This is a genomic window from Parageobacillus caldoxylosilyticus NBRC 107762, from assembly GCF_000632715.1.
In the GTDB taxonomy this organism is placed as follows: Bacteria; Bacillota; Bacilli; order Bacillales; family Anoxybacillaceae; genus Saccharococcus; species Saccharococcus caldoxylosilyticus.
The window spans coordinates 1-57,671 of the sequence record NZ_BAWO01000003.1 but is presented as its reverse complement, the minus strand read 5'-3'; the positions used below and the strand labels follow the sequence as shown (position 1 = coordinate 57,671).

Here is a 57,671-nt window from a genome sequence, read left to right as displayed (position 1 = left end):
ATCGTCATGCTGCACGCCGGCGTGCTCTTAAAAATTGGGGCGTACGGTCTCATTCGCTTTGGCATCGGACTGTTTCCCGATCAGTTTCGTCATTTCGCCTTTTGGATTGCCGTATTAGGGGTCATCAACCTATTGTATGGAGCATTTTTAGCGTTCGTGCAAGAGGAATTCAAAATGGTGCTCGCCTATTCGAGCGTTTCGCATATGGGGATTATATTGATCGGATTAGGCGCGCTGAATGAAGCGGGGATTCAAGGCGCCATCTTCCAGGCCGTTTCCCACGGGTTGATTGCCGCGTTCCTGTTCCTGCTCGTCAGCATTTTATACGAACGGACGAGTACGACCACGATCGACCGTTTGGGCGGGCTTGCGAAAGTGATGCCGCTGACGGCAGGGTGTTTGCTCGCCGGAGCGATGGCATCGCTTGGCCTGCCGGGAATGTCGGGATTTATCAGCGAATTTACTGCTTTTTTAGGGCTGTTCCAAACGAAACCTGTTGTCGCCGCGATTGGCACGCTTGGCATCATTATGACCGCCGTTTACATGCTGCGCGCCGTATTGAATATGACGTTTGGCCCGTCTATGCGCAATGACGTACAAGCGCTCGATATGAGCACGATCGAAGCGATTCCGGTGTTCATTTTGCTCGTGCTCATTGTCTCCGTCGGCGTTTATCCGTACATGTTAGCGAAGCCATTGCAAGCGGCGATTGAAATGATGATGAATGGGTTAGGAGGGTGAGAGAGATGAGCATGCATACCTTATTGCAATACAAATGGAGCATGATGACACCGGAGTTTATCGTTTTGATCACGGCGCTCATTCTCTCGCTGGCCGATTTATGGATGCCAAATGATAAAAACCGGCGCCCGCTTGCGTGGATCGCGGTGGTCGGCGTCGTCATCGCGCTGATCGCGACCGCAGGGCTCATTCCGGCAAAACCAGTGTCGATTTTGTACGATACGTTTCGAATCGATTCCTTCAGCAAGGCGTTTAAGCTGCTGGTACTGGCCGGAGGGGCGCTTTGCCTCCTGCTTGCGCTCGATTACCGTCCAAAAGAAGGGCTTTCGCATCGCGGCGAGTTTTACTATTTGCTCCTTTGCGCGCTGCTCGGCGCGATGATCATGGCTTCGAGCGGCGATTTGATTACGTTGTTTGTCGGGCTGGAGCTGTTGTCCGTTTCCTCGTATATTTTGGCGGGAATCCGCAAGACGTCGGCGCAATCCAACGAATCCGCGCTGAAATATGTCATTAGCGGCGGCATTGCAACAGCGATCACGCTGTTTGGCATGAGCTATATTTTCGGGTTAACCGGCACGACGAATTTGAAAGAAATGGCGTTCGAAGTGCAAAAGCTGGCAGACAGCAACTACCAATACCTGCTTGCGCTTGCCTTTCTCCTGCTGCTCGTCGGTCTGTCGTTTAAAATTTCGTCCGTCCCGTTCCATATGTGGGCACCGGACGTCTATCAAGGAGCGCCGACGCCGGTGACGGCATTTTTAAGCGTCGTTTCAAAAACAGCCGGTTTTGTCATCCTGCTGCGGTTGTTTATTACGATTTTTGCCGCTGCGCCTGCGCATGGAAAAGATCCATCTTCGCTTTTGTTGTCGATGCAAAATTATATCGCCGTATTAGCCGGCCTTACGATGATCATCGGCAATACGGTCGCGTTAAGACAGCGGAGCATGAAGCGTCTGTTTGCGTATTCGAGCATCGCCCACGCCGGCTATCTCCTTGTCGGGTTTGCCGCGATGTCATGGGTGATGATCGACTCGATCTGGTTTTATTTGCTCGCCTATGTACTGATGAACGTTGGCGCGTTTGCCATCATCCAGCGCCTGTCGGATGAAGCGGACTCCGACGATATGATCCATTTTGCCGGCCTGTATCAGCGGAATCCGCTGCTTGCGGTATCGATGGGAATTTTCCTGCTGTCGCTGGCCGGCATCCCGGGTACGGCCGGTTTTATCGGCAAGCTTAACATTTTCCTCGGCGCATTGATGACCGAGCCCGGCCATTACATGCTCGCCGCGGTGATGATCGCCACCACGGTTGTATCCTACGTCTACTACTTCGGCGTGTTTGTGCAAATTTTCTTCCGCCCTGCCGACGAAGCAGCATCGGTCAAACTGCCGGTCGGGCTGACGGTTACCGTTGTGCTTTGCGCGTTTGGCACGCTGCTATTCGGCATTTTCCCGAGTTTGGCGTACCAGGTTCTCGCCCAGTTCGAACACTTTGGCGATTTCCTGCAATAACGTTACAATAGAAGGGGAAATTTCCCCTTCTTTTGTTGTTTATCGACGAATAGGCCGCCAATTGCGCGGCAGAAAGAGGTGAAAAGCAATGATGCCGATACTGGGCCAGCAAGCGTTAGTGAGCATTATTGTCCATCTTGCCTTTATCGCCGTTACATGGTGGACGCTGCAAGGGGTACGGCTCGAGGCGATGATCAAGCCAAACCGCGTCTTTCAAGGACGTCTGCTTTACATTTTATTGACGATCGCGATCGGTTCGACAGTCGCCAACTTTTTTCTCGACTATTTATCATGGTCGACACAACTTCCGTTTCTCTTTCGAGGCGAGTAAGTCATTACTCGTCTTTTTTCGTTCTCTTGCCTGTATTGATAGCGCTTACATTTTTTCGTTTTGTCGATTTTTTTTATGTATGTTCACTTCCGATCTGGCAACAATAACAGGTAAGGAGAGGAAGTGAAACGGATATGAAAAAAGGACAAGCCTGCGCCTTCACTTTTTTATTGGCGTTGTTCGTCATCCTCGGCATGTGCCAATACAAGTCGGGAGAAGCAATGGGGAACGGGTCGCTTCAGCCGGTGAAAACGATCGCGCGCGTCCTCGAAAATAACGGAGCGGACATTCGGCAATGGACCGTTTACACAAGAGAGTATGCCCACTATATTGAAAATGATGCGGCATTTTTCAAAAAGCTAGAGGAATTGAAGAAAGAAAACCGCGCTTTTCACTGGTCTTTCGACACAAACCACCATATGCAAAAAGCAACCGGCACGTATCAACACCCCTTCTTTCAAGAAAAAATTCAGCTCGTTAGGACGGTCACAAATAACCAATCACAGACGTATATCCTCTATGAAGTCAAAGGACTGCATTGGAATAAAAAAATATGGAAAGAAGTGGTCGAAAAAATAGAGAAAAAGTCGAAACAACTATTTGTGAAACAACCTACATTTTTCACTTGTATTGAAGGAGATTTCAGTGATAATATGGAAAGTGGTTTGTTCGATTATGCATTACATTTATCACGCGAGTTTCAGGCAACACCAGTCGAGTCTTTGCAGGAAGAGTCACTTGTTTCTCTCTCTGCATATACTGGGCAGTGGGAGAACGTTCTTCCAACCAATAACCATCCGATGAATTTGCAGATTGCCTTAAGAGAAAGATTGGGCGGCAAGACAACCGTCGTTATTGGAACCCCAATCATTACGATTGAATATTAATATAGAGAAATTGGACGCGGAGGGGAATACCTTGGAAAAGATTATCGTCCGTGGCGGAAACCGGTTGAGCGGCACTGTGAAAGTAGAGGGAGCAAAAAATGCCGTTTTGCCTGTTATCGCTGCAACATTGTTAGCGACAAATGGAAAAAGTGAGATTCATGATGTGCCTGCTCTTTCCGATGTATATACAATTAGTGAAGTGCTCCGCTATTTAGGCGCAGAAGTGGACATAAACATAGAAAAAAATAGGATCGCTGTTGACGCTACCGGCCCGTTAAAGATGGAAGCGCCGTTTGAATATGTGCGGAAAATGCGGGCATCGGTGCTCGTCATGGGTCCGCTCTTGGCGCGAAATGGTCGAGCCCGCGTCGCGCTGCCAGGAGGATGCGCCATCGGTTCGCGCCCGATTGACCAGCATTTAAAAGGATTTGAAGCAATGGGAGCGACCGTGAAAGTGGGCAACGGATTTATCGATGCCGAAGTAAAAGGAAGATTGCGCGGGGCAAAAGTTTATTTGGATTTTCCAAGCGTTGGAGCAACGGAAAATATTATGATGGCGGCTGTGTTGGCTGAGGGCACCACCATCATTGAAAACTGCGCGAAAGAGCCGGAAATTGTCGACTTAGCCAACTTTTTAAATGCAATGGGCGCCAAAGTGCGCGGTGCCGGCACCGGTACGATTCGCATCGAAGGTGTAGACGAATTAACCGGCACGACACATACCGTGATCCCGGACCGCATTGAAGCAGGTACATTTATGGTTGCAGCGGCCATTACTGGCGGCAATGTCCTCGTGCAAGGTGCCGTTCCGGAACATTTAAGCTCACTGATTGCCAAAATGGAAGAAATGGGTGTCACCATTATCGAAGAAAAAAATGGAGTACGAGTCATTGGACCGGAAAAATTAAAAGCGGTCGACATTAAAACGATGCCTTATCCAGGTTTTCCAACCGACATGCAATCGCAAATGATGGCATTGCTTTTGAAAGCGGAAGGTACGAGCATGGTGACGGAAACGGTATTTGAAAACCGTTTCATGCATGTCGAAGAATTCCGCCGTATGAACGCTGACATTAAAATTGAAGGACGTTCCGTTATTATTAATGGCCCTTGCAATTTGCAAGGCGCGGAAGTGGCGGCGACCGATTTGCGCGCCGCAGCAGCGTTGATTTTAGCCGGTTTGGCGGCGGAAGGCTATACGCGTGTGACGGAATTAAGACATCTTGACCGCGGCTATGTCCGCTTCCACGAAAAACTGGCCGCGCTCGGCGCTGATATCGAACGCGTCAAAGAAACGGATGCAGTACTTGGAGACGTAAAAGTGAAAGATTTGAACCTATAAAGAATAAAAAACGACCGTCAGCTACATATGTAGTGAATGGTCGTTTTTTATTTTGGATGCGGCAGCCGCCGCTGTTTTTCCCTCGTACATGCCAACCTCTATGAGAAGGAGAAAAGAAAGAATCCATGCCGGGCAAAAGGAGAGAAAAGAGCGGAACCGCCGCTTATTTTGCCGGCCAAACAAGCCCCTGCGAAAAGAAATTGTCATATATACTTGTCCGAGCCCATAACTATATAACGAAGCAAACGCAGGCACTCCCAGAGCGAACATCGATGCGACTGCCCCTGAATGGGAACGATGTCCGCTTGTGCCGGAAAAATGAATATTGGAGGCTCGGCTATATGAAACGGATAAAACCAATTATGGCACTCCTTGCGTGTTTATTTGTCGTCGTACTGCTCGTTCCAACGATATTAGTCATCCCATTCCACGATGGGAAAGTGGAAAAATTGGCGGAAGAACTGCGCCAGCAAGAAACAAAGCAACATGCCAAAGCAGTCGAAAGCGGGCCGACCGTCGAAGTTGCGGTATACCGCAGCAAACAAAAGCGCATTGAACATATTCCGCTCGAGCAATATATCATCGGCGTCGTCGCGGCGGAAATGCCGGCCGAATTTGAGCTAGAAGCATTAAAGGCACAAGCGCTGACGGCGAGAACGTACATTGTCAAACAGTTGTTAAACGACCAGCCGATCAGCTTGCCAAAGGGAGCGAACGTGACCGATACGGTGATGCACCAAGTCTACTACAGCGATGACGAGCTGAAACGTTTATGGGGCAGCGACTACGATTGGAAAATCAAAAAGATTACGAAAGCGGTGCTAGAAACGAGCGGGCAAATTTTAACATACAACAACCAGCCGATCGAAGCGTCGTTTTTTTCGACAAGCAATGGCTATACGGAAAACTCGGAAGCATATTGGCAAAATGAATTTCCGTACTTAAAAAGCGTGGCCAGCCCGTGGGATAAAAAATCGCCCAAATTCTATCACCAAAAGGTAATTTCGGTGGCCGAATTTGAACGAAAACTAGGAGTGAAACTGCCGGAAAACGGCTCGGTTGGCGTTATTTTATCGCGCACGCCTGGGAAACGCGTCGATGTCGTCGAAATCAACGGCAAAAAATTGAAAGGAAGAGAAGTGCGCGAAAAGCTTGATTTAACCTCGACGGATTTTACATGGATGCGCAAAGGCAATGAAATTATTATTACAACGAAAGGATACGGCCATGGCGTCGGCATGAGCCAGTATGGGGCCAATTTTATGGCGCAGGAAGGAAAGACGTACGACCAAATCGTCAAATATTATTACCGCGGGGTGGACATTTCTTCGGCGACCGCGTTTTTAAATAGGCTGACCGTAAAAAAATAGGGGGCAAAAACGCCTCTATTTTTTTGCATAAAATGGCCCATTTTTAAAAAAAATAAATGAAAAAAGTTGTTTCGTCATGTATATATTTTCCTCTTTCTGTTCAAAATGGTTGCTGAGGTGATGAACATGAGAGAGGAAGAAAAGAAAACAAATTCTGTAAAGAAACCAAGTTTACAGCGGTTGTTCAGAAAGCGTTGGGTATTTCCAGCCATCTACTTGACATGTGCCGCTATTATTGTGGCAGGAGCGCTTTGGTTCCAGAACAAACATGACGGAAAAACAGGAAAAGACGAATACGAATACAGCCAATCAGGCACATCGCAGCATAACGAGCCGGCCGTTCCTGTCAACGAAGCGGTAGAAAAATTCACGATGCCGGTCCTTGATGCAAATTCCGTAGAGATTAAAACACCGTTCTATGATGACAACGCGTCAAAAGAAGAACAGGAAGCAGCTCTCGTCTTTTATGATAATACGTATTATCCAAACCATGGCATCGATATCATCCGCAAAGACGGCAAAACGTTTGATGTCACTGCTTCGTTAAGCGGTACGGTCACGAAAGCGGAAAAAGACCCAATTTTAGGCAATGTCGTTGAAATCGATCATGAAAACGGCGTCGTCACTGTTTACCAATCGCTTGCCGATATGAAAGTGAAAGCTGGCGATACGGTAGAACAAGGACAAGTGATCGGAAAAGCGGGCCAAAGCCAATTTAACCAAGAAGCTGGCATCCACGCTCACTTTGAAATCCGCAAAGACGGCAAGCCGGTCAATCCGATCGACTACATCGACAAACCGCTTACGGCGCTAACGGAACAAAAAGCTGGAAATGACAACGCAACCGAACAAAACAACACAACGCCAACCGATGAACAAAGCGAATTGAACGACCAACCATCTTCTGATGAGCAAACGCCATCCGATGAAGAGGCGCCAGCAACCGATCAAGGCACAACAACACCGAGCGAGGAAAAGCAAGATGACGCTTCTTCCTCCAAAATGCCAGATGCCTCGATCGGAATGGCAAGAGCGTAATTAGCTATATGAAAGAGCAGCTGTAAACAAGAAAACTGCCTATCCCTTTTCCTTGACTGGATAAAAGGGATAGGTAGTTTTTTTTGTATAATAATGAAATTGTTTTCGAACAATGTTGCCTATATACTTAATATTGAGAAAACTTACCTCAGGTTGGTGATGGGCGATGAAACTAGACGATATCGACCGTAAAATATTGGCCATGTTAACGGAAGACGGAAGAATGTCTTATGTGGACATTGGGAAAAAGCTAAATCTTTCTCGGGTTGCGGTAAGAGAAAGAGTGAACCAGCTTGTCAAAAATGGCGTTATTGAAAAATTTACGGTTGTTATTAACTCGGAAAAGTTTGGAAAAAGCGTATCTGCTTTTTTTGAAGTAGATTGTGAGCCTGCTTATTTGGTGGAAGTGGCGCAGAAACTCGCGGAAAACGCGAATGTTGCCAGCTGCTATCAAATGACGGGTCCGAGCACCTTGCATGTACATGTCTTGGTGGAGGATTTTGCAGCATTAGAAAAATTCATTAACAATGAGCTTTACGCATTAAAAGGGATTACCAGGGTAGAAAGCAATATTTTGCTCAGGCGCTTTAAAAGCCGAAATGGTCTCAAATTATAGTGTGGCTTCTATATAAAAGAGGGAATTTTCCCTCTTTTTTTGTTTTTTAATCAATATAAAAATTCGATTTTTTTAGGGAATTATGTAGAAAAATATTTAAATTTACTATATAATCATAAAAAACGAAATTTCATTAACTTTGTTAAATAATAATCCATTTTTGATTAACAAATGGATATGATACCTCACTTTATACATAACAACGGAAAATAGAAGGGGTGACAGAGATGGCAGGGTTAATTGTAAGAAGATTTTTTCAACTGATTTTGCTTTTAATAGGCATTTCGTTTCTCGTGTTTACTAGCATGTATATCGCACCGGGGGATCCGGCGGCCATTATAGCGGGGCCGACTGCGACGAAATCGGATATTGACGCCATTCGCGAAGATTTAGGGCTGAATGATCCATTTCTTGTTCAATATGTCCGCTATATTAGCGGTGTTCTTCATGGGGATCTAGGCTACTCTTATCAAACAAAGCAACCTGTTTGGGAAGCGATTATGACCCGATTCCCTAACACGTTAAATCTTGCCATCGCCAGTATTATGGTTGCAGTGATTATTGGCGTAGTTGCCGGGATTATTTCGGCGATTCGGCAAAACTCCTGGTTGGATGTTTCTAGCACGGTATTTGCTTTAGCAGGGATATCGATTCCGAACTTCTGGCTTGGCACCGTCCTTATTTTGATCTTTGCCGTCAACCTGCAAATTTTACCGGTAGGCGGGCTCGATCATCCGTTTTATACCGTGGAAGGAATGAAGCAGTTAATATTGCCGGCGATTACACTTGGAACTGGGTCAGCGGCAATGATCGCCAGGATGAGCCGCTCTTCGATGTTGGAAGTCATTCGCGCCGATTTTATTCGTACGGCACGGGCAAAAGGGTTGAAGGAAAGAACCGTTATTTGGGTCCATGCCTTACGTAATGCCATGATTCCCGTAATCACCGTCATCGGACTTAATTTTGGGTTTCTGTTAGGCGGAACGATTATTACCGAGCAGGTGTTTGCGATTAATGGGGTTGGCCGGTTAATGGTGCAGGCCATTGCCGCAAGAGATTTCCCAATGGTTCAAGGTTCCGTGCTGTTAGTTGCTACTTTGTTCGTATTGGTCAACCTGATTGTCGATATTATCTACGTCTTTATTGATCCACGCATTAGTTACGATTAAATGTCCTATTGAAAGGAGGAAGCATAGATGGAGACAGGGGCAGTTGCCAAAACCGATGGAACACCGGTGTTGGTACGGAAAAAGAAAGAAAAAATGTATGTGACGACATTAAAGCGCTTGTTGAAAAACAAGCTGGCTGTCGTCGGATTAATCATCATTATTATTCAAATATTGATGGCGATATTCGCTCCATGGATTGCCACACACGATCCGGTAAAGCAAAACCTGGCAGAAAGCGAGCTTCCGATTTTTTCTGACGGTCACTGGCTTGGAACTGATAACTACGGAAGGGATATGTGGAGCCGCATCGTATATGGGGCAAGAGTTTCCCTTGTGGTTGGGATTGTTTCTGTCAGCCTAGGGCTGGCTGGGGGAGTCCTGCTCGGATTGCTGGCAGGATACTATAAAAAGCTGGATGGGCTCATTATGAGAATCGTAGATTTATTGTTTGCCTTTCCGGGAATTTTGCTTGCCATGCTCATTATTGCCATCCTCGGCACCGGGCTCGTCAATGTAGCCATCGCGATTAGCATTTGGTCGATTCCGACATGCGCGCGGATCGTCCGTGGCAGCGTTCTGTCCATTAAAAACCGAGAGTATATCCTGGCGATGAAAGCGTTAGGAGCTAGCAATGCACGCATTATTTTCAAGCATATACTGCCTAACTGCTTGGCCCCAATCATTGTATTTGCAACGATGCGCATGGCTACCGCCATCTTATCGACCGCTTCGCTCAGCTATTTAGGGTTAGGGGCGCAGCCGCCGACTCCGGAGTGGGGAGCGATGATTGCGGCAGGGCAGGATTTTATGTGGACATCCCCGCATATGACGGTGGTTCCAGGCATTGCCATTATGCTTGTCGTATTTGCCTTTAACGTTGTAGGCGATGGATTACGGGATGCGCTAGATCCAAATATGGATTTAAATAACTAAAAATGGGGGGAATGAAGTTGAAAAAGAAACACTTTTTTAGCATGCTTGTATTTCTTTTTATGATTTCCGCTGTCTTAGCGGGATGCGGCGGCAAATCTGCCTCGAATAGCGGAGGATCTTCTTCGCAGGGAAAAGGAAATGCCGCTCAAGAACTAACGTATGCTACTACTTCCGACGTTGTAGGCCTTTCACCAATTTTAACAAACGACTCCGTTTCGGCAGCAGTCATTAATCAAATTTATGAGACATTGTTCGTCCGCGACCCGAAAACGATGGAAATTGTTCCGCATCTGGCGGAATCCTATGAAACCCCGGATGATAAAACGTGGGTGATTAAATTAAAGAAAGGAATTAAGTTCCACGATGGTACTGATTTCAACGCCGAAGCAGTAAAATATACGTTTGACAAACTGAGAGATCCAAAAACAGCGGCGCCGCGGGCGTCGTTATTAGAGCCAGTAGAATCTGTCGAAGTCAAAGACGATTATACTGTCGTCATTAAAACAAAGTATCCATACGGCCCAATGTTAGCGGCATTATGTCACACGAACGCAGCGATCGTCAGCCCGACGGCTGATCAAAAACAAGATTTAATGAAACAGCCAGTCGGCACAGGTCCGTTTAAATTTGTCGAATGGGTGCCAGGCGATCATATTACATTGGAGAAAAATGAGCAATATTGGCAAGGAGCGCCAAAATTAAACAAAGTGACGATTAAAGTAGTCCCAGAAGTGACAACCGCTATTTCAATGCTGCAAACGGGAGATGTGCAGTTCATCGATAACGTGCCTGCCGAGCAGCTTTCACGCTTGCAATCAATGAAAAATGTAGATCTTATTAAAAAAGAAGGCACCCCTGTTTATTATTTAGGGTTTAACATGAAAAAAGCGCCAATGAATGAACTGGCATTTCGACAAGCTGTTTCTTACGCCATTAACAAAGAAGAATACGTAAAACAGCTGAAGGGGCTTGGCATTCAATCGAACAGCGTTATTGGCCCGAAAGTGTTTGGCTATAATGAAGCATCCGAAAATGTGGCTTACAGCTATGATCCAGAAAAAGCAAAACAATTGATCAAGGAAAACGGCTATAAAGGAGTCAAAGTAAAAATGCTTGTAGCAAACACCGCCAACTATATGAAAATGGCAGAAGTCGTTCAGGCGCAATTAAAAGAAGCCGGCATTAATGCGGAAATTGAATCGATGGAATGGGGTACATTTTTAGATGCGGTGAAACAAGGGAAATATGATTTAACCTTCCTCGGCTGGGCAAATAGCACAGCAGACGGCAGCGAACTGCTTTATCCAAACTTCCATTCCGATAACGTTGGAACATCAAACCGGATTTTCTATAGCAATCCGGCGTTCGACAAGCTAGTGGAAGAATCACGGACCAACATCGATCCGGAAGTGCGGAAACAAAAATTAAAAGAAGCGAACGAATTTTTACTGAAAGATGCGGCGGTTGTCGTGATGAATCACGGCGTGGTAACAGCGGCAGTGGATAAATCGGTGAAAGGATTGGAAATAGATCCTACAGGCCAATGGTCGCTCTATCATGTTTATAGAGAGTAGGGGATAGCATGGCGGAAGCATTACTACGTGTCGAGAATCTTGTAACCACCTTCAATACAGCTGAGGGGAAACTCTCAGCTGTACGGGGGGTTTCTTTTTCGTTGCAAAAAGGGGAAACGTTGTGCATTGTCGGTGAATCAGGCTGCGGAAAAAGCATCACTTCGCTTTCTATTATGGGGTTGCTTCCGAGCAACGGAGAAATCAGCAGCGGCGCCATTTACTTTGAGGGCACGGATTTAACCAAGTTGTCGAAAGAAGAACTTCGCCGCATCCGCGGCAACAAAATTTCAATGATTTTCCAAGAGCCGATGACGGCGTTGAATCCTGTGTTTACGATCGGCTATCAAATTAGAGAACCGTTGATGCTTCATCAAAAATTATCGAAGCGGGAAGCGCATGAACGTGGAATCGAATTGTTAAAACAGGTGGGAATTCCGTTCCCAGAAAAGCGGATGAAACAGTATCCGCATGAACTAAGCGGCGGGATGAGACAGCGTGTCATGATTGCAATGGCGCTTGCTTGCCGTCCGAGTTTACTCATTGCGGACGAGCCGACTACCGCCTTAGATGTGACGATCCAAGCACAAATTCTTGATTTAATAAATGAATTAAAAGAAAAGTTGAACATGGGCGTCATTATGATTACCCATGATATGGGAGTCGTCGCAGAAATGGCGGACCGTGTCATGGTCATGTATGCGGGAGAAAAAGTCGAAGAAGGCGATGTAGCAAGTATTTTTGCGAATCCGCGCCACCCTTATACAAAGGGATTATTGAAGTCGGTGCCGAATGTTGATGATGAGCAATACGAGCTCGAGCCAATTCCAGGAACGCTTCCCAACTTGAATGAAAAACTTGAAGGTTGTCGCTTTCATCCTCGTTGTCCATTTGCAACGGAAAAATGCCGCGCGCAATCGCCGCCGGAATTCAAAGTGAAAGAAGGCCACTACGTACGGTGCTGGTTAGAGAAGGGGGTAGACATCGATGAGCCAGCCGCAGCAGCCACTTCTTAAATTAGAAGGAGTGAAAAAATATTACCCCATTAAAGGGGGGATTTTGCAACGGGTGCAAGGCTATGTGAAAGCCGTTGAAAATGTGTCGCTTGAAGTATTTGAAGGAGAAAGCATCGGCATTGTCGGTGAATCTGGATGCGGCAAGTCGACACTTGGGAGAACGATTCTAGGCTTAGAGAAAGCGACAGATGGGAAAATTTTTTTCAAAAATCAAGAAATTAGCAATTTACCAGAGAAAAAGCGGAAAACATTTAAGAAAGAAATGCAAATGATTTTTCAAGACCCGTATGCATCGCTTGACCCTCGACAGCGGATTGGTGCGGCATTGGAAGAGGTATTTGTCATTCATACGAAGATGACAAAGGCGGAACGGGAAGAGAGGGTGTTGCAGTTATTAAAGGAAGTTGGATTAAAAGAAGAACATTACGATCGCTATCCTCATGAGTTTAGCGGAGGGCAGCGCCAGCGGATCGGGATCGCCAGAGCGATCGCGCTCAACCCATCGCTCGTCATTTGTGATGAAGCTGTATCGGCGCTTGACGTGTCTGTGCAGGCGCAAATTATTAAATTATTAAAAGACATTCAAGAAAAACATCGTTTGACCTATTTATTTATTTCCCATGATTTAGGAGTAGTCCGTCACTTTTGCAATCGCGTGTTGGTCATGTATTTAGGGAGCACAGTGGAGCTGGCTCCATCCCATGAACTATATGCCAACCCTCTTCATCCGTATACGAAAGCGTTATTATCGGCGATTCCAAGGCCAAAACCAGGGGTGAAAAAAGAACGAATTCGCCTGGAAGGGGATTTGCCGAACCCGGCGAACCCGCCAAAGGGTTGTCCATTTCATACTCGTTGCCCGATTGCCACAGAAAGATGCAAGCAGGAACGTCCAGAATGGAAAGAAGTGGCGCCAAATCATTATGTTGCCTGCCACGAAGTACAGTAAGGAGGGAATCCAATGGACTATTTATACTATCCATATCCGTCGCAGCGGATGACGACGTTTGCGGCCAACGGCATGGTGGCGACCTCACAGCCGCTGGCAGCGCAGGCGGGATTGGAGATACTAAAAAAAGGCGGAAATGCGATTGATGCCGCGATTGCGACCGCCGCCTGCCTGACGGTCGTCGAGCCGACCTCGAACGGCATCGGCGGCGACGCGTTTGCCATTGTGTGGACAAATGGCAAGCTGTATGGATTAAATGCCAGCGGCTATTCGCCAAAATCGATCTCGATCGAGGCGGTAAAAGAACGAGGATATAAAGAAATTCCGAAACACGGCTGGATTCCGGTCACCGTCCCGGGCGCGCCGGCGGCGTGGGCGGCGCTGTCAAAACGGTTTGGCAGGCTGCCGCTTGCGGAAGTGCTAAAGCCGGCGATAGCATATGCGGAAAACGGCTATCCGGTGTCTCCAACGTTAGGAAAGTACTGGCAGGCCGCATTTCAAACGTATCAAAAAACGTTGAAAGGTCCGGAGTTTGCCAGCTGGTTTGCGACCTTTGCGCCGAACGGGCGCGCGCCGAAAATCGGGGAAGTATGGGCGTCCAAAGACCACGCCCATACGCTCCGCCTCATTGCCGAAACGAATGCGGAAAGCTTTTACCGCGGCGAATTAGCGGAGAAAATCGCCGCCTATTCCAAACAATACAACGGCTTTTTGGATCTGGATGATTTAGCCGAGTATGAGCCGGAATGGGTCGAGCCGATTTCCGTCCACTACCGCGGCTATGACGTGTGGGAAATTCCGCCGAACGGACAAGGCCTTGTCGCCTTAATGGCGCTGAATATCATGAAAGGGTTCGCCGTTCCGGAAACGCCGACGGTCGCGACATACCACCAGCAAATCGAGGCAATGAAACTGGCGTTTGCCGACGGGCAGGCGTATATCACGGACCGCAAGCATATGGAGCATCGCGTCGAGGAATTGCTGTCCGAGCCGTTTGCCGAAACGAGACGGGCGCTTATTGGCGAAGAAGCGCTGCTTCCGGCGCCGGGGACGCCGCCAAAAGGAGGAACGGTGTATTTAGCGGCGGCGGATGGAGACGGCAATATGGTATCGTTTATTCAAAGCAACTACATGGGCTTTGGCTCCGGTTTGGTCGTGCCAGGCACCGGCATCGCCCTGCAAAACCGCGGCCATAATTTTTCCTTTGATGAAACCCATGTGAACCGATTGGCGCCGCGGAAAAAACCGTACCATACGATCATTCCGGGATTTTTGACCAAAGGCGGCGAACCGGTCGGACCGTTTGGCGTCATGGGCGGATTTATGCAGCCGCAAGGGCATTTGCAAGTGATCATGAACACGATCGACTTCCATCTGAACCCGCAGGCGGCGCTCGATGCGCCAAGATGGCAATGGACGGAAGGCAAAAACGTGCTCGTCGAGCCGCATTTTCCGCGCCATATCGCCGAAGCGCTGGCACGAAAAGGGCATGACATCCATGTTGCGCTGGATGGCGGACCATTCGGGCGCGGGCAGATTATTTGGCGCGATCCGCGCTCGGGCGTGCTGATCGGCGGGACAGAACCGCGCACCGACGGCGCTGTCGCCGCATGGTAACCAAGGGCAAAGGATGAACAGCATATGAACCAGCTGCACTTGTTTCTTGCCTTTTTCCGTGTCGGCATGCTTGGGTACGGGGGAGGCCCGTCGGCCATTCCCCTTGTCCATAAAGAAGTCGTCGAAAAGTACAAATGGATGAGCAATCAGGAGTTTGCCGATATATTGGCGCTTGCCAACGCCCTGCCTGGCCCGATTGCGACAAAGCTGGCCGGATATATCGGCTACCGCGTCGGCGGAGTGATCGGGATGTTCAATGCGGTATTGGCCACTACGGTTCCTACCATTATTTTGATGATTTTGTTGCTGACTGTTCTTTCTTCAGTGAAAGAAGAACCCTGGGTATTAGGAATGACAAAAGCGGTGGTTCCGGTTGTCGCCGTGATGCTTGGAGTGTTAACATGGGAGTTTGTGAAACAATCACGCGCTTCATTGGGTTTGTTTCCTGCTTTTGCATTTCTGGTTGGTTGTTTCATTGTACTGCAATTTTTACATATTCACCCGGCCATTTTAATCGCTTTGTTGCTTTTTAGCGCGCTAGTCGGGAAAAGCAAAAAAGAAAAAACAGCGGGGAAAGCTGATTCTCCGGGAGAAAGGAGAAAACATTCATGATTTATTGGCAAATTTTCCTCGCCTTTTTCCTTCCAGGAATTTTAGGCTATGGCGGCGGGCCATCTTCGATTCCGCTCATTGAAAATGAAGTGGTAGACCGCTACGGTTGGTTATCGGTTCACGAATTTAGCGAAGTGTTAGCACTTGGCAACGCCTTGCCTGGCCCGATTGCGACGAAGCTGGCTGGGTATATCGGCTACCAGCAAGGAGGGGTGCTTGGCGCTTTTATCGGGGTGTTTGCATCCGTCGCCCCTTCGCTTTTGATCATGATTGCTTTGCTTCAGCTTTTGTATAAATTCAAAGATTCTCCAAAAGTAAAGCGAATGACGAATTATATACGCCCTGCCATCGCCGTATTGCTTGGAATGATGACTGCCGACTTTTTTATGACTTCTTACCGAGATGTAGGAATATGGCAAACGCTATTCCTGCTGGCCGCAAGCTTTCTCTTAATGGAAAAATGGAAAATACACCCTGCTTACGTCATTACATTGTCATTAGTATATGGAGCCTTGTTTTTATCGTAAAAACGAAACCTGCCTTGTCCAAAAGGCAGGTTTTTCGCATGTTATTCTACGGTAAACGTAATCCCCGCTTTCGCATTTGGCCAGTTTTTATCCGCAAGCCACCATTCGAGCTTATAATTTCCTTTTGGCAAGTCGGTAAACGTTTCTTGGAATACGAGCTCTTCTCCTTGCTTTAGCTGGCGCTGTTCGTAAATTTGCGTAAACAATTTTCCTTCGCTAAACTGCTTTACCTTCTTTCCATTGCGGTACAAAATGTAATCATACTTTTTCCCGCTCGTAAAGGTCACGGTTTGCACGCGCTCCGTTTGGTTTTTTACTTTAAACGTCACGACGTAGTTTCCGTCTTTCTTCTCATACGTTAATGACGGTTCGAGCGCCCCGGCGATCATCCCTCGCTCTACTTGCGATTTTGCTCGCGAAGCCTCATCTTTTGCTTTTGGCCGTTCCTCTCCATTGCCCGAAAACAGCATACCGATTGCCACCACCCCCACAGCAATGCCCGCTAGCGCGATCATCCGTCCTTTTCCCATCAGGCTCAACTCCTTTTTATTATAGTCGTTCCCATTTTTCATCTTGTTACAAGAAACAAAAAAAATTATGAAAAAATCCTTGTCCGCCTTGATATTTCTGGTATATATGACCGATTTGTCTAATAAAATGTTACAAATTGAACAACAACGAGAGTGTTTGAGGTGGGGATCGTTCGTAACAGCACGGATACCTGCTTGAGATGTTTCCAAAATGCACAAGTAGAAGTGGTTTTCATCATCCACGAGGCGAGTCTCATTTCACACTCCTCACATCCAACTTAGGGAGGGCGAGTGGTGTGCACGATTACATCAAAGAGCGTACGATCAAGATTGGAAAGTACATCGTGGAGACGAAGAAAACCGTTCGCGTCATCGCGAAAGAGTTCGGTGTTTCCAAAAGCACGGTTCACAAAGATTTAACCGAGCGGCTGCCGGAAATTAATCCGGAGCTGGCCCAGGAAGTCAAACAAATTCTCGATTATCATAAATCCATTCGTCATTTACGCGGAGGAGAAGCGACAAAGAAAAAGTACAAAAAACAAGCGGTGAAAAACAATTAACTTTTTTCCTTGCGTCCTGTCTTCATCGCAAAAATAGTATCATTATCCTAAATGAATATGGTAAAATAATCTATCAGGAGTGATTTGAGGGCAGAGGCAAGGAGGATCCATATGTTTTCTAGAGATATTGGCATTGACCTTGGCACGGCAAACGTACTCATTTTTGTCAAAGGAAAAGGAATTGTGCTCAATGAGCCGTCCGTCGTCGCGATTGATAAGAACACGAACAGGGTGCTCGCTGTCGGCGAAGAAGCAAGGCGAATGGTAGGACGTACTCCTGGGAATATCGTTGCCATTCGGCCGCTCAAAGACGGAGTAATCGCTGATTTCGACATTACCGAAGCGATGTTGAAACACTTTTTAAGCAAGCTCGATGTCAAAGGCTTTTTCGCCAAACCGCGCATTTTAATTTGTTGCCCGACGAACACGACATCGGTAGAGCGGAAAGCGATCAAAGAGGCAGCAGAAAAAAGCGGCGGCAAAAAAGTATATTTGGAGGAAGAGCCAAAAGTAGCGGCCATTGGCGCAGGAATGGACATTTTCCAGCCGTGCGGAAACATGGTGGTCGATATCGGCGGTGGCACGACCGATGTGGCGGTTCTCTCCATGGGAGACATTGTCACCGCCTCTTCCATTAAAATGGCTGGGGACAAGTTCGATTTGGAAATTTTGCATTATATCAAACGGGAATATAAGCTGCTCATCGGCGAACGAACCGCGGAAGAAATCAAGATCAAAGTCGCAACTGTATTCCCAGGTGCACGTGACGAGGAAATTGACGTCCGCGGCCGTGACCTTGTCACAGGGCTGCCGCGCACGATTACGATCCGCTCCAAGGAAATCGAAAAGGCGCTGCGCGAGCCGGTGACAATGATTGTACAAGCTGCCAAGAGCGTGCTTGAACGCACGCCGCCGGAACTGTCCGCCGACATTATTGACCGCGGCGTTATTTTGACGGGCGGCGGCGCGCTATTGCACGGCATCGATCAACTGCTTGCCGAGGAGCTCAAAGTGCCGGTGTTTGTTGCGGAAAACCCGATGGACTGCGTCGCGCTCGGAACGGGGATCATGCTCGAAAACATCGACCGCGCCCCAAGACAGCAGCTCGTGTGAAAGGCTGGAGAAACAAGACGAATAGCTACCGCTAGGAAATGGTATCTATTCGTTTTTTTCCATGCTTGCCTTATAATGATAGTAAACCTAGCCTAAGCGAGGTGACCTTCCTTGTTGCGGGGATTGTATACAGCGGCAAGCGGCATGCTGACGCAGCAGCGCCGCGTCGAAATGCTAACGAACAACATCGCCAACGCCAATACGCCTGGGTATAAAGCAGACCAAGCGGCATTGCGCGCGTTTCCGGAACTGCTTCTTTCCCGTTTGGACGCAGCGAACGTATCGGCCAAAACACCGCGTTCGTTTCTATTGCAGCCGGCAATCGGGCCGTTCAACACCGGTGTTTATATGCAGGAGCTGATTCCAAACTTCCGCCAAGGCGATATAAAAGAAACGGGGCAGCGAACCGATATTGCTTTAGTCAACGGAACGCTTCCGGTCGATGCAGCGACGGGGCAGCAAGGCGCGCTCTTTTTTGTCGTGCAAAATGAAAACGGCGACATCCGCTACACAAGAAACGGCAATTTTACCATAAATCCGCAAGGGTTTTTAACAACGAACGATGGCTGGTACGTATTAGATGAAAACGGCCGGCGCATCCAGCTGCCAAGCGCGGATTTCACCGTCGGCACGGACGGTACGATCACAGCGGGGAATAACCGCATCGCAAGAATCAATATCGCATTGGCGGCCAACCCAAATACGCTCGTGAAAGAAGGAAACGGCCTCTTCCGCAGCGACAACGGGACGCTGCCGAGCGCGCTTGGCAATCCGAATGTGACTTATGCGCTCCGGCAAGGATTTATCGAACGATCCAACGTGGATCTTGACCGCACGATGACAGAGCTTTTGTCCGCGTACCGCGCCTTTGAAGCGAACCAAAAAATTGTACAAGCCTATGACCGCAGCATGGATAAAGCCGTCAACGAAGTCGGCCGCCTGAGATAATGATGAGGGGGACATGCACGTGTTACGTTCGATGCTCACCGCCGCCAATACCATGAATCAGCTGCAGAAGCAGCTCGACGTCATCAGCAACAACATCGCCAACAGCGACACGACCGGATTTAAACGGCGCGACACGAATTTCGCCGAATTGCTTGCCCAGCAGTTTACGAATTTTCCTGATGACATCAGCAGCCGCCTGACGCCAAACGGCGTGCGCATTGGTGTCGGCGCGCGCCTTGCCGAGACGAATGTCGTGCTCGCACAAGGGGCGCTAGTGAAAACAAACCGCGCCTTGGATATGGCGCTCACCAAAGAAAATCAATTTTTCCGCGTGCTCATCCAAAGAGGAAACGGCGAACAGGAAATCGGCTACACCAGAGCGGGCGCGTTTTATTTAACGCCATCTGCCGAAAATGAGTGGATGCTCGTCACTAGCGACGGCAGCCCGGTGCTTGATGAAAACAACGAGCCGATTGTGCTTCCGGGCGGATTCAAAGATATCATGATTTCCAATAACGGCACGCTTACCGCCCTCGCTCCCGACGGCCGCACCGTGGCAAGCGCCAATCTCGGCGTTACGGCGATCTTGCGGCCGCAGCTATTGCAGTCAGCCGGGGACAACGTATTTACCATGCCAAACCTTAATGCACTAAACGTTAACACAGCCGATGTGGCGGTCAACATGACCGGCAATTTGCGCGGGCAAATCGCCATGATGCAAGGTGCGCTCGAGCGGTCGAACGTCGATCTTGGCACAGAACTGACCGAAATGATGATCACCGAGCGCGCGTATCAATTGAACGCACGCGCCATTTCCCTTTCTGAGCAAATGCTCGGCCTCATTAACGGAATCCGTTCCACTTAAGGAGAAATTCGTATGAAGGGACAACAGCTCGAGGAAAATCAGGCCCAAACAGAAGAAGTAAGCAAGGAAGAAACACGGGCGGAGCGGAGGCGCCGCTTTCAACGCACCCGCCTCATTCCGATTTGGCTGCGCCTGATCATCGTCGCCGTACTGATGGCCATCAGCCTTGCCGCCGGCGCCATGATCGGCTATGGCGTCATCGGCGACGGCAATCCGTTCGATGTGTTCCATCGCTCCACATGGCAGCACATCATCGATATCGTCGAAAAAGATACGAAAAGCAAATAATCATCGTTGGGAGGCAGCTGCTCTCCTTTTTCTGCATCATCACAGAAAGGTGGCATAGATATGCTTGATATCCAACAAATTCAAGCGATCATTCCGCATCGCTATCCGTTTTTGCTTGTCGACCGCATTCTTGAAATCGAAGAAGGAAAACGCGCCGTCGGCATCAAAAACGTCAGCGCCAACGAAGCGTTTTTCGCCGGCCATTTTCCGGAATATCCTGTTATGCCTGGCGTTTTAATCGTCGAGGCGCTCGCCCAAGTCGGCGCCGTGGCGATGCTGAAAAAAGAAGAAAACCGCGGCCGTCTCGCCTTTTTCACCGGCATCGACAACTGCCGCTTTAAAAAGCAAGTCAAACCAGGCGACCAGCTCCGCCTCGAAGTGGAAATCATCCGCGCCCGCGGCGCGATCGGCAAAGGCAAAGGCGTCGCAACGGTGGACGGCGAACTCGTCTGCGAAACAGAGCTCATGTTTGCCCTTGGCGATAAGCAAGGCGAATGAAACGAAGCTCTCCTTTCACCGATGAAAGGAGAGCCTGTTTGTTTTGTTTATGGTAAAATAAACGTCAAGAAGGAGGTGAGACAATGGAACGGTTGATGGAACAAATTCTTTTTGAGTTAAAAGAAATGCGGGTGGACCTAAACGAAGTAAAACAAAGCCAAAAGCAGCTGGAGTCCGATGTCCGTGAACTGCGTGCCAGTCAAAAACAGCTGGAGTCTGATGTCCGCACGCTGCAGGAGACGGTTGCCGAACTACAGGAGGGACAAGCGCGGGTCGAACAAACGATCGGCAAGCTTTCACAAAGCATCATTGACAGCTTAGCTCCTTATTTCGACCAAATTACCCAGCATATCGATGAACGATATGAAGAGATCCATGACAAATTACATCAACACGAGCGGATGATCGAAACCCTCTCCTATCGTTCCCTCTCCCAAGAAACCGAACTCAAAGACCTCAAACGAATGATGCAACATTCCTCATAAAATGCATGAAATTCTCCTTTCTGGGAAACATAAGCAAGGACCGGTCTTTACATAAGGTCACCAACATTCACAGAAAGGAGAAGAAACGATGAAGAAAAAATGGCTTTTACTTAGACTGTTTAGCGTGTTCGTCGCCATGATGATCGCGGCAGGCTGCAATGCCAATAATGACAATGACAACAATAATCCGCCGCCGCCAAACAACAACGTCGATCAAAATGACAATGACATCAACGATAGGGATAACAATAACATCAACGATAAGGATATGAACCCGGCGGACGACATTAACCAAGGCGATGACGCTAACAACAATATGAACAATAACGGCGATTTCAACGACAATAAAAACGATCAACTGCTGCCGGGCGACGACACCAATAACGGACCTGGCGACGATGAAAACGATAGAGTTCCTGATCGTGAAGATCCAATCGAAGATCCGCAAGATACAAACGATAAAGACAATAAAGACGAATAACGAAACAAAAACAAGGTTGCCTCATAAACAAGGGGGCAGCCTTGTTTATTGGCCGGCAGCACTTTTGTTATCGGCAACGTGCGCGGACTAGGAAAATGAGCCCACTAGATATATGTGTCCCAATCATTTATAATTAGTAAGGTGTCATGCATGTGGCTTTTGAACGCAACGGACTTATTTGGTAGGAGGTATCATTATTATTATGGAAGAAACTATCAGCCTGCGCGAACTATTCGAAACATTGCGGAAACGTCTCTGGCTCATTGTGCTTATTACCGCGCTGGCGACCATCGTCAGCGGCGTGGTCAGCTATTTTGTGTTAACGCCGATTTACCAAGCATCAACGCAAATTTTAGTCAACCAAGCCAAATCGGAACAGCAGCTCTATAACTATAACGAAATCCAAACGAACTTGCAGTTGATTAATACGTATAGCGTCATTATTAAAAGCCCGACGATTCTCGAAAAAGTAAGAGAAGAACTAAATTTAGACCGCACAGTGGACGAGCTGAACGAGCAAATCCAAGTCACAAGCGAAAAAGATTCGCAGGTGTTCTCCGTGACCGTTCAAGATCCGGATCCGGCAATGGCCGCAAAAATCGCCAACAAAACGGCGGATGTGTTTAAAAACGAAATCGCCAAAATCATGAATATTGACAACGTCACAATTCTTTCGAAGGCAGAAGTCAAAGAAAACCAGGCGCCTGTAAAGCCGAAACCGCTGCTAAACATGGCGATTGCCTTCGTCGTTGGTTTGATGGCTGGCGTGGGGCTTGCCTTTTTACTGGAATATTTGGATAACACGATCAAAACAGAAACGGATGTCGAAAAACATCTTGGCTTGCCAGTACTTGGTGCGGTAAGCATCATTTCTACGGAAGGATCGAAAAAAGCAAAACAACAAGTAAGCATGACGAAAACAAGAGGTGAAACCATTGGCTCGTAGCAATCAAAAGCAAACGAAAAAACTGGAACGCAGCTTAATTACCATTGAAGATCCGAAATCGCCGATTTCCGAACAGTACCGGACGATTCGCACCAATGTGCAGTTTTCGTTTGTCGACGCACCGATGCGTTCCCTTATGGTGACATCAGCCGGTGCGGGAGAAGGGAAATCGACGACGGCGGCCAACCTGGCAGTCGTCTTTGCCCAGCAAGGAAAAAAAGTGCTATTGATTGACGCCGACTTGCGCAAGCCGACGGTGCATTATACGTTCCGCTTAAACAACTATACGGGGTTGACAAACATACTAACGAACTCCGCGCCGTTATTGCCGTCATGTCAAGAAACGAGAGTGGAAAACTTATACGTTCTGACATCTGGCCCAATTCCGCCAAACCCGGCCGAGCTTCTCAGCTCCAAAGCGATGGAACAATGCATCCAGCAGTTGTATAATGAATTTGACTTGCTCATCTTTGACACGCCGCCGGTGCTGGCGGTAACGGACGCGCAAATTTTGGCGCACCAATGCGACGGGACGGTGCTGGTCATCGAAAGCGGCAGAACGGAAATCGAAGCGGCAGTCAAGGCAAAAGAGCTGCTCGAAGCAGCGAACGCAAAACTGCTTGGCGTCGTGCTGAACAAACGGAAACATCGCCAAGGGCAGTATTACTACTACCAATATAAATAACAAAAGGCTTCCTAATGATTGGGAAGCCTTTGGCATGATGGAGGAGAGTAATCGTGAGAAATGTTTTGCTGGCCGTGCTGCTTATCATCAGCTGCACATCTTTTATCGTTGCCGGGCATCTGTACTGGCAGAAAAAAATCGACGCCACCGTCCGCCACGCGATGACGGAAGCAACCGAGTTTCAAGCTACCCAAAAGCGGATGGCCTATGCCAAAAAACTGCCTGCGGAAGTGCAGGCAAAAATCAAGCGCGCCATCGAGACGAACCGCCCGCTGCGCCTTGTCATTGCCGGTTCGGAAGCGACTCCCGCTGCCAAGGAAGGCTGGCCGGCGCTATTCGAGCAGCAGCTTGACGCTGCATACGGAAGCAACGTATTTCAAGTCGTCGTCAAAGAATATAAAGGCATGACAACGAAACAGGCAATCGAGGAAAACATCGCCGGGCAGCTGATCAAAGAAAAACCGGATATGGTATTATGGGAGCCGTTTTTATTAAACAATAACGGCGTCATTGACATCAACGATGCGCTAGCGCACATCGATAAGATGATAAAAACGATCACCGCCGCGCTTCCTGATGTTACGATAATGCTCCAGCCGCCGCATCCGATTTACAATGCCACATACTACCCAGAGCAGGTGAAGCAGTTTCAAGCGTTTGCCAAAGAAAAAGGATACATCTACATCGATCACTGGAAAGCATGGCCGGATTACAAAAGCAATGAACTAAACAAATACGTCGATCCGGACACCGACTTGCCGACGAAAGACGGCCAAAAGCGCTGGGCGGACTTCTTAGCCGGCTATTTCATCGCAAAATGAAAGCGTACCTCTCGATATAGGAAGGTACGCTTTTACTATTACGATGCCGTTTTCAATTCTAAATGCTCTTTTAATTTATTCGAAATAGCTAGTCTCTCCTCTTCTGGGACAAGCAAGTAATAAATACCGTTAATTTTCGTGCCTTTTCCGGTAATATGAAGCTGCTCAATATGGCGGCGGGCGTCTTTGTAATTGGCTTGAATTTCTTTCATTTCCTCAAACGTTAAATTCGTTTTCATATTTTTCCCGATTGCCGTTAGCACATCGCTATAATTGGCGAGCGACGAAAAGCTTGCCCCTTTTTCGATGATCGCTTGAATAATTTGCTTCTGGCGGTCCTGCCGCCCAAAATCGCCGCGCGGGTCGTTTTTGCGCATGCGTGAATATTTTAATGCTTTCTCCCCGTCCAGCGTAATTTTGCCTTTTGGGAAGTACACTCCTTCATACGTAAACGCAAACGGGTTGTCCACCGTCACTCCGCCGACCGCGTCGACAATGTCGCGGAAGCTTTCCATATTGACTTTAATGTAATAATCAATCGGAATGTCTAGAAAATGTTCGACGGTCGCCATCGTCATCTCCACGCCGCCAAAGGCGTACGAATGGTTGATTTTATCTTTTGTTCCTTTGCCGATAATTTCCGTTCTCGTATCGCGGGGAACGCTAACCATTTCGATGGACTGTTTATTCGGATTGACCGTCATCACAATCAGGGAATCGGCGCGGCCTTTGTCTCCTTTCCGCTCATCCACCCCAATCAGCAAAATCGAAATCGGCGTTTTTTTCTCAAACGATACTTCCTCGTTGCGTTTATCGGATTTCCAAGTGACATCTTCATGCATTTGATTGGCCGTCTGTTTGATGTTGTGGTACACTGAATAGGCGAAGACTCCCGCACCAATGAGAAGGGCAACGGCAATCGCGCCAATCCAGCGCAGCCATTTTTTTTTCTTTTTTCGACGTTCTGCTCTCATATGCAACCTTCCTTTAGCTATATAATTCGATGAACTAACTATTAAGATTATAGAGGGTTTTTTCACGGAGTACAACCGAAAGAAGCAAGGGAATAGGAATTCTTAACCATACTATCCATATATTTCGACAAAATTCCGCAAAAAATACCGATTGATAGCACCATTTTCCTATGTTACCATAATAAATGGCTGTTTAGTCACTCGAAAGATAAGGAGGAGTTGGCGGTGATCGATATACATAGTCATATTTTGCCCGGTGTTGATGACGGTGCGCAAACAATCGAAGATGCGATAGAAATGGCACGTGCCGCGGTGAAGGAAGGAATTACAACCATCATCGCGACTCCCCATCATAAAAACGGAAGATATGACAATCCGAAACAATCCATTATTGCACGAGTCGCCCAATTGAACGATATCATCAAGCAGCACAATATTCCGCTTACAGTACTGCCGGGGCAGGAAGTCCGCATTTATGGGGATTTATTGACAGACCTGGAAGCAAACGAACTGATGACCCTGGCAGATACTTCGTATGTATTCATCGAATTTCCTGCCGATCACGTTCCCCGTTATGCTGAACAGCTATTGTTTGATTTGCAGCTGAAAGGCTTTATTCCAATTATTGTGCATCCAGAACGAAATGGAGAAATCATAGAACGTCCAGAGCGTCTCTACCAATTGGTCAAACGAGGCGTGTTGACACAGCTGACGGCCTCGAGTGTATCAGGGCATTTCGGGAAAAACATCAAAAAATTTTCTTTGCAGCTGATTGAAGCGAACTTAGCGCATTTCATCGCTTCCGATGCCCACAACACGACAACCCGGCCATTCCATATGCGGGAAGCATATGATGTCCTCAACAAAGAATTTGGCATCGACGCTGTGTATTTCTTCCAAGAAAACGCCGAGCTTCTTATCCGTGGACAAGCGGTGTACCGCGAAGAGCCGGAACGAATAAAAAGGAAAAAATTTCTAGGACTGTTTTAATATGTTTTATGGTACTTTGTTATCATAAAGCATATTTTTTTCTCCTGTGTTTGTCGAATTACTGCTGATTTTTACGAACAATGGCAAAAGTAGGGACTAAAGATGGATGAAAAAATGGCAGAATAATGGTAATGTATGTGAAGTGGAAACTTATAGAGCGTAGGCAGATGTTAGTGTTTTTCGGTACTCGGGATGCTTCGGCTCCGCTGTGGCGTGGCGGCGGGCCCTCCAGCACCTCTCGGGGCTGGGCAGTCGCCTACGCTTTTCGATTTCGGTGATGTCTAGCTTCGCCGCCTAGCTCTCTTGCGCCAAATAACCTTCGCCCTTGAAGTGCAAGCACTTCCGCGGTCGAAGAACATTTCGCTTCGGGGAAGCCAGGATGGCGACATTTCGCCGTTGCCCGCAGGACGCGGGCCGCTTTTAGGCGAAATTGGGGCGGCTCAGCTTTTCGGTGATGTCTAGTTCCGGCGGCTATCCCCTCGCGACGCTTCGGTCCTGCTGCGGCGGCAACAGCCTCCTCGCAGGCCCTCCAGCGCGTTTCGGGGATAAGCAAGCCGCCTCCACTTTTCGCGGTGATGTCTCCTTACCGTTATCAATGGAGGCACTCGGCCATGCCGTGGGTGGGGACGATGACGGTCCTGCCACCTTAGACGCCAGTCGTCGAGGGTGTGGTGTGAGGGCGGGTTAGATGCCCGGTTTTATATGAATTTAGTTTTGGTCTATTGCCGTGAATAGTCTAAAACTAAGTTCATATATTTTTGTTATCATACATAGAAAAGAGGGATTTCGTTGAAAAAAGTACGCAAAGCGATCATTCCGGCAGCGGGGCTTGGAACAAGATTTTTGCCAGCGACGAAAGCGATGCCGAAAGAAATGCTTCCGATTGTTGACAAGCCAACGATTCAATACATCGTCGAAGAGGCGATTGCCTCTGGCATCGAAGATATTATCATCGTCACAGGAAAAGGAAAACGCGCGATCGAAGACCATTTCGACAACGCCTTTGAACTGGAACAGCTGTTAAAGCAAAAAGGAAAACTTGACTTGCTGGAAAAAGTAAAAGAGCCATCCAAAGTTGACATTCACTACATCCGTCAAAAAGAACCGAAAGGACTCGGTCACGCCGTTTGGTGCGCGCGCAACTTTATCGGCGACGAACCGTTCGCCGTTTTGCTTGGCGATGACATCGTTCAAGCGGAAACGCCGTGCTTAAAGCAGCTAATTGACCAATATGAACAAACATTTAGCTCGGTCATCGGCGTCAAACAGGTGCCTGATGAGGAAACACACCGCTACGGCATTATCGATCCACTCGAACAGCACGGACGCCGCTACCAAGTCCGCCAATTCGTTGAAAAACCAGCACCAGGCACCGCGCCATCGAACCTAGCAATTATGGGAAGATACATACTCACACCAGAAATCTTCTTATTCCTTGAAAAACAAGAAGCCGGTGCTGGCGGCGAAATCCAGCTCACCGACGCGATTCAAAAGCTGAACGAAATCCAGCGTGTCTTTGCCTACGAATTCGAAGGCAAGCGTTATGACGTCGGAGAAAAGATCGGGTTTATTAAGACGACGATTGAGTTTGCGTTGCAGCATGAGGAGTTAAGAGACGATTTACTCGCATTTATGGAGAAAATCGTTGCGGAAACAAAAAATAATACGAATGCATCATAACGGGCCATCGCGAACATGGCTCGTTTCTATTATACGAAGGGAGACGCAGGGCGTTGGCATATCGAAAACGATTAACGTTTTTAATGATATTGGACTCATTGATCGTGTTAACGGCGATTTACGTCAGCTTGTTTACACTACATCCAGGAATACAAATATGGAAATACAAATCGGTGCTTTTATCGGCGCTGACGTTGCTTATGAGCCATCATATTTTTGCCTTTCTATACCGCCTGTATCATAAAGCATGGGAGTACGCAAGCATCAGCGAATTAACGGCGATTATTAAGGCGGTCACGTTTTCGATTATCACAACAGCGATCGTGCAATTTTCCGCCTTTCAAGATATTTATGTCCGTGCGTTGATGATTACATGGATGATCCATATTATTCTCATCGGTGGATCGCGGTTTGTCTGGAGAGTGTTCCGCGACCGTTACATAAAACCAAACGCGAATAAACGGCGGACGCTGATTATCGGTGCGGGAGCCGCGGGAACGATGGTGGCGCGGCAGTTAGTAAACAATCCAGAAGCGGAACTGAAGCCAATTGCGTTTATTGATGATGATCCTAATAAACAAAAATTGCAGTTTTTTAACATTCCTGTGATGGGAACGACGAAAGATATTGAAGATGTCGTTCGCGCGCTGAAAATTGAACATATCATCATTGCGATTCCTTCATTGACAAAAAAGGAACTGAATCGCATTTTTGAACAATGCGCGAAAACGAAAGCAAAAACGCAAATTGTTCCGAAACTTGAAGATATTGTGACCGGGAAAGTATCTGTCAGTCAATTCCGCGATGTCCAAGTGGAAGACTTGCTTGGACGGGAGCCGGTCGAACTCGATATCGAAAGCATCTCCAGCTACATCGAAAACAAAGTCATTTTAGTCACTGGCGCCGGCGGTTCGATCGGATCGGAAATTTGCCGGCAAGTATGCCAGTTTCGTCCGAAAAAAATCATCCTGCTTGGACACGGCGAAAACAGCATTTATCAAATCGACATGGAACTGTGCGATCACTATAAAGACCAAATCGAGATTGTCCCAGTGATCGGCGACATTCAAGACCGCGAGCGCATGTTTGAAGTGATGGAAGAACATAAGCCAGATGTCGTCTACCACGCAGCGGCGCACAAACACGTTCCATTAATGGAATACAACCCGAAAGAAGCGGTCAAAAACAACATTTTCGGCACGAAAAACGTCGCCGAAGCGGCCGATACGTTCGGTGTCCAAACTTTTGTATTAATTTCTACTGACAAAGCAGTTAATCCTACAAATGTAATGGGAGCGACAAAACGCTTTGCGGAAATGATTATTCAACAATTGGACAAGCAGAGTAAAACAAAATTTGTCGCTGTCCGCTTTGGAAACGTCTTGGGCAGCCGCGGCAGCGTTATTCCGTTATTTAAAAAGCAAATCCAAGCTGGCGGACCTGTCACCGTCACTCATCCGGATATGACGCGCTATTTTATGACGATTCCGGAAGCATCCCGGCTCGTCATCCAAGCCGGCGCGCTCGCCAAAGGCGGCGAAATCTTCGTCCTAGACATGGGCGAACCAGTCAAAATCGTCGATCTCGCGAAAAACTTGATTAAACTATCCGGATACACCGTCGAAGAAATCGGCATCGAATTTACCGGAATTCGTCCTGGCGAAAAACTGTTTGAAGAACTGCTTAACGAAAACGAAGTCCATCCAGAGCAGGTGTTTCCGAAAATATTTATTGGGAAAGCGACAGCGGTGGACGAAAAAATTCTTCACGATTTTATGGATCGGTTTGAAGAGATGGATAAAGAAGAGGTTAGAGAGAGATTGTTGGGGATTGCGAATAATCAATACCTATATAATAATACTGCTGTTCGTCAATATTAGTTTTTCTGAAAATCTCAAACATAATAAAGAAAAGTGGTTAAATAATAGTTTAATTTTCAATGTCAAGAATTACGGAAAAGGCATTAGTTTATGTTGAATTTTCTTCATTTTTGAAAAAATAATGTGTAGAAGGATTACTTGTTGAAAATGAGGATAATTCATATCTATGGGATTATTCAAAGGAAAAGAAAAAAGATATAATTGACTGATTATCATCAAGGCTCTGAGATAATCAAGGAACTTTCTACTATTAAAAGAGCAACATTTGGCAATCTCTTTGATCATTGAGTTCGATATAATTTTTTATTTGAGTGATAGCGGAAGGAAAAAGTTGATTAAAGATCTTTTTGTTATTTTAGTTTAAGTTTATAGTTTTAATCATGATAGATTAACAAAAAGGTGAGAATATTGATTGAAAAGATAAAGAAAAGTGTATTTCTTAAAAATGTTCTAACGTTAATGACTGGAACAGCGGTCGCACAGGTATTGAACATTGTTGTTGCGCCAATCCTTAGTCGGTTATATGACCCAGAAGCTTTTGGGATATTTGCGGTATACACTTCAATTGTTAGTATTTTTATTGTAATTATCGGATTAAGGTATGAATTAGCTATTGTACTTCCTAAAAAACAAGAAGAGGCAGTAAATTTACTGTTTTTGTCTATTATTGTAGTTGTAATTATGACTATGTTGTCTACAGTTATTCTTTTTTTGTTTAAAGATTATTTGGAAGAAATATTTCATATACAAAAATTCAATGAATTTATATGGTGGATTCCAATTAGTATATTCTTTTTTGGCGTATGTAATAGTTTAAACTATTGGAGTACAAGACAAAAAGGATTTAAGCGCCTATCGATATCTCAAATATTTAGAAGTATAACGGTTGTTACAACCCAAGTTACCGGCGGATTGGCCAAAATTGGTTCTATTGGTCTGGTGGCTGGACAAGCTATTGGTAATACAGTAGCTACGGCAGTTTTAGGAAAGCAAATTTGGAAGGACGATGGGCATGTTTTAAAATCCTCATTTAATATAAAAAAAATTAGAGAAGTTGCACATACATATTCGGAATTTCCAAAGTATAGTGCGCCACAAGCATTAGTAAATTCAATTTCTCAAAATATTGCACCGTTTATCCTTTCAGCTTATTTTAGTCCAACAGTTGTTGGTCATTATTCGCTTTCATTGCGTTTACTACAATTACCAGTTATTTTAATCGGTGAATCCGTTAGGAGAGTGTTTTATCAACGTATCGCAGAAATACATAATAAAGGAGATAATTTAAGAAAATATTTAATTAAATTTACTATTCTATTAGGTCTATTAGTTATTGCTCCAACTATAGTTATTTTTTTGTTTGGTCCGCAAATTTTTGCTTTTGCATTGGGAGAAAAGTGGTATGAAGGAGGAAGATATGCTAGATGGATGTCATTATGGTTAGCAATAGATTTTATGAATATACCTGCATTTTCTACAGCACAAGTGCTAGGATTGCAAAAACAACTACTATATTATGAAACATTATTTCTAGTTTTTAGAGCAACATCTTTATTTCTAGGTGTTCAATATTTTGACGCGTTAGGCGCTATAATTCTTTATAGTTTGGTAGGTATAATATTTAATTTATTATTAATTCTAGGGACTATTAATTTTTCTTCTACATTATTAAAACGTTAGGGAGTAAAAAAATGTGTGGATTAGTCGGATTTATCGTTAAACAATCAAGTAATATTGACTATGAAACAGTTATTAAACAAATGAGTATGACATTATCCCATCGCGGTCCTGATGATTTTGGAATATGGGTGGATCCGAATGTAGGGATTTCTCTTGGGCATCGTCGCTTATCTATAATCGATTTGTCTCCTGAAGGTCATCAACCGATGCATTCAATCAGCAATCGTTATGTAGTAGTATTTAATGGTGAAATTTATAATCACCAAGATATTCGAAATGAGTTGTTAAGCCAAGATCCACAAATTACATTTCGCGGGCGTTCTGATACAGAAGTTATGCTAGCTGCTTTTGAAAAGTGGGGAGTTAAGAAAGCAGTTGAGAAGTTTGTTGGAATGTTTGCTTTTGCTCTATGGGATAAAAAAGAAAGAGTATTGTACTTATGTAGGGATAGAATGGGAGAGAAACCACTCTACTATGGGTGGGTAGGGGATACATTTATGTTTGCTTCAGAGCTGAAAGCACTAACCAAACACCCAAATTTTAAGCAAGAAGTCAATCGCGATGCTCTCGCATTGTATATGCGCTATAGTTATATACCATCTCCATATTCGATTTACAAAAATATATTTAAATTACAGCCTGGTACGTTGCTGACAGTTGATGTTGAAAAGAATTTAGAAAATATTGAATATTACTGGTCGCTGAAAAATGTAATAGAAGTGGCAAAAAATGAGCCTTTTCAAGGTAGTGAAACAGAAGCAATTGAACACCTACATTCTTTAATAATTCATTCTGTGAAACAACAAATGTTATCTTCTGATGTACCGGTAGGAGCTTTTTTGTCAGGTGGCATTGATTCTTCTACAGTAGTAGCGATAATGCAAGCTCAAAGTAAAAAAGCTATAAAAACATTTTCTATAGGGTTTTATGAACAAGATTACAACGAAGCACAACATGCTAAAGCAGTTGCAGATTATTTGGGTACTGATCATACGGAATTATACGTGACTCCACAAGAAGCAATAGATGTAATACCACTATTACCGTCGTTATATGATGAGCCTTTGTCCGATCCTTCGCAAATACCTACTTATTTGGTGGCTAAGCTTGCTAGAAAGCATGTAACTGTTTCTTTATCTGGAGATGGGGGAGATGAACTTTTTGGAGGATATTCACGATATATACAGGGAAAACATATCTGGAAAAAAATCAGAAATATCAATTGGCGTTATCGTAATCTTTTAGCTAACACAATCTTTCATTACTCTGAACAGCATTGGGATTATTTACTTAGTAACAAGATCGTTAACCGTTTAACTAAGAATAAATTATATGGAAGCAGGATCTATAGTGTTGCCATGCTGTTGAAAAGTAGAAGCTTTGAGAATTTTTATCGAACTATGGTATCGCATTGGAAAATCCCCTCTGAATTAGTAAAGGGGAGTCAAGAATTTAATGACAATTCTGAAAATGGAAATGGTCGATTTCATGTTGAGATGGATGATTTTGAAAAAATGATGTATATCGATTCTATCTCTTACTTACCTGATGATATTCTAGTCAAAGTTGATAGAGCTAGCATGGGAGTGAGTTTAGAATCGAGAATTCCTTTGTTGGATCACCGAATTGTGGAGTTCGCTTGGAAACTCCCTATTCAATATAAAGTAAACAATGGTATTCAAAAGTGGATTCTTCGCCAAATTCTATATAAGTATGTTCCACAACAATTAATTGAAAGACCAAAAATGGGATTTGGTGTACCAATTGGCCATTGGCTTCGAGGTCCATTAAGAGAATGGGCGGAGGAATTGCTTGATGAAGAACGTTTAAAAGTAGAAGGATTCTTTAATCCTTCTTTAGTAAGAAAAAAATGGATTGAACATTTAAAAGGAGAGAAAAATTGGCAATATTATCTATGGGATGTTTTGATGTTTCAAGCGTGGCTAAACTACTCTAAATGATTGAATCAAGAGGTAAGGTAAGATGAAGAAAAAAGTACTATTCATCTTACCATCACTTCGAGGCGGTGGCGCCGAGCGAGTGATGGTTACTTTGTTAAAACATGTTGATCGTGATAAATTTGATTTACACCTGGCTCTTGTGTCGAAAGAAGGACCTTATTTAACAGAAGTTCCTTACGATGTTCCTATATATGACTTAGGTGCCAAAAGAGTCCGTTATGCTTTTGTTCCAATGTTAAAGTTAATCAGACAGTTGAAGCCGGATATTGTTTTTTCTACGTTAGGCCATTTGAATATCGCGTTAATCATTCTTAGGTTTTTAATGCTATCTCATACACGTTTAATAGTTCGAGAGGCAAATACAGTTTCAGAAATTGTGAAGTTGAGTTCTAAATCATGGCTATGGAAATTTCTTTATAAAACATTTTATAAACAAGCAGATTTGGTGATTTGTCAATCTGATTATATGAAACAAGATCTTATTGAAAATTTTAAAGTACCAGAGCAAAAAGCAATACGTATCTATAATCCAGTTGACGTTGATACAATTAGGAAAAAAGCAAATTTAGGAGAAAATCCATTTTTACATTCTCCGACTTCTCCAAATATCGTGGCAATTGGAAGACTTGTTTACCAAAAAGGATTTGACCGTTTGCTTCAAGCTATGCCACAATTATTGAAGGAAAAACCAAATGCAAAGCTGTGGATACTAGGTGAAGGACCTTTAGAAGAAGAATTGAAAGAACAATGTATTCGACTAGGAATTGTGGAAAAGGTGGAGTTTGTAGGATTTCAAAAGAATCCTTATGTCTGGTTGAAGCATGCAGATTTATTTGTTCTCTCGTCTTATTACGAAGGACTTCCCAATGTCCTGTTAGAAGCAATAGCATGTGGATGTCCTGTTGTTGCGGTTGATCATCCGGGAGGGACGAGGGAGGTAATGGAGGCATTAGGGTTGTTAGATAGATTGGAATATGCTGAATTAACCTTGCCTTTGCATCTATTTAGACCACTTAATGAAGAGTGTTTAAAACAGTTGAGTCAATTGTTTGGGTTAGAGAGAATTGTCAGGGAATATGAATCTTATCTATCAAATTTATGAATTTTGTAGAATAAATCTCTTGATTGTACCTTTATGTAATTATTATCAGTTTTATTTAATTGGGGAAAGAGGTTTAATATGGTCTTAATTATAGCTGCAACAGGAGGATTGTTGTTCGCTTTTATTGTTTTCTTTATTGTCTATTTTCGTCTAATACGCAAAAAGAGATTTGAGTTGTTAGATTGGTTTCTTCTATCTTTAGGTACATTTAATGGTATAGGATTTGGGTTTGTGTTATGGGCAACATATGCAGGAAAAAATTCTTATAATTGGACTCCGTGGATTATAAAATATGACGATTGGGCTTCTTTTACTTATCTTTTAATGAATATATTACTTTTAATATCTGTTATTTTTGGATGGAATTTAACAAATATGCTTATCAATAACTTTAAGTTATTTCAGCATAAACAAAAAAAAGATCTGTCTGTGGCCCGAAAAGATACAATTAGGAAAATGCTATTTATTGCTTATTTAATGTTTGTCACTTCGGTAGTGTCATATTGGCTTTATACGAAAGCTTATGGTGGTTTTATAGGAATATTTAAATATAGCACAGCTATTAGAGCAGGAGTTTTTTATGTAGAAAATCCATTTAGTTTTCTTCAAATATTCGGGAGTTTTTCTTTCTTTTCTTCTTTTATATTTTTTGGAATTCTAATTGACAAAAAGATTAAGAAGAAAAATAGCCTAATTTTGTTCATAGCATTTATTCTTTCATTTATATTCTCTTTGTATGTTTTGTTTACATGGGTAGGTAGGGTTTCGTTAGCAGTTTACGTACTTACCTTTTTCTTGGGATATATTTTGTATAATCATAAAAATATCTTTGGTTTTCTGTCAAAATTAATATTTTTTCCTTTTATCAGTCTATTTTTAGTTATTATATCCGATAAAGTATTGAAGAGGTCAAGTGATGATGGAGGAATATTAAATTTTTTAACAAAGGAGCTATCCTTTCCTTTTGCTTCATACATTGTCCATATATCTGCTCAGGACTATAGATGGTTTAAAGACTTGCTGGTATCCCCTATTTATATTTTGCCACAGCGGGTATGGGGGCAATTAGTCGATACAGCTTCTGATATAAATACAATTTATATAATAGGAGCTCGTAAAGGAGAGTTAGGGGTCACAGGAAGTATTCCAGTAGATATGCTGTCTTTTAGTATAATAGAAGGATCAGTTGTAGGAGTCTTATTAATAGGAATTTTTTGGGGTGCACTGCTATTAATAGTAGAGCGTTTTATTTCTAATATACCAATAAAAGGTGTTATGTTTATTATTTATGCAAATATAGTTTTAAATGTTGCTATTCTTAATTTGTTATACGGAGATCCTCAGCATCTTATTAACAGGAATTTTCATATGATTATAGGAGTCTTCTTAATGGTTTTCTTTCTGAAAATAAGTTTTACAATAAATCATATGAATTCACGTACTTATCCTTTTATAAATGATAATTGTTGCAAAACCGGAGTAAAAACTCGAGATCATGTATAATAATGAGCAAATGTATCCATTCAGCCGACTACTAGCGAGATTTTGAGAATCCAAACATCAATTAAGGTGTTTTCGGCATAGATAACACTCTTAGGAATGGGAGAGAATCTTCTTTCTTTTTCGGGGAGTTTTTCGAGAGATTCCCAGACAGGTTGATTATGTTTTTTAGTGTGGAAATGAGGACCCGCATCCTTGACATTTGGTCACGCAATAAACGATGCGATGATCAGGATGTTCGACTTGATGCAATGTCACACCGTGACGATTTGGCTGACCACCTGGTTTCTTCTCTGATTTTTCCTGGAAAGAAGGCTTGGTCACAAACTGATCCGAAGATAGTGGTAAGTGACCATTGATACTGTTTTTTAGTACGTGCTTCTAATTCCGCAATACAGGCTTTGAGTTGTTGGTTTTCTTTCGTTAACTGGTCGATGATTTCTGCTTTTTGTTAAACGATCCGTTGTTGATGCTCGATTTTTTGATCAGTCCTTCTACGGTTGAAATCGCTAATTGAATGTTTGAGGAATATGTCAAAAACACGAATAATTTTTCTTTGTCTTCACTTCCTTTCTTTCGTTACCATCAGTATGGACTAGTAAAGGTGAAGATAAGACCATTTTTGAAAGCTTTTCTATTTAGGAGCTGATTAGATACCGTTGACAGATGTTGGTCCAGTTGGGAAGGAAATTAAAAAGTTGCAAATTTCAGTGATTGGGTTAGAGGGGTTCCTAACCCTTTTTCTATGGAAGCTAGCTAGAATGTTAAAAAAGGAAATGCTTAATGTATGCTAAGCTTCACATGAAACAATAATCTTCATGTTGTGAACTAATGATTTGTTTGGGGGAAAATACATGAAAAATATACTACATATGGTAGTTACATCAAGGTTAAGTGGTGCAGAAAAGATAGCACTGTTAATATGTAGAAGTCTTCATGAAAATTATAATGTTACTTTTGTATGTGGTGGGGATGAACTTAATAATGTCGCTAGAGAATACAATATAAATTCGGAGATCATAGACTTTAATAGCAATATACCTAAAATACTATTTGGCTTAAAAAGAATTATCAAAGAAAGAAATATACATATAGTACATGCTCATGATAACAGGGCTTCTTTATATGCTTATTTAGTAAAGAAAATATTTTTATTAGATATTACCATTATTTCGCATATTCACAATTGTTATCCATGGCTTGAGTACGTTTCTATTTATAAATTGATAGATATGCTAGTGAGAAATAGATTCGATGCTAGTATAACCTGTGGATCAGTAGTAAACGATTATTATTTAAAAAATGCCAAGTATGCAAAGAGAAAAAAAATATATAGCATATCTAATTTTATTGATGTTGCCGAGATTGATGCAAGCCAAAAAAAAGAAGAAATAAATGATATCTTGAAAAAATTTAATATAGATAAAAGTAAAACAATATTTGGATTTATAGGTAGGCTTTCAGAACAAAAAGGGCTTGTACCATTTATAAATGAATTAGCGAAATATAAATCTAAATTTAAAGATTGTATATTTCTATTGGTAGGGTCAGGAGAACAGGAACAACATATTAGAGAATTAATCAATAAATTAGACATGGAAGAAATGTTTATACTTACTGGATATCAAAAAAATGTTTATAGCTACTATAGTATTATAGATATATTCTTTTTGCCGTCTATATATGAAGGGTTACCAATGGTATTATTAGAAGCCATGGCGTTAGGTAAGGCAATAGTATCTATGAACGTAGGTGGTATATCAGAATTAATAATTAATGAAAAAAACGGTATACTTATTGAGTCTGGGAATTATAATAAGTTTATTGAACATCTATATCATTTGAAGAATGATAGAAAAAAAATAGAGAAATTCCAAGAGAATAGCAAAGCTTACGTAAAAGAAAAATTTGATGTGAGAACACAAATACCAAAAATAGAGAGACTTTATAGAGAGGTGGCCAAATAATACTAGTCTGCTGCAGTTTCTTTTTTAATCGACTTCTTAAAGGGGGAGAACCCCCTTTTACTCAATTTATTCTATCTCTATTTTTAGCCTTACTATCTTACCGTGAAGAATTGCTTCGATGCATCATGGAAACAATGGTTTCTGGAAATCCGTTAGTTGTAACCAATGTAAGAGGTTCAAGGGATTTAGTGAAACGTGGAGTAAATAGAATTTGTAGTCAATTTAGAAGATAATCAAGCTTTAGTGGAAAATTTTGTGAAATTAATAACTGATTTGCGAGAGAAAATGGGTAGGGCTTCGTTAAAAGAGATTTAGCCGTATATTTAGTGCAAGTTCTTAATGAGATGAGAGATATTTATTGAATGTTAGTAGAACAATCATAGATGGAGGAATTTACATGACTATCTTAGTCACCGGCGCAGCTGGATTTATCGGTATGCATCTGTCGCAGAGACTGCTAGAACAAGGGTATGAAGTGGTTGGAATAGATAATTTGAACGATTACTATGATCCGAAATTGAAAGAAGATCGCTTAGCGGAATTGAGAAAGTATGATCGTTTTACGTTTGAAAAGTTAGACTTAGTAGATCGGGAAGGAATTTTAAAATTATTTGAGAAGTTTTCCTTTACACATGTAATACATTTAGCAGCGCAAGCGGGAGTGCGTTATAGTTTACAAAATCCTCATGCTTATGTTGACTCGAATTTGGTTGGCTTTGTGAATATACTTGAAGCGTGTCGTCATTATCCTGTAAAACATTTTATTTATGCTTCTTCAAGTTCAGTATATGGAGCGAATGCCAAAATGCCGTTTTCTACCAATGATAATGTTGATCATCCTGTTAGTTTGTATGCGGCGACGAAAAAAGCGAATGAGCTAATAGCGCATACATATAGCCATTTGTATGGGATCCCAACAACAGGGCTTCGCTTTTTTACAGTTTATGGTCCTTGGGGGCGACCGGATATGGCGTATTTCTCGTTTACGAAACATATTCTTGAAGGTAAACCGATCAAAGTGTTTAACCATGGAAATATGAAGCGAGACTTTACCTATATTGATGATATTATTGAAGGAATGATTTGTTTATTAGATAAGCCACCGATTGCTAATCCGAACTGGGACCGAATGTCGCCTGATCCAAGCTCTAGTTATGCTCCATATAAAATCTATAACATTGGCAACAATCAACCAGTAAAGTTGTTGGATTTCATTGAAACATTGGAATCGTTGCTTGGAATAAAAGCGAAAATGGAATTCTTGCCGATGCAACCAGGAGACGTTGAAGCGACGTATGCGGATATTGATGATTTGCAGAAAGCAGTTGGGTTTCATCCTTCGACGTCCATTGAGGATGGACTTAAAAAATTTGTTGATTGGTATAGAGGTTACTATGGATAAACTTAGAGGGGCAGTTACCTTATGAACATGAGGTAGCTGTTTCTTGTTTGTTAGAAAGGAGATCAAAATGAAAAAAATCGCAGTTGTTGGTACAGGATATGTCGGTTTAGCGACGGGTGTTTGTCTTTCTGAAATTGGTCATGATGTGACTTGTGTTGATGTGGATGAACAAAAGGTTCAACGAATGAAAGAAGGTATTCTCCCTATTTATGAACCGGGATTGGAAGAATTAATGAAGAAGAATATGGAGGATGGTCGTCTTCGTTTCACGACAAGTCATAAAGAAGCGTTTGCCGAGGCGGAAGTAATTTATATTGCAGTCGGTACACCGCAAAAAGAAGATGGTTCTGCTGATTTACGATTTGTGGAACAAGCGGCGAAAGATATTGCGGAAAATGTAGAAAGAGACCATGTTATCATTGTTACCAAAAGTACAGTTCCAGTGGGAACGAACCATAAAGTAAAACAGTGGATTGAAGCGAATTTGAAAAAGAAAGTTGAGGTTGATGTTGTATCTAACCCAGAATTTTTACGAGAAGGTTCCGCGATATATGATACATTTCATGGAGACCGTATTGTGATTGGAGCGGAGAATGAACAGGCTGCTGCGGTGATTGAGGAAATTAATCGACCTTTTGGCATTCCTATTTTTAAAACGGACATTCGCAGTGCGGAAATGATTAAATATGCTTCCAATGCTTTTTTAGCAACCAAAATCAGCTTCATTAATGAAATTGCAAATATTTGTGAAAAAGTTGGTGCTGATGTCGAAGACGTTGCGTATGGAATGGGACTGGATTCGCGTATAGGGCCGCAATTTTTACGGGCTGGTATTGGTTATGGAGGGTCATGTTTCCCAAAAGATACGAAGGCATTAGTGCAAATTGCGGGAAACGTTGATCATCAGTTTGAGTTGTTAGAGGCGGTGATTCACGTCAATAATCGGCAACAAGTGAAACTGGTAGAAAAAGCACGTAAACGGTTTGGAAGTTTGCAAGGAAAAAAAGTAGCCATGCTTGGTTTAGCGTTTAAGCCGAATACAGACGATATACGAGAAGCTGCTTCGATTGTGATTGCAGAAGAACTAGTAAAAGAAGGGGCTTCTGTTGTTGCTTATGACCCAATTGCAACGGAAAATGCCAAACGTGTGATTGGTGATAAAATTGATTATGCTTGTTCGATTGAAGACGCGCTTCGTGATGCAGACATTGCGATGATTGTAACGGAATGGGAACAAATTAAGACCTTACCGTTAGATACGTTTGAAAAATTGATGAAAACACCTATTGTGTTTGATGGTCGAAATTGTTATGCGATTGAGGAAGTAGTAAAGCATGATATTGAGTATCATTCGATTGGAAGAGCAAGTGTATTGAACCATACAGTAAATGTATAAGAATCGAAAAGCCCATTTCTCACAGAAGTAAAGGGTGGCTATCGTTGTTTAACTAATGGCGCTAGTTATATCGGTGACCACACCTTTCGTAGAACTGTTAATTGTTCCAACACATGTTTTTCAACACTTAAAATACTTGTTCGATTTTAGTGAAAAATCCTAAAGACTATTTTTCAAATCTCAATTCCAAAAAAGACATGAATCCTCCGAACTATAAGCATCTTTTTCTATTTGCTCTGTTTTTACCGATGTTTTCGCTTTCATATGGACATCGCCAATGTTAATCCTGTATGCTTTTAGCAAAGAGGAAAGTAGTTCTGATGGCACTCCCTTGTTATTTTGGTTAGTAGTGGTTAAGAGATGAGGTAAAACGATTCTTTTGGTTGTGGTACAAAGGTGGAGCTTATAGATTTTGAATCGGTGGTACCAAATCGCCATGTCTGACTTTGTTTGTGATGATAAAGACTGATTTGCAGGAACGAGCTATCCATAAGGACTAACCGGGGATAGCGTAAACCTAAATCCTTTACCGTTTGAGTATGAAAGATAGGAAATCCTAGTTCCTGAATCACTTCTATATAAATGAATGTTGTTGCAAAACTAGAGTAAAAACTTGAAATTATGCATAAGGTAGGGTATCTCTATTGAACTCAAAACACTAAAGAGAAAAGAGAGTCCCCCTACCTATGTCTAAAAGGTATATCGAAAGAAGACTGGGTAAACCAACTGGAAAGTGCGATTCGCCAATTTGTCAAAGCAAAACTAGAGCTAATCATACGGGAAGAGACAAAAAGCTTTCTCGAAATTGAATCAGCAGGATGCCCAATATGCGAAACGGTTATTATATTATCGTGGGAGTCTCAATACACAATATGGTCGTATCGAAGGGCTTTCTGTACCAAGAGACCGAAACAGGGAATTTCAAACACAGCTGTTTGCCCCTTACCAGTGTCACACGGGTTGGCTTGAGAAAACGATAATCAAGATGTACCAAAGTGGCATGAGCACGAGAGAATTTGACAAATTCATTAAACTTATGCTGGGAGCTGCCTATTTCTCCGACCACGATTAGTCATGTTACCGATGTGGTCAAGGAAGATATCGAGAAATGGTACACACGACTTCTATCCAAGCACCATCCAGTCTTATACTTGGACGGCATGTATGTGGAACTTCTTCGTGATACGGTGGAGAAAGAAGTCAATTTATGTTGTATTAGGAGTTAATGATGAAGGATATCGTGAAATTCTAGATTTTCGAGTCAGGAGCGAAGACGGTTTTGAGATCTATTACCGTCTGTAAATTCAAAGCCATCACAAACAGGGGAGGCATCTTTATATGTATATGCCATTCTGTTAGAGTGAGACTTGCAAACAATGGCTCTGAACGAAGTATGGATGGCGGATATTACATACATTCATTCCTATCGATGAAGGATGGTTGTATTTAGCAAGTATCATGGATTTATTTACCCGTAAGATTGTAGATGGTACATCGATATACAAATTAGTCATCAAAACCTTACAAAGAGCTCTCGAAAATGAAAAAATGACGAGGAAATTAGCTACATAGATTCAGCTATTTCTCTCTATTTAATATTTAACGTGTCTGTTTTCTTGACATACCACCATATTCATCTGTAGTCCATTCTACTATCACAGGCTGAGGTGAAATAATGAATAATCAAATAATAGAACCGAAAATAGTCAACTCTCAAATTCATCCAGAAGCAACTATATATCCATTTTCTAATGTTATTGATTCAATAATATCAAGAAATTCCAAGGTTTACAGAGGATGTTCCATTGTAAAGAGTAAAATGGAGGAAAATACATTTGCAGGAGATGGTTCAAAGTTAGATCATAGTCATCTTGAGAGATACGCACGAGCAGGAAAGTATAATCATCTCTATTTTGTTAAAGTAGGGAAACATACATATACTGGTCAGGATACAGTAATTATGCATACCCGGATAGGCGCTTTTACATCTATTTCTTGGGGAGTGACAATTGGAGCTGCTGAGCATGATTTCAGCAGAATTACATCACATACTTTTCTATATAATCCTTATGATGAGTTGAATAACGGTGTTACCTACTACAATAGATTTAAGGAAGAATGTGAAGTTGGAAACGATGTTTGGATAGGTGCTAATTCTACTATTTTAAGAGGGGTAACCATAGGGGACGGAGCAGTAGTTGGAGCGAATTCGATTGTCACAAAATCTGTACCTCCTTATGCCGTTGTTGCAGGGAATCCTGCTAGAATAATAAAATACAGGTTTGATGAAAAGATTATAGAAAGACTTTTAAGAATCCAATGGTGGACATTAGATGATGATATTATCAAAAAGAATTGCCACTTATTTGCTGAATCCCCTAGCAATGCAGTATTAGATAAACTGGAGGAAATCGTTAATCAGCAGAGAGGAAGATGAATATGAAAAAAGTGTTAATACTTGGTATTGCTCCTGTGCAAATGGATGCAATAATAGAACTAAAAAAAATGGGCGTAAAAACATACGCATGTGCTCAAGCAAATGACGGCCCAGGAAGTATTTATGCTGATCACTTTCAATTAATTAATTTCACAGAAGTAGATAGAGTGATTGAATTTATACAAGAACATGAGATAGATTGTGTTTATTCAGTTGGTTCGGATATAGCTATACCTATATCTGCAGCTATCAGTGAAAAAATGGGGCTTCCCCATTTTGTTTCTTCACGCACAGCGAAAATATGTAATAATAAAATTAAAATGAGAGAGTTTTTGGGTAATGATTTTGATGGTAATATTAAATTTCAACTCATAAATAATATTAATGACAAAATAGAATTATCTTATCCATTTATCATGAAACCATCGGATTCCCAGGGACAAAGGGGAGTACGATTAATTAAAGATTATAATGAATTCCAGCAACACTTTGAGGCTTGCAAACGATTTTCCCGCGAAGAAACTGTTATCATTGAGGAGTACATCGAAGGGCCAGAACTTTCAGTGAACGCTTACATGATAGATGGGGATATTGCCTTTTTTGTCCCTTCTGACCGTGTAGTTTGGCCTCAATTTCAAGGAGGGCTAATTCGTAAACATGTAGTTCCTTCTAAGGTTTTAAATAGCAGTACTAATGAACGTGTAAAAGATCTAGTATGTAGAGTTGCTAAAAAGTTAGGTATTGTAAACGGTCCGCTGTATTTTCAAATTAAGATGAAGGACGACCAACCTTTTATTATTGAGGTTACTCCAAGACTTGATGGATGCCATATGTGGAATGTATTGAGATATTATACAGGAGTTAATCTGATTAAGTTGACGTTTGAACATTTGCTGTTTGGAAATACAGATGAGTTATATAATTGTAAAAAATTTGAGGGACAATACACTCTTGAATTCTTATGTGATGCACCAAATAAACAGGCTGACTATACAAACTTTAACATTCCAAGTAATACACTTTTTAGTTTTAAGTATTATAATGATGGTGATTTAATCAGAGCAATCAATGGCCAGTTCGAAAAAATAGGATATTATATTATTCAAGATTAGGAGTGTCTGATAATGAAAGTAGCTGTTACAGGTGGGACTGGCTTTCTTGGAAAAGAAGTGATTTCTCTTTTACATCAAGATCAAATATATACTCCTGTGATTTTAGGGAGAAATTCAGTTGCAGACAATGTCAGTTGTGAATATAGAAAAACTGACTATTCAATAGCTAGTTTAACAAATGTTTTAAGGGATATTGATGCAGTTATTCATTTAGCAGCTATTCGAGGAACCAATGGCAGCATAGCAGATTTTTATCCGAATATCATAATGACAGAAAATCTTTATGAAAGTTGTCGAAAGTTGGGAATTAAAAATATTGTGTTCGCTTCATCTATTTCTGTTTATTCAGATACTACAAAAATCCCGTGGGATGAGGAACAATTGCCTTCTCCAAAAACATTATATGGAATAAGTAAAATAACCTGTGAATATATAGGTAATCTTTATCATCGGCAATATGGGTTAAATATTAAATCTTTAAGAATTGCTCAGGTTTTAGGTGAAGGTGAAAAAAAGGGTTATATGATGAACACTTTCCTGGATAGAGCTTTTGAAAAGAAAACACTTAAAGTGATAGGAAAAAGCATCGCAAAGCGAGAATTCGTTTATGTCAAAGATGTTGCAAGAGCTATTCTATTGGCATTACATAAACCCGACCTTCACGGTGTATATAATATCGGAAGTGGAGAAGCGTATACTAATTTAGAAATTGCGAAGATGGTAAACAATTGTTTTGACAATGAAGATAATTTAATATATGAGGATTCGCTGGATGAAGGAATAGAATCATCCCTAATGGACAGTTCCAAAGCAAAAAAAGAGCTAGGATATATACCTTCTTTTTCATTTAAAGACGCCTTAAATGATATAAAGAAAATAAAATTGCAAAATTTTAAAAGTTAATTATCCAATTCTAACAAACTAACAGATACGTTTAGGGAAAATAAATAATTAAAATCCATTATTTCTCTTAATGTAATAAAGGGATTAAACAAAGAAAGTTTAGAGAGATTTTGAGAGAAATAAAACCTTACCGTTATATTAAGGGGGGGAGAATGAATGTATCAAAAGTTTTTTAAAAGATTACTTGATATTTTGTTCAGCATCGTTGCATTACCTTTTTTCTTGATATTGTGGTTGTTAGTAGGGATTGCTATAAAATTAGATGATGGCGGTCCCGTTTTTTATTGTGGAGAAAGGTTGGGAAGAAACCTTAAAAAGTTTAAAATGTATAAATTTAGATCAATGGTTGTTAATGCTCCTGATCTAAGAAATGAAGACGGAAGCACATTCAATTCCAGCGATGATATTAGATTAACGAGAGTTGGTAAGGTCATAAGAAAACTTAGTATTGACGAAGTTCCACAAATTTTAAATGTTTTAAAAGGGGATATGTCTTTTGTGGGGCCAAGACCTAGTCCATGTGGTAATGTACATTTATATAGTAAAGAGTATCTAAAAAAATTTACTGTTAGACCAGGAATTACCGGATATACACAGGCCTTTTTTAGAAATAGTATATCTGTTAAAGAAAAGCAGAAAGCTGATTTATACTACGTTGAAAATATTTCTTTTATTTTGGATTTAAAGATAATATTTAAAACAGTATTTACTGTTTTACAGCGCAAAGGGCTATATACAAACGAAGATAATAGGATGGCTAAATAAGATAAAATATTTGCGAAGTCTTAATCTAATCTTATAATTACTATGCTAAAAGAAAGTTATTAGTATTTTTCCTTAGGATAGTGTTTGCTGTTTTGCGTTGGACTGGGACTATTTATTTTGCACTATTTATAATCAAAGCTATCGATATAAATCTTTGTAAGATCTTATTGAAGAAATTGTCCTATGATCACACTATGTTAAATCGGCTTATGAAATTTTTCAAATAAATATACTTAAATTGTATAATCTTGAGATTAGCACTGATAGATAAGTTGTTATCTAATATTATGTTAATAGATGAACAACAGTTCATCACTACAAAGTGTACTTATCAAACGATTGAGTTTGTGTAATAAACGTAACTATTCTTTACTTTATTTACTCTTATTACCATCATAATAAAGATGGATTATCAACATATTTTTAATGAAGAATTAAGTGCATTTTACGGTGAAGATCTTGAACAAATATAAGGAAAAAGATGATTTGAAAGGACTGCAACGGAAATGAAAAAAATGCTCATTGTAGCAAGAGGAAATGAAATAGGAGGAGGAACAGAATATATAATAACCATTATAAAGATGTTACATCAAAAATTTAATGTAGATATACACATGACGTACAGTAGGGAAAGTGTAAAAAATAATTATTTAAAGTATTTTGATTATGTTACGTTTCATCATGTTCCAATGGTGCGTGAAATAAATCCAAAGGCTGACTTAAAAAGTATAATCCGTTTAGTAAAACTGATAAAACAGGAAAAATTTGATATTGTCCATACAAACACTTCAAAGGGTGGAGTAGTAGGTCGAATTGCTGCTAGGTTGGCTAAAGTACCTTTTGTATTTCACACTGTACACGGCTTTGCTTTTCATGAGCAGTCTCCAAGGCATAGTATTTTGATATACTCCCAAATTGAGAAATTTGTGGCAAAGTATTGTAATTTTATTATTACAGTAAGTGATTTCCATAAAAAGTGGGCCGAAGAGCTGAAAATCGCTCCGAGTGATAAAATTATATCTATACCAAACGGATTAGATCCTAATAGGGTAAAACCTACAGTAGAAAGGGAACAAATGAGAAGCCAATTAGGCATTCAAAATAATGAGATTGCTATATTTACAATTGGAAGGTTAGCAACACAAAAAGGTATTGAATATTTATTGGAAGCTATTGCAATGTTGAAGAACGATCAAATAGACAGTAAATATGGGTTTAATATTGCTGGTTCAGGTGAGTTAGAAGAGAGCTTAAAAAATAGAGCAAAGGAATTAAATATAGAAGATAAAGTAAGATTTTTAGGTTTCAGAAGTGATGTAAATAATCTTCTCAATGCTGCTGATATTGTTGTTTTACCGTCTTTATGGGAGGGTCTCTCAATTGCTCTACTTGAAGCAATGGCTGCCAAAAAAGCTATTATATGTACAGAAATTGGAAGTAATATTACCGTAGTAGAAGATAAAAGAGATGCTCTCGTAGTTAAACCAAAGGATGTAGTTGGATTAAAAGAAAGTATTAAACTATTGATAGAAAATGAAGGACTAAGGAACAAGATTGCTGAACAAGCATATAAAAAGTTTAGTATATTCTTTACTAAGGAAATAATGCTTCAAAAATACTATGATTTTTATAAAAACAAAGCAATGCTTGATATAAAAGATGGTGTTACAGAACTAGAATAAAAACTTTAATTAAGGATACAGCATTATACATGTAGTAAATATTGATGAAACCCATACCATTGCATCTCTTCTGATCCGTCAATTTTCATTCATTGGATACTCGGTTGATTTCGCAGTGAAGTCCTAATAGCTCTTTGTCATATTGTTTTTAAAAGGATAGGTGAATCCAGTCATAGTCATCTTTTCGATCTTTGCTATGTTTCGATTAATTCGGGAAATAAATAGATTCCTTACCTGTCTGCTACTTGATGAACATTTTCTCTTCCATATGTAGCATCGCTAAGTGCTAATTCATTTACCGTTTTTGTAGAAGAAGCAATCAGCTCTGATGTTACTGTTGTATCATTCTGATTTGGTGTTGCCGAAACATGATATTAATTCAATTCCTTCGACCTTCAGTAATGGCACAAGATATGGATGTTAATCTTTTAGAATCAGATAAACAGTCTACTTCGGCTGTGAACCGTCAAGACTGCTTCGGACAGCAGTGTTGTAGACCAGTATGAATCAGGGATATCGTTTCCTAAATTTTTTAACAGTTGTGTATGGAAAATCGGAAACCCTTATTTTCGGCACCATTTTCTGTTGTGGGGAAACATAGAAAAATGAGGGGTCATTGAAAATAGCAAAAACGTTACAGTATGATGTTAATTTCTGATAGGAATTGATCATAAAATAAGTCTTTAAAAATATTTTAATACAAAGATTCCAAGAGTATAGAAGAGTATGGAAGTTTCGTAAGGCTGTCTAGGTTTAATGGTGAAAATTAGGGGTTATAATCATGTCCAATTTGTTTTTTTTGCTTACTGTCCATGATGTTCTGATAGATGTTTTTTTGTGTATGTATCCATTCATCATGCATTTTGCAACACACTCAATTATAAACCGGTTGGATTTTATAAAACTTTTAGGAGGAAATACAAGTTATGGTGAATTTTTTACCTTTTGCTTTACCTGATATTGGGGAAGAAGAAATTAATGAAGTTATTGATTCCTTGCATTCTGGATGGTTAACGACAGGCCCAAAAACAAAACAGTTTGAGCAAGATTTTGTAAATTTTTTAGGAGGAAATGTTGAAGCAATTGCAGTTAGTTCTGCCACTGCAGGTCTTCATTTAGCGTTGGAGGCAATTGGTGTTGGACCAGGCGATGAAGTCATTACAACGCCGTATACATTTACCGCAACCGCGGAAGTAATTCGCTATTTAGGTGCTCATCCTGTATTTGTTGATATTAATCCCGATACCTTTAATATTGATCCGAACAAAATTGAAGAAAAAATTACCTCAAAAACAAAAGCAATTATTCCTGTTCACTTTGCGGGTCTTTCGTGTGAAATGGATGAAATACTTACTATTGCTCGATCTTACGGATTAAAAGTTGTGGAGGATGCGGCACATGCCCTTCCGACTACTTATAAAGGTCGATTAATCGGGACCTTGGAAAGTGATGTAACAGTTTATAGTTTTTATGCCACTAAAACATTAGCAACTGGAGAAGGTGGTATGATTGTTACCCGGAATCCAGAGATTGCGAAGCGGTGTCGGGTTATGCGGTTGCATGGTATAAGTCGGGACGCATTTGACCGATATACATCTAACAAGCCATCTTGGTATTATGAAGTTATTGCTCCAGGATTTAAGTATAATTTAACTGATTTAGCTTCTTCACTTGGAATACATCAATTAAGAAAAGTATACAAGTTTCAAAAAAAACGTCAAGAAATGGCTGAAAATTATAATGAAGCATTTAAAGATTTGCCAATTATTTTGCCTCCTAAAGCGAAAGAGAATGATCTACATGCATGGCACCTTTACGTAATTCGGTTAACTGATGATGTTCGGATTAGTCGTGAATCCTTTATTGAACAAATGTTTCAAAAAGGAATTGGGTGTAGTGTCCATTTTATTCCTCTTCATATTCAGCCGTATTGGAGAGATACTTACCAACTGCAACCAGAAGATTATCCAAATGCCTTAGCCAACTATAAACATGCTGTTAGTTTACCTCTTTATACAAAGATGACGGAAGAAGATCAAGAACGGGTAATTAAGGCGGTATATGATATTATCAGTAGTTCTATTATTTAGTTTTAAAGCCTACAGGTTCATTACCACTTTTGACGGCGGAATGTTAGTTTCCGATGATGTCGAAGCGTTGCAAAAAGCTCGTTTTCTAGCGACTCAGGCGCGCGATCCGGCTCCGCATTATCAACATAGCCAAATTAGGATATAACTACCGCATGAGCAATATCGTTGCGGGAATCGGTCGGGTGTAGTTGGAAGTATTGGACGAGCGGGTGAAAGCGAGACGGGCGGTTTTTAACCGCTACGTGCAAGCGTTAGGGGATATCGAAGGAGTTCAGTTTATGCCTGAATGGGAAGGCACGATGTCCAACAGCTGGCTGACGACGTTGACGATCTATCAGCAAATGCTTGGCGTGACGCCGATGGATATTATCAACGCGCTTGCGGAGGAAAATATTGAAGCATGTCCTGTGTGGAAGCCGCTTCATCTGCAGCTGGTGTTTAACGGGGTAACGTATTACCCGCATCAGGAAAGTTGGAGCGTTTTTGATGAACTGTTTGCCATCTGGCTCTAGCATGACCGTTGAGGAACAAAATCACGTCATTGACGTCTTTATCAAAGTGATAAGACGATAAAATAACCGTTTGCAAGCCTCCTGTTGAAGTTGTTCAGCGGGAGGCTTATTTGGGTTTGGTGCCTGTCACCGCCCGAGGTTGGGGAATCGTGAGCGAAGCAGTATGTGCTCGTAAGCCATTATTGATTTTAGGTCGACAAATGATGAAAGAAGATCAACATACGATTTCGTATTTAAAAGAAAATCATTTATGCAAGACAATGACATGGAACGAATTACACCACTTTGTCATTGACGAAGTATTTATGAAGAAAATGCGAAGTCAATATCCATCTCATGACACCTTTCTTTCTAATCAAGCGGATATGGTATCAAAACAAATGTTGCAAGTGTTAAAAAATAAAAGAGTTTAACATAATGAAACAACCCACCTTCTTTCGCTCTATTTTCCAGAAATGCATCTGGGGATGGAACGAAATTGTAGGGCCTGTGCAGATATGACATTCCTTTCGAGCAAACGGGGGAGTGTTGGTCATTTCAGCACATCCGTAAACAACAAAGGGGAGACAGAAAGATGACATATAAAGCAACAGTAGAAAAATGGCTTTCATATTCAGAGTTAGATGCAGAATTGAAACAACAATTAATTTCTATGAAGCATAATGAAAAAGCTCTTGAAGATAGCTTTTACGAACATTTAGAATTCGGCACAGGCGGTATGCGCGGGGAAATTGGTCCAGGGACGAATCGAATGAATATTTATACCATTCGCAAAGCATCGGAAGGATTAGCCCGTTATATCGTTGAACAAGGCGAAGAAGCGAAAGAACGCGGTGTTGTGATTGCCTATGATTCCCGCCATAAGTCGCCTGAGTTTGCGTTAGAAGTGGCTAAGACGGTTGGGAAGCATGGGATTAAAGCTTACTTATTTAAAGAACTTCGTCCAACGCCAGAGCTGTCGTTTGCGGTTCGTTATCTTGGAGCGTTTGCCGGTGTGGTCATTACCGCAAGTCATAATCCGCCGGAGTATAACGGGTTTAAAGTGTATGGCCAAGACGGCGGACAAATTCCGCCAGCGGTGGCGGATACGATTATTCAATACGTCAATGCCGTCGAAAATGAATTGACGGTTGCAGTAGCAAGCGAGCAAGAACTTCTGGAAAACGGCTTGCTTACCTATATCGGTGAAGAAATCGATGAAGCCTACCTTCAGCAATTAAAAACAATTCAATTAAATCCGGAACTTGTTGCGAAAGTGGCGAAAGATTTAAAAATTGTTTTTTCTCCTTTGCATGGCACAGCCAATAAGTTAGTCCGCGCTGGTTTAAAAGCATTTGGCTTTGAAAACGTGACGGTTGTAAAAGAACAAGAACTTCCAGACCCGAACTTTTCCACTGTTGCCTCACCAAATCCGGAAGAGCATGCCGCGTTTGAATTAGCGATTCAATACGGTGAAAAAATCGATGCCGACATTTTAATGGCGACAGATCCGGATGCGGACCGGCTCGGTGTCGCGGTGAAAAATTTAGATGGTGAATATGTCGTGTTAACAGGTAACCAAATGGGTGCGTTGATGCTGGAATATTTATTATCGCAAAAGCAGGCAAAAGGAATCTTGCCGAAAAACGGTGTCGTTGTGAAAACGATCGTGACGTCCGAAATTGGCCGCGCGATTGCCGAGCATTATGGATTGCCAACGATCGATACGTTAACCGGGTTTAAATTTATTGGTGAGAAGATTAACGAGTTTGAACAAACGAAAGAATACACGTTCCAATTCGGGTATGAAGAAAGCTATGGCTATTTAATCGGTGACTTTGTCCGCGACAAAGATGCGGTGCAATCGGCGATTTTTGCCGCAGAAGTAGCGGCTTATTATAAAGCGCAGGGAAAGACATTGTATGAAGGTTTATTAGAGATTTTTGCGAAATACGGCTATTATAAAGAATCATTACGCTCGTTAACGTTAAAAGGAAAAGACGGCGCCGAGCAAATCGCGAACATTTTAGCGACATTCCGCAAAGAACCGCCGAAAGAAATCGCTGGCGTTAGCGTTGTCGCGATCGAAGACTATTTGATAAGCAAGCGCACCATTGTCACGACAGGGGAAGAACAGACGATTGACTTGCCGCGCTCGAATGTTTTGAAATATCATCTTGCGAATGGCTCATGGTTCTGCTTGCGTCCATCAGGCACGGAGCCGAAAGCGAAGTTTTATTTTGGCGTAAGAGGAACATCATTGCAAGAGAGCGAAGAACTCGTTGCTGCATTAGAAAACGCCGTAATGACTATAGTCCATCAAATAGTTAATGTATAATGGGGGATTGTATATGATTCTTGTTGTCGGCGGAGCTGGTTATATCGGCAGTCATTTAGTGAAAGAGTTAGTGGGAAAAGAGCAAGTGATCGTGCTTGATAACTTATCGACTGGTCATCGCTATTTAGTGGATGACCGCGCGGTGTTTGTGCAAGGGGATTTAGGGAACAAAGCGGATCTTGAACCGATTTTTGAAAAATACCCGATTCAAGCCGTCATGCATTTTGCGGCGAACAGCTTAGTCGGCGAATCGGTGGTGAATCCGCTGAAGTATTATCAAAACAATGTTGCCGCTACCTTAACGTTACTAGAGACAATGCTAAAGTATAATGTGAAAAACTTTATCTTCTCGTCAACCGCGGCGACGTATGGGATTCCGAATGTTGAATTAATTACGGAAGATTGCCCAACAAATCCAATTAATCCGTATGGACGTTCAAAGTTGATGATCGAACAAATTTTAGCGGATTTTGCTTCTGCGTATGGTCTTAACTATGTCGTCCTTCGCTACTTTAACGCGGCTGGGGCGCACGAGTCGGGGGAAATTGGCGAAGACCATAACCCGGAAACGCATTTGATTCCGCTTGTCTTGCAGCATTTGTTAGGCCAGCACGACAAAATTTCCGTCTTCGGTACGGACTATGATACACCAGACGGGACATGCATTCGCGACTATATCCATGTCACCGACTTAGCGAAGGCGCATATTTTAGCGTTGGAAACATTGTTGGCGGGTAAAAAGAAAACCGCCATTTACAACCTTGGCAACGGCTTAGGCTATTCCGTGAAAGAAGTGATTGAAACATGTGAAAAAGTAACCGGGCGCAAAGCCGTTATTGAATACACCGACCGCCGTCCGGGCGACCCAGCGCGCCTTGTCGCATCCTCGCAAAAAATTTATGAAGAGTTGGGATGGAAAGCGGAATATTCATTAGAACAAATCATCGAAAGTGCATGGAAGTGGCATAGCCGAAATGTAGAATAATAGAAAGCCTCCCTCTGAATGATTTCAGCGGGAGGCTGTATTTATTTTTTCTATTTGGAGGTGACTGTTGTGACGAAGAAAAAGACTCTGCGACCAGAAACCGAGCGTTTCAAACATATATTAATTGAAGCGTATCAACGCGGGGAATTGTCCGCCAATATGACCGCGAAAGACATGGTTCGGGAGCTTGCTCATCAGTTAAAACAAGTTTTTAAAGGGTATGATAAGTAGTATTGGGAGGTATGTCTGTCATCATTTCAACAGCTGCCAAAGTCCGTGAAAAAGACCATTCGCTACATTCTGCAAGATGTTCATTCAATGGAAAAGCTGGAGTGGATGGAAAAACGATCAGTTTAAAAAAGAATGATTCGTTAAAACAGATTAGGCGATGAAAGGAAAAATAAGATGATTCCTTGGATTCTTGTGTTCGCATGGTGCGGGATGATTTATTATTTTACCGAATCCGCCATGTTTACTGGTGCGAATACGGCAAGTTGGATTAGTAAAATCGTACAAAAACTGCAATTAGGACATATCGATCATATCAATGATGGGTTTTTGTCATGGAATTAAATCGTGCGTTAATTGGCACATCTTTCGGTATTCGGCCTGCTTGCGGCGCTTGTGTGGAGAGCGTTATATCCGCGGCGGTTCGCGATGGTTGGCGCGTGGGTGCTTGCTGTTGTTTGCGCGTGTTTCGATGAATGGCATCAGTCGTTTCAGCCGGGGCGGACTCCGCTTTTGTCGGATGTGGTGATTGACGCGTTTGGAGCGGGAATTGCGTTATTCGTTGTGCGAATGTATTTACGAAAGATAGATTCTTCGGTGTGAAAAGATTGCGAATCCCTTTTATGTTTTGCATTATGGTTAGATCCTCAGCTTCCTCTTCTAGCTATACCCGTTGCATCCATTCCATCGATGAACTTCTCGACAACTACACTCTAGATGCTTTTGGGTTTTGTACCCGTCGCCGCTCGAGTATTCACTCCTTGTTGATTCTTTTGATCACTGTATATGATCTTTTTATGTGTGTTTATGCATCGCTTATGCTTTTTGCCACACATTCCAGCTTATATCTTTTGTTGATAAGGACCGGAAGAAAGATTGCTTTTCCTCCCAGCATCGTCTAGCGAAAAGATGAATCAACCAATATGGCCTAAGCACCAACTGTAGTGGGTGATTGTTGACTGGTGAGTACAATCGCAAAATATTCAAGGAAATGACAAAAAAGTGAAGAAGTTAATTTATAATTATCTAAATATTTTTATTTATAATTATTTTGTGACAACATTGAATAAAAGGGATGGAGGTGAATATGAGGAATTTGCACACAACTCATCTTTTTTATGGAATAAATCGGGAAGGAGGATTCCGCAAATGAACGAGGGGACGAAGTTTTTTAGATTTCCTATCATTGCGCTGTTGCTTGTCAGTTTGATTTTACCGTATGTAAGGCAGGATGGGGCTGCGTACGCTAAAAAATCTGATAAGCCTCTATACTTGAATCCAGAGGTGCCTATTGAGCAAAGAGTGAAAGATTTGCTGCAGCGGATGACGTTAGAAGAAAAAGTGGGGCAGATGACGCAAATTGATGTAACAAGGCTCATGGGAACAAATGAATGGGATCGGGGACCGCTGAACCCTGAATGGATGAAAAAGATTTTTGAAGAAAACCATGTCGGTTCGATCTTAAGCGGCGGCGGAGCGGCACCAGTACCGAACAATCCGGAAGAATGGGCTAAATTGACAAACGACATTCAAAAATATGCGATGGAGCATTCGCGTTTGCATATCCCGATTATTTACGGTGTTGATGCAGTTCACGGTCATAACAATGTCCTCGGAGCAACCATTTTCCCCCACAATATTGGACTCGCTAACGCATGGGATCCAGAATTGGTCGAAAAACTTTCCGCAAGTACTGCAAAGTCTGTAAGAGCGACCGGCATTCATTGGAATTTTGCCCCTGTTGCCGATATCGGTCGGGATATTCGTTGGGGGCGTTTTTATGAAACATTTGGTGAGGATCCTTACCTCGCTTCAAAGTTGAGTGCGGCGGCGGTCAAAGGACTTCAAGGAAAGAAGTTGTCCGATCAAGAAAGTGTAGCAGCCACGGGAAAACATTTTGTTGGTTATTCCCAGCCGCTTAACGGACAGGATCGTTCTCCAGCTGACCTTTCCCTTCGCACCTTAAGAGAGATTTTCTATCCATCTTTTCAAGCGCAAATTGAAAGCGGTGTCAAAACCATTATGATAAACAGTGGCTCGATCAACGGCATCCCTGTTCACGCTTCTAAGTATTTGTTGACGGATGTGTTGCGAAAGGAAATGGGGTTTAAGGGTGTCGTTGTATCGGATTGGGAAGATATGATGAAGTTGCACACGGTCCATAAAGTAGCTCCATCATATAAGGATGCCATTCGCATGAGCATCAATGCAGGTGTCGATATGTCGATGGTGCCGCATGATGCAGATAACTTTACGAAAAATTTGATCGAACTTGTCAAAGAAGGAAAAATATCAATAAAACGCATTAACCAAGCGGTAAGCCGCATTTTAACGCTTAAATTTGAGTTGGGACTTTTTGAAAACCCTTACGTCGACCCGAAAAAGGCGGCAGAAATAATCAATGATTCTGACCGTCAGCTGGCGCTTCAGGCAGCCCGTGAGACAATGACATTGCTTAAGAACGAAGGAAATGTTCTGCCGCTCAAAAAAGATGTGAAATCGATTCTGGTCACCGGTCCAAGTGCCGATAATGTGGCAAATCAAATGGGCGGATGGACGATCGGATGGCAAGGGGCCACCAATCCTAATGAACTCCCTCCTGCTGTGACGATCCTTGAAGGCATCAAAGGGGCGGTGTCTAACAATACAGCGGTGAAGTATGTACCGGGAGTGCCGGATGAAAAAGACGAAAAAGATCCGTCCAAAGTAAAAGCAGCGATTGATGAGGCTGTAAAAGCAGCGTTGCAATCGGATGTCGTCATTGCAGTAGTTGGCGAAAAACCTTACGCTGAGGGGGAAGGAAACACGGAAACAGCCGAACTTCCTGCCGCTCAAAGACAGCTTATACAAGCGCTTAACGAAACCGGAAAAGACGTGATTCTCGTTCTTGTTGCGGGCCGTCCGCTGATGATCACGGATCTTGTTGAATCTACCCCAGCTGTTCTAATGGCGTATCTTCCTGGCACAGAAGGAGGAAAGGCGGTTGCCGATGTTCTATTTGGCGATTACAACCCGAGTGGGAAGTTGGCTTCGACATGGCCAAAATCCATTGGCCAAGTGCCGATTTTTTATAATCATAAGCCGGGAACAAAGTATGAGCCGTTATTCCCGTTCGGTTACGGATTAAGCTATACGACTTATGAGTATAAAAATTTGCAGGTAACAAACATTATTAGCAAAAAAGGAGAAGCAAAAGTATCCGTGGATGTTACCAATACTGGCAAGGTTGCCGGGGATGAAATCGTCCAACTCTATGTCAATCAAGAATATCGTTCTGTCCTGACGCCTGTGAAACAGTTAGCCGGATTTAAACGGATTCACCTTAACCCTGAAGAGACAAAGACAGTCACATTCAACCTGCCCGCATCACAGCTTGCCATTATTCCAGGTGACATTATAGGAACGGAACGGCCTGTTGTAGAATCGGGAACATATAAAGTAATGGTCGGCAATTTGACGAAAACATTTAAAATTGAATAGTCGTTTCAAAGTGAAAGAATGAGCGTAAAATGGCGAAGTTCCCCCTTCAGGCAGACAGTAACCTATGATATCCCTCCGAGCCTGCCGAAAGGGGGATTTTGATTAGAGTATTACACTGCTACACTTTGAAGATTTTCAAAAATTGATAGAAGGTTGCAGTCTGTTCTTAGTCTGT

The 57,671-nt window shown here is 42.4% G+C and carries 51 protein-coding genes and 5 pseudogenes (1 of these 56 running past the window's edge); 51 read left to right on the top strand and 5 right to left on the bottom strand.

Annotated features, from left to right (window positions below; translation table 11 throughout):
• The 5 genes from GCA01S_RS01615 to murA all read left to right on the top strand — a co-directional run.
• Nucleotides 1-741 carry the final stretch of an NADH-quinone oxidoreductase subunit M gene (locus GCA01S_RS01615; RefSeq protein WP_042406747.1) on the top strand. It extends 786 nt beyond the left edge of the window, so the window shows 741 of its 1,527 coding nt (coding positions 787-1,527); its start codon lies off the left edge, out of view; the stop codon is at nt 739-741.
• A gap of 5 nt (nt 742-746) precedes the next feature.
• Complete coding sequence (gene nuoN, locus GCA01S_RS01610; protein ID WP_042406744.1) at nt 747-2,255, top strand: NADH-quinone oxidoreductase subunit NuoN; 1,509 nt, start codon at nt 747-749, stop codon at nt 2,253-2,255.
• Between the two features lie 88 nt (nt 2,256-2,343).
• Entirely contained in the window at nt 2,344-2,586 is a 243-nt protein-coding gene (locus GCA01S_RS01605; protein WP_017436854.1) for a DUF1146 family protein, read from the top strand.
• 134 nt (nt 2,587-2,720) lie between these two features.
• Complete coding sequence (locus GCA01S_RS01600) at nt 2,721-3,473, top strand: YwmB family TATA-box binding protein (protein ID WP_042406742.1); 753 nt, start codon at nt 2,721-2,723, stop codon at nt 3,471-3,473.
• A gap of 31 nt (nt 3,474-3,504) precedes the next feature.
• Nucleotides 3,505-4,815, top strand: a complete 1,311-nt coding sequence (murA, locus tag GCA01S_RS01595) for a UDP-N-acetylglucosamine 1-carboxyvinyltransferase (protein ID WP_042406739.1) — start codon at nt 3,505-3,507, stop codon at nt 4,813-4,815.
• 21 nt (nt 4,816-4,836) lie between these two features.
• Here the strand turns inward: murA and GCA01S_RS01590 are convergent, their stop codons facing one another.
• The gene (locus GCA01S_RS01590) at nt 4,837-5,175 is read right to left on the bottom strand and encodes a hypothetical protein (protein ID WP_153017998.1); all 339 of its coding nucleotides are present in this window, start codon (nt 5,173-5,175) and stop codon (nt 4,837-4,839) included.
• On the opposite strand from GCA01S_RS01590, the gene spoIID reads away from it, so the two are divergent.
• From spoIID to GCA01S_RS01535, 11 genes are all read left to right on the top strand, one after another.
• Entirely contained in the window at nt 5,157-6,185 is a 1,029-nt protein-coding gene (gene spoIID, locus GCA01S_RS01585) for a stage II sporulation protein D (protein ID WP_042406734.1), read from the top strand. The two genes, GCA01S_RS01590 and spoIID, sit on opposite strands and share 19 nt — an antisense overlap.
• A gap of 126 nt (nt 6,186-6,311) precedes the next feature.
• Nucleotides 6,312-7,223, top strand: coding sequence for a M23 family metallopeptidase (locus tag GCA01S_RS01580; protein WP_042406732.1), 912 nt, complete (start codon nt 6,312-6,314; stop codon nt 7,221-7,223).
• Nucleotides 7,224-7,389: 166 nt separating this feature from the next.
• Complete coding sequence (locus GCA01S_RS01575) at nt 7,390-7,839, top strand: Lrp/AsnC family transcriptional regulator (RefSeq protein ID WP_017436849.1); 450 nt, start codon at nt 7,390-7,392, stop codon at nt 7,837-7,839.
• Nucleotides 7,840-8,066: 227 nt separating this feature from the next.
• Nucleotides 8,067-9,008 (top strand): nickel ABC transporter permease, encoded by a 942-nt coding sequence (nikB, locus tag GCA01S_RS01570; RefSeq protein WP_017436848.1) that lies wholly within the window; start codon nt 8,067-8,069, stop codon nt 9,006-9,008.
• Nucleotides 9,009-9,035: 27 nt separating this feature from the next.
• On the top strand, nt 9,036-9,941 hold the full coding sequence (locus tag GCA01S_RS01565) for an ABC transporter permease (protein ID WP_042406730.1): 906 nt from the start codon (nt 9,036-9,038) through the stop codon (nt 9,939-9,941).
• Nucleotides 9,942-9,982: 41 nt separating this feature from the next.
• A complete protein-coding gene (locus tag GCA01S_RS01560; protein WP_375781786.1) occupies nt 9,983-11,515 on the top strand; it encodes a glutathione ABC transporter substrate-binding protein in 1,533 nt (510 codons plus the stop codon).
• A gap of 8 nt (nt 11,516-11,523) precedes the next feature.
• Complete coding sequence (locus GCA01S_RS01555; RefSeq protein ID WP_042406723.1) at nt 11,524-12,528, top strand: ABC transporter ATP-binding protein; 1,005 nt, start codon at nt 11,524-11,526, stop codon at nt 12,526-12,528.
• Nucleotides 12,500-13,477 (top strand): ABC transporter ATP-binding protein, encoded by a 978-nt coding sequence (locus GCA01S_RS01550; RefSeq protein ID WP_042406720.1) that lies wholly within the window; start codon nt 12,500-12,502, stop codon nt 13,475-13,477. The genes GCA01S_RS01555 and GCA01S_RS01550 overlap by 29 nt, the downstream gene beginning before the upstream one ends.
• A gap of 12 nt (nt 13,478-13,489) precedes the next feature.
• Nucleotides 13,490-15,094, top strand: a complete 1,605-nt coding sequence (locus tag GCA01S_RS01545; RefSeq protein WP_042406717.1) for a gamma-glutamyltransferase family protein — start codon at nt 13,490-13,492, stop codon at nt 15,092-15,094.
• 24 nt (nt 15,095-15,118) lie between these two features.
• Nucleotides 15,119-15,706 carry a chromate transporter gene (locus tag GCA01S_RS01540; protein ID WP_042406714.1) on the top strand — a complete coding sequence of 196 codons (588 nt, stop codon included), beginning with the start codon at nt 15,119-15,121 and terminating at the stop codon, nt 15,704-15,706.
• The gene (locus GCA01S_RS01535; RefSeq protein WP_042406711.1) at nt 15,703-16,233 is read left to right on the top strand and encodes a chromate transporter; all 531 of its coding nucleotides are present in this window, start codon (nt 15,703-15,705) and stop codon (nt 16,231-16,233) included. The genes GCA01S_RS01540 and GCA01S_RS01535 overlap by 4 nt, the downstream gene beginning before the upstream one ends.
• Nucleotides 16,234-16,274: 41 nt before the next feature.
• Here the strand turns inward: GCA01S_RS01535 and GCA01S_RS01530 are convergent, their stop codons facing one another.
• On the bottom strand, nt 16,275-16,763 hold the full coding sequence (locus GCA01S_RS01530; RefSeq protein ID WP_042406708.1) for a BsuPI-related putative proteinase inhibitor: 489 nt from the start codon (nt 16,761-16,763) through the stop codon (nt 16,275-16,277).
• A 296-nt stretch (nt 16,764-17,059) separates the two neighbouring features.
• Between GCA01S_RS01530 and spoIIID the strand changes: the two genes are divergently transcribed.
• The 11 genes from spoIIID (at nt 17,060) to GCA01S_RS01475 (ending at nt 24,453) form a co-directional block, all read left to right on the top strand.
• Nucleotides 17,060-17,323, top strand: a complete 264-nt coding sequence (gene spoIIID / locus GCA01S_RS01525) for a sporulation transcriptional regulator SpoIIID (RefSeq protein WP_042406703.1) — start codon at nt 17,060-17,062, stop codon at nt 17,321-17,323.
• A gap of 111 nt (nt 17,324-17,434) precedes the next feature.
• Nucleotides 17,435-18,436: a rod shape-determining protein gene (gene mreB, locus GCA01S_RS01520; protein WP_017436839.1), complete on the top strand. Its 1,002-nt coding sequence runs from the start codon at nt 17,435-17,437 to the stop codon at nt 18,434-18,436.
• Between the two features lie 111 nt (nt 18,437-18,547).
• On the top strand, nt 18,548-19,384 hold the full coding sequence (locus GCA01S_RS01515; RefSeq protein WP_042406700.1) for a flagellar hook-basal body protein: 837 nt from the start codon (nt 18,548-18,550) through the stop codon (nt 19,382-19,384).
• A 19-nt stretch (nt 19,385-19,403) separates the two neighbouring features.
• Entirely contained in the window at nt 19,404-20,249 is an 846-nt protein-coding gene (locus tag GCA01S_RS01510; protein WP_042406698.1) for a flagellar hook-basal body protein, read from the top strand.
• 12 nt (nt 20,250-20,261) lie between these two features.
• Nucleotides 20,262-20,537 (top strand): DNA-directed RNA polymerase subunit beta, encoded by a 276-nt coding sequence (locus GCA01S_RS01505; RefSeq protein WP_042406695.1) that lies wholly within the window; start codon nt 20,262-20,264, stop codon nt 20,535-20,537.
• A 60-nt stretch (nt 20,538-20,597) separates the two neighbouring features.
• Nucleotides 20,598-21,035: a 3-hydroxyacyl-ACP dehydratase FabZ gene (gene fabZ / locus GCA01S_RS01500; protein WP_042406693.1), complete on the top strand. Its 438-nt coding sequence runs from the start codon at nt 20,598-20,600 to the stop codon at nt 21,033-21,035.
• An 83-nt stretch (nt 21,036-21,118) separates the two neighbouring features.
• Nucleotides 21,119-21,520 (top strand): hypothetical protein, encoded by a 402-nt coding sequence (locus GCA01S_RS01495; protein WP_017436834.1) that lies wholly within the window; start codon nt 21,119-21,121, stop codon nt 21,518-21,520.
• Nucleotides 21,521-21,608: 88 nt separating this feature from the next.
• On the top strand, nt 21,609-22,001 hold the full coding sequence (locus tag GCA01S_RS01490; RefSeq protein ID WP_042406691.1) for a hypothetical protein: 393 nt from the start codon (nt 21,609-21,611) through the stop codon (nt 21,999-22,001).
• 202 nt (nt 22,002-22,203) lie between these two features.
• The gene (locus GCA01S_RS01485) at nt 22,204-22,947 is read left to right on the top strand and encodes a YveK family protein (RefSeq protein ID WP_042406688.1); all 744 of its coding nucleotides are present in this window, start codon (nt 22,204-22,206) and stop codon (nt 22,945-22,947) included.
• Nucleotides 22,928-23,632 (top strand): CpsD/CapB family tyrosine-protein kinase, encoded by a 705-nt coding sequence (locus GCA01S_RS01480; protein WP_375781784.1) that lies wholly within the window; start codon nt 22,928-22,930, stop codon nt 23,630-23,632. The genes GCA01S_RS01485 and GCA01S_RS01480 overlap by 20 nt, the downstream gene beginning before the upstream one ends.
• Before the next feature lie 53 nt (nt 23,633-23,685).
• Nucleotides 23,686-24,453: an SGNH/GDSL hydrolase family protein gene (locus tag GCA01S_RS01475; protein ID WP_042406682.1), complete on the top strand. Its 768-nt coding sequence runs from the start codon at nt 23,686-23,688 to the stop codon at nt 24,451-24,453.
• A gap of 38 nt (nt 24,454-24,491) precedes the next feature.
• On the opposite strand, the gene tagU is transcribed toward GCA01S_RS01475, so the two are convergent.
• Nucleotides 24,492-25,427 carry a polyisoprenyl-teichoic acid--peptidoglycan teichoic acid transferase TagU gene (gene tagU / locus GCA01S_RS01470; protein ID WP_042406678.1) on the bottom strand — a complete coding sequence of 312 codons (936 nt, stop codon included), beginning with the start codon at nt 25,425-25,427 and terminating at the stop codon, nt 24,492-24,494.
• A 225-nt stretch (nt 25,428-25,652) separates the two neighbouring features.
• Between tagU and GCA01S_RS01465 the strand changes: the two genes are divergently transcribed.
• On the top strand, nt 25,653-26,417 hold the full coding sequence (locus GCA01S_RS01465) for a tyrosine-protein phosphatase (RefSeq protein WP_042406676.1): 765 nt from the start codon (nt 25,653-25,655) through the stop codon (nt 26,415-26,417).
• Nucleotides 26,418-26,673: 256 nt separating this feature from the next.
• Here the strand turns inward: GCA01S_RS01465 and GCA01S_RS01460 are convergent, their stop codons facing one another.
• Entirely contained in the window at nt 26,674-26,970 is a 297-nt protein-coding gene (locus GCA01S_RS01460; RefSeq protein WP_042406674.1) for a hypothetical protein, read from the bottom strand.
• A gap of 236 nt (nt 26,971-27,206) precedes the next feature.
• Between GCA01S_RS01460 and galU the strand changes: the two genes are divergently transcribed.
• The 6 genes from galU to GCA01S_RS01430 all read left to right on the top strand — a co-directional run bounded on the left by galU (nt 27,207) and on the right by GCA01S_RS01430 (nt 36,223).
• Nucleotides 27,207-28,097, top strand: coding sequence for a UTP--glucose-1-phosphate uridylyltransferase GalU (galU, locus tag GCA01S_RS01455; RefSeq protein ID WP_042406671.1), 891 nt, complete (start codon nt 27,207-27,209; stop codon nt 28,095-28,097).
• A gap of 53 nt (nt 28,098-28,150) precedes the next feature.
• On the top strand, nt 28,151-29,977 hold the full coding sequence (locus GCA01S_RS01450; protein ID WP_042406668.1) for a nucleoside-diphosphate sugar epimerase/dehydratase: 1,827 nt from the start codon (nt 28,151-28,153) through the stop codon (nt 29,975-29,977).
• Nucleotides 29,978-30,385: 408 nt separating this feature from the next.
• Nucleotides 30,386-31,657: a lipopolysaccharide biosynthesis protein gene (locus GCA01S_RS01445; protein WP_042406667.1), complete on the top strand. Its 1,272-nt coding sequence runs from the start codon at nt 30,386-30,388 to the stop codon at nt 31,655-31,657.
• An 11-nt stretch (nt 31,658-31,668) separates the two neighbouring features.
• A complete protein-coding gene (gene asnB, locus GCA01S_RS01440; RefSeq protein WP_042406666.1) occupies nt 31,669-33,618 on the top strand; it encodes an asparagine synthase (glutamine-hydrolyzing) in 1,950 nt (649 codons plus the stop codon).
• 22 nt (nt 33,619-33,640) lie between these two features.
• Complete coding sequence (locus tag GCA01S_RS01435; protein ID WP_042406664.1) at nt 33,641-34,720, top strand: glycosyltransferase; 1,080 nt, start codon at nt 33,641-33,643, stop codon at nt 34,718-34,720.
• 78 nt (nt 34,721-34,798) lie between these two features.
• Nucleotides 34,799-36,223: a hypothetical protein gene (locus tag GCA01S_RS01430; RefSeq protein WP_042406661.1), complete on the top strand. Its 1,425-nt coding sequence runs from the start codon at nt 34,799-34,801 to the stop codon at nt 36,221-36,223.
• A gap of 177 nt (nt 36,224-36,400) precedes the next feature.
• On the opposite strand, the pseudogene GCA01S_RS20785 reads toward GCA01S_RS01430, so the two are convergent.
• Nucleotides 36,401-36,650: pseudogene (locus GCA01S_RS20785) on the bottom strand (IS66 family transposase); the annotation flags it as partial.
• 424 nt (nt 36,651-37,074) lie between these two features.
• On the opposite strand from GCA01S_RS20785, the gene GCA01S_RS01425 reads away from it, so the two are divergent.
• The 17 genes and pseudogenes from GCA01S_RS01425 (at nt 37,075) to GCA01S_RS01350 (ending at nt 57,496) form a co-directional block, all read left to right on the top strand.
• Nucleotides 37,075-38,187, top strand: coding sequence for a glycosyltransferase (locus tag GCA01S_RS01425; protein WP_042406658.1), 1,113 nt, complete (start codon nt 37,075-37,077; stop codon nt 38,185-38,187).
• A gap of 397 nt (nt 38,188-38,584) precedes the next feature.
• Nucleotides 38,585-39,589, top strand: a complete 1,005-nt coding sequence (locus GCA01S_RS01420) for an NAD-dependent epimerase (RefSeq protein WP_042406657.1) — start codon at nt 38,585-38,587, stop codon at nt 39,587-39,589.
• Between the two features lie 67 nt (nt 39,590-39,656).
• The gene (locus tag GCA01S_RS01415) at nt 39,657-40,985 is read left to right on the top strand and encodes a UDP-glucose dehydrogenase family protein (protein ID WP_042406654.1); all 1,329 of its coding nucleotides are present in this window, start codon (nt 39,657-39,659) and stop codon (nt 40,983-40,985) included.
• A 699-nt stretch (nt 40,986-41,684) separates the two neighbouring features.
• Nucleotides 41,685-42,284 (top strand): annotated as a pseudogene (locus GCA01S_RS01410) (IS256 family transposase); the annotation flags it as partial.
• 820 nt (nt 42,285-43,104) lie between these two features.
• Nucleotides 43,105-43,252 (top strand): annotated as a pseudogene (locus GCA01S_RS20780) (DapH/DapD/GlmU-related protein); the annotation flags it as partial.
• 172 nt (nt 43,253-43,424) lie between these two features.
• Complete coding sequence (locus tag GCA01S_RS01400) at nt 43,425-44,534, top strand: ATP-grasp domain-containing protein (RefSeq protein WP_255212252.1); 1,110 nt, start codon at nt 43,425-43,427, stop codon at nt 44,532-44,534.
• A 12-nt stretch (nt 44,535-44,546) separates the two neighbouring features.
• Nucleotides 44,547-45,437: an NAD-dependent epimerase/dehydratase family protein gene (locus GCA01S_RS01395; protein WP_042406652.1), complete on the top strand. Its 891-nt coding sequence runs from the start codon at nt 44,547-44,549 to the stop codon at nt 45,435-45,437.
• Between the two features lie 156 nt (nt 45,438-45,593).
• The gene (locus tag GCA01S_RS01390) at nt 45,594-46,202 is read left to right on the top strand and encodes a sugar transferase (RefSeq protein WP_042406648.1); all 609 of its coding nucleotides are present in this window, start codon (nt 45,594-45,596) and stop codon (nt 46,200-46,202) included.
• A 506-nt stretch (nt 46,203-46,708) separates the two neighbouring features.
• Complete coding sequence (locus tag GCA01S_RS01385) at nt 46,709-47,884, top strand: glycosyltransferase family 4 protein (RefSeq protein WP_042406646.1); 1,176 nt, start codon at nt 46,709-46,711, stop codon at nt 47,882-47,884.
• Nucleotides 47,885-48,810: 926 nt separating this feature from the next.
• Complete coding sequence (locus tag GCA01S_RS01380; RefSeq protein ID WP_042406644.1) at nt 48,811-49,974, top strand: DegT/DnrJ/EryC1/StrS family aminotransferase; 1,164 nt, start codon at nt 48,811-48,813, stop codon at nt 49,972-49,974.
• Nucleotides 49,967-50,547, top strand: a pseudogene (locus GCA01S_RS01375) (DegT/DnrJ/EryC1/StrS family aminotransferase); the annotation flags it as partial. The gene GCA01S_RS01380 and the pseudogene GCA01S_RS01375, both read left to right, overlap by 8 nt.
• A 49-nt stretch (nt 50,548-50,596) precedes the next feature.
• Nucleotides 50,597-50,899, top strand: coding sequence for a hypothetical protein (locus tag GCA01S_RS01370; RefSeq protein ID WP_042406641.1), 303 nt, complete (start codon nt 50,597-50,599; stop codon nt 50,897-50,899).
• 161 nt (nt 50,900-51,060) lie between these two features.
• Nucleotides 51,061-52,803 (top strand): phospho-sugar mutase, encoded by a 1,743-nt coding sequence (locus tag GCA01S_RS01365; RefSeq protein ID WP_042406639.1) that lies wholly within the window; start codon nt 51,061-51,063, stop codon nt 52,801-52,803.
• A 13-nt stretch (nt 52,804-52,816) separates the two neighbouring features.
• Entirely contained in the window at nt 52,817-53,788 is a 972-nt protein-coding gene (galE, locus tag GCA01S_RS01360; protein ID WP_042406637.1) for a UDP-glucose 4-epimerase GalE, read from the top strand.
• A gap of 69 nt (nt 53,789-53,857) precedes the next feature.
• The gene (locus GCA01S_RS20460) at nt 53,858-54,019 is read left to right on the top strand and encodes a hypothetical protein (protein WP_169735601.1); all 162 of its coding nucleotides are present in this window, start codon (nt 53,858-53,860) and stop codon (nt 54,017-54,019) included.
• A gap of 174 nt (nt 54,020-54,193) precedes the next feature.
• Nucleotides 54,194-54,619 (top strand): annotated as a pseudogene (locus tag GCA01S_RS01355) (VanZ family protein).
• Between the two features lie 546 nt (nt 54,620-55,165).
• A complete protein-coding gene (locus tag GCA01S_RS01350; protein ID WP_052510007.1) occupies nt 55,166-57,496 on the top strand; it encodes a glycoside hydrolase family 3 N-terminal domain-containing protein in 2,331 nt (776 codons plus the stop codon).
• Nucleotides 57,497-57,671: the final 175 nt, after the last annotated feature.

Excerpts from the sequence above, each read along its gene's own strand:
- GCA01S_RS01575 (WP_017436849.1), top strand. The coding sequence starts at position 7,390 with ATGAAACTAGACGATATCGACCGTAAAATATTGGCCATGTTAACGGAA.
- galE (WP_042406637.1), top strand. The coding sequence starts at position 52,817 with ATGATTCTTGTTGTCGGCGGAGCTGGTTATATCGGCAGTCATTTAGTG.
- tagU (WP_042406678.1), bottom strand. The coding sequence starts at position 25,427 with ATGAGAGCAGAACGTCGAAAAAAGAAAAAAAAATGGCTGCGCTGGATT.
- GCA01S_RS01390 (WP_042406648.1), top strand. The coding sequence starts at position 45,594 with ATGTATCAAAAGTTTTTTAAAAGATTACTTGATATTTTGTTCAGCATC.
- spoIID (WP_042406734.1), top strand. The coding sequence starts at position 5,157 with ATGAAACGGATAAAACCAATTATGGCACTCCTTGCGTGTTTATTTGTC.
- GCA01S_RS01535 (WP_042406711.1), top strand. The coding sequence starts at position 15,703 with ATGATTTATTGGCAAATTTTCCTCGCCTTTTTCCTTCCAGGAATTTTA.
- GCA01S_RS01425 (WP_042406658.1), top strand. The coding sequence starts at position 37,075 with ATGAAAAATATACTACATATGGTAGTTACATCAAGGTTAAGTGGTGCA.
- GCA01S_RS01420 (WP_042406657.1), top strand. The coding sequence starts at position 38,585 with ATGACTATCTTAGTCACCGGCGCAGCTGGATTTATCGGTATGCATCTG.
- mreB (WP_017436839.1), top strand. The coding sequence starts at position 17,435 with ATGTTTTCTAGAGATATTGGCATTGACCTTGGCACGGCAAACGTACTC.
- GCA01S_RS01540 (WP_042406714.1), top strand. The coding sequence starts at position 15,119 with ATGAACCAGCTGCACTTGTTTCTTGCCTTTTTCCGTGTCGGCATGCTT.
- fabZ (WP_042406693.1), top strand. The coding sequence starts at position 20,598 with ATGCTTGATATCCAACAAATTCAAGCGATCATTCCGCATCGCTATCCG.
- nuoN (WP_042406744.1), top strand. The coding sequence starts at position 747 with ATGAGCATGCATACCTTATTGCAATACAAATGGAGCATGATGACACCG.
- GCA01S_RS01550 (WP_042406720.1), top strand. The coding sequence starts at position 12,500 with ATGAGCCAGCCGCAGCAGCCACTTCTTAAATTAGAAGGAGTGAAAAAA.
- GCA01S_RS01380 (WP_042406644.1), top strand. The coding sequence starts at position 48,811 with ATGGTGAATTTTTTACCTTTTGCTTTACCTGATATTGGGGAAGAAGAA.
- GCA01S_RS01530 (WP_042406708.1), bottom strand. The coding sequence starts at position 16,763 with ATGGGAAAAGGACGGATGATCGCGCTAGCGGGCATTGCTGTGGGGGTG.
- GCA01S_RS01560 (WP_375781786.1), top strand. The coding sequence starts at position 9,983 with ATGCTTGTATTTCTTTTTATGATTTCCGCTGTCTTAGCGGGATGCGGC.
- GCA01S_RS01565 (WP_042406730.1), top strand. The coding sequence starts at position 9,036 with ATGGAGACAGGGGCAGTTGCCAAAACCGATGGAACACCGGTGTTGGTA.
- GCA01S_RS01505 (WP_042406695.1), top strand. The coding sequence starts at position 20,262 with ATGAAGGGACAACAGCTCGAGGAAAATCAGGCCCAAACAGAAGAAGTA.
- nikB (WP_017436848.1), top strand. The coding sequence starts at position 8,067 with ATGGCAGGGTTAATTGTAAGAAGATTTTTTCAACTGATTTTGCTTTTA.
- GCA01S_RS01365 (WP_042406639.1), top strand. The coding sequence starts at position 51,061 with ATGACATATAAAGCAACAGTAGAAAAATGGCTTTCATATTCAGAGTTA.
- GCA01S_RS01555 (WP_042406723.1), top strand. The coding sequence starts at position 11,524 with ATGGCGGAAGCATTACTACGTGTCGAGAATCTTGTAACCACCTTCAAT.
- GCA01S_RS01545 (WP_042406717.1), top strand. The coding sequence starts at position 13,490 with ATGGACTATTTATACTATCCATATCCGTCGCAGCGGATGACGACGTTT.
- GCA01S_RS01400 (WP_255212252.1), top strand. The coding sequence starts at position 43,425 with ATGAAAAAAGTGTTAATACTTGGTATTGCTCCTGTGCAAATGGATGCA.
- GCA01S_RS01415 (WP_042406654.1), top strand. The coding sequence starts at position 39,657 with ATGAAAAAAATCGCAGTTGTTGGTACAGGATATGTCGGTTTAGCGACG.
- asnB (WP_042406666.1), top strand. The coding sequence starts at position 31,669 with ATGTGTGGATTAGTCGGATTTATCGTTAAACAATCAAGTAATATTGAC.
- GCA01S_RS01430 (WP_042406661.1), top strand. The coding sequence starts at position 34,799 with ATGGTCTTAATTATAGCTGCAACAGGAGGATTGTTGTTCGCTTTTATT.
- GCA01S_RS01435 (WP_042406664.1), top strand. The coding sequence starts at position 33,641 with ATGAAGAAAAAAGTACTATTCATCTTACCATCACTTCGAGGCGGTGGC.
- GCA01S_RS01580 (WP_042406732.1), top strand. The coding sequence starts at position 6,312 with ATGAGAGAGGAAGAAAAGAAAACAAATTCTGTAAAGAAACCAAGTTTA.
- GCA01S_RS01495 (WP_017436834.1), top strand. The coding sequence starts at position 21,119 with ATGGAACGGTTGATGGAACAAATTCTTTTTGAGTTAAAAGAAATGCGG.
- GCA01S_RS01605 (WP_017436854.1), top strand. The coding sequence starts at position 2,344 with ATGATGCCGATACTGGGCCAGCAAGCGTTAGTGAGCATTATTGTCCAT.
- GCA01S_RS01395 (WP_042406652.1), top strand. The coding sequence starts at position 44,547 with ATGAAAGTAGCTGTTACAGGTGGGACTGGCTTTCTTGGAAAAGAAGTG.
- GCA01S_RS01485 (WP_042406688.1), top strand. The coding sequence starts at position 22,204 with ATGGAAGAAACTATCAGCCTGCGCGAACTATTCGAAACATTGCGGAAA.
- GCA01S_RS01600 (WP_042406742.1), top strand. The coding sequence starts at position 2,721 with ATGAAAAAAGGACAAGCCTGCGCCTTCACTTTTTTATTGGCGTTGTTC.
- GCA01S_RS01385 (WP_042406646.1), top strand. The coding sequence starts at position 46,709 with ATGAAAAAAATGCTCATTGTAGCAAGAGGAAATGAAATAGGAGGAGGA.
- GCA01S_RS01350 (WP_052510007.1), top strand. The coding sequence starts at position 55,166 with ATGAACGAGGGGACGAAGTTTTTTAGATTTCCTATCATTGCGCTGTTG.
- GCA01S_RS01490 (WP_042406691.1), top strand. The coding sequence starts at position 21,609 with ATGAAGAAAAAATGGCTTTTACTTAGACTGTTTAGCGTGTTCGTCGCC.